The 57,671-nt window shown below is 64.8% G+C and carries 47 protein-coding genes and 1 pseudogene (1 of these 48 only partly in view); 26 read left to right on the top strand and 22 right to left on the bottom strand.

From position 1 onward, the window contains the following. Together AWC12_RS19730 and AWC12_RS19735 are read right to left on the bottom strand one after the other, a co-directional pair. Nucleotides 1-215, bottom strand: the start of a protein-coding gene (locus AWC12_RS19730; protein WP_024447262.1) for a lipoprotein LpqH. The gene continues 244 nt to the left of window position 1, outside the view; 215 of the gene's 459 nt are visible here — the first part of the coding sequence; the start codon lies at nucleotides 213-215; the stop codon falls past the left edge of the window. Nucleotides 216-289: 74 nt separating this feature from the next. After that, entirely contained in the window at nucleotides 290-712 is a 423-nt protein-coding gene (locus tag AWC12_RS19735; protein WP_110808694.1) for a lipoprotein LpqH, read from the bottom strand. Between the two features lie 50 nt (nucleotides 713-762). Between AWC12_RS19735 and tgt the strand changes: the two genes are divergently transcribed. Together tgt and AWC12_RS19745 are read left to right on the top strand one after the other, a co-directional pair. Then, nucleotides 763-1,992 carry a tRNA guanosine(34) transglycosylase Tgt gene (tgt, locus tag AWC12_RS19740; protein WP_085176463.1) on the top strand — a complete coding sequence of 410 codons (1,230 nt, stop codon included), beginning with the start codon at nucleotides 763-765 and terminating at the stop codon, nucleotides 1,990-1,992. A gap of 115 nt (nucleotides 1,993-2,107) precedes the next feature. Next, on the top strand, nucleotides 2,108-3,328 hold the full coding sequence (locus tag AWC12_RS19745; RefSeq protein WP_085176543.1) for a cytochrome P450: 1,221 nt from the start codon (nucleotides 2,108-2,110) through the stop codon (nucleotides 3,326-3,328). Here the strand turns inward: AWC12_RS19745 and AWC12_RS19750 are convergent. Then, nucleotides 3,318-4,238 carry a LysR family transcriptional regulator gene (locus AWC12_RS19750; protein ID WP_165762834.1) on the bottom strand — a complete coding sequence of 307 codons (921 nt, stop codon included), beginning with the start codon at nucleotides 4,236-4,238 and terminating at the stop codon, nucleotides 3,318-3,320. The genes AWC12_RS19745 and AWC12_RS19750 overlap by 11 nt on opposite strands. 93 nt (nucleotides 4,239-4,331) lie before the next feature. On the opposite strand from AWC12_RS19750, the gene AWC12_RS19755 reads away from it, so the two are divergent. Continuing rightward, nucleotides 4,332-5,096: an SDR family oxidoreductase gene (locus tag AWC12_RS19755; protein WP_024447257.1), complete on the top strand. Its 765-nt coding sequence runs from the start codon at nucleotides 4,332-4,334 to the stop codon at nucleotides 5,094-5,096. Continuing rightward, on the top strand, nucleotides 5,086-6,006 hold the full coding sequence (locus AWC12_RS19760) for an SDR family NAD(P)-dependent oxidoreductase (protein ID WP_234814100.1): 921 nt from the start codon (nucleotides 5,086-5,088) through the stop codon (nucleotides 6,004-6,006). The genes AWC12_RS19755 and AWC12_RS19760 overlap by 11 nt, the downstream gene beginning before the upstream one ends. On the opposite strand, the gene AWC12_RS19765 is transcribed toward AWC12_RS19760, so the two are convergent. Genes AWC12_RS19765 through AWC12_RS19785 form a run of 5 tightly spaced genes read right to left on the bottom strand, consistent with a single transcriptional unit; the run spans nucleotide 6,003 to nucleotide 10,494 of the window. Next, complete coding sequence (locus AWC12_RS19765) at nucleotides 6,003-7,364, bottom strand: flavin monoamine oxidase family protein (RefSeq protein WP_085176467.1); 1,362 nt, start codon at nucleotides 7,362-7,364, stop codon at nucleotides 6,003-6,005. The two genes, AWC12_RS19760 and AWC12_RS19765, sit on opposite strands and share 4 nt — an antisense overlap. A 21-nt stretch (nucleotides 7,365-7,385) precedes the next feature. Continuing rightward, complete coding sequence (locus tag AWC12_RS19770; RefSeq protein ID WP_085176544.1) at nucleotides 7,386-8,738, bottom strand: MBL fold metallo-hydrolase; 1,353 nt, start codon at nucleotides 8,736-8,738, stop codon at nucleotides 7,386-7,388. A gap of 24 nt (nucleotides 8,739-8,762) precedes the next feature. Continuing rightward, complete coding sequence (locus AWC12_RS19775; RefSeq protein ID WP_085176469.1) at nucleotides 8,763-9,032, bottom strand: metal-sensitive transcriptional regulator; 270 nt, start codon at nucleotides 9,030-9,032, stop codon at nucleotides 8,763-8,765. Beyond that, nucleotides 9,029-9,904: a sulfite exporter TauE/SafE family protein gene (locus AWC12_RS19780; protein ID WP_085176471.1), complete on the bottom strand. Its 876-nt coding sequence runs from the start codon at nucleotides 9,902-9,904 to the stop codon at nucleotides 9,029-9,031. Before AWC12_RS19780 ends, AWC12_RS19775 begins: the two co-directional genes overlap by 4 nt. Nucleotides 9,905-9,909: 5 nt before the next feature. Next, nucleotides 9,910-10,494, bottom strand: coding sequence for a rhodanese-like domain-containing protein (locus AWC12_RS19785; RefSeq protein WP_024447251.1), 585 nt, complete (start codon nucleotides 10,492-10,494; stop codon nucleotides 9,910-9,912). A 202-nt stretch (nucleotides 10,495-10,696) separates the two neighbouring features. Between AWC12_RS19785 and AWC12_RS19790 the strand changes: the two genes are divergently transcribed. The 3 genes from AWC12_RS19790 to AWC12_RS19800 are packed head-to-tail and all read left to right on the top strand — an operon-like array spanning nucleotide 10,697 to nucleotide 13,690. Further along, nucleotides 10,697-12,076, top strand: a complete 1,380-nt coding sequence (locus AWC12_RS19790) for an MBL fold metallo-hydrolase (protein ID WP_024447250.1) — start codon at nucleotides 10,697-10,699, stop codon at nucleotides 12,074-12,076. A 12-nt stretch (nucleotides 12,077-12,088) separates the two neighbouring features. Then, nucleotides 12,089-13,288, top strand: coding sequence for an NAD(P)/FAD-dependent oxidoreductase (locus AWC12_RS19795; protein WP_024447249.1), 1,200 nt, complete (start codon nucleotides 12,089-12,091; stop codon nucleotides 13,286-13,288). 30 nt (nucleotides 13,289-13,318) lie between these two features. Next, on the top strand, nucleotides 13,319-13,690 hold the full coding sequence (locus tag AWC12_RS19800; RefSeq protein ID WP_024447248.1) for a thioredoxin family protein: 372 nt from the start codon (nucleotides 13,319-13,321) through the stop codon (nucleotides 13,688-13,690). Nucleotides 13,691-13,701: 11 nt separating this feature from the next. Here the strand turns inward: AWC12_RS19800 and AWC12_RS19805 are convergent. The 7 genes and pseudogenes from AWC12_RS19805 to AWC12_RS19835 all read right to left on the bottom strand — a co-directional run bounded on the left by AWC12_RS19805 (nucleotide 13,702) and on the right by AWC12_RS19835 (nucleotide 20,763). Beyond that, nucleotides 13,702-14,471, bottom strand: a pseudogene (locus tag AWC12_RS19805) (amino acid ABC transporter ATP-binding protein). Further along, the gene (locus AWC12_RS19810; protein WP_085176473.1) at nucleotides 14,468-15,934 is read right to left on the bottom strand and encodes an ABC transporter permease subunit; all 1,467 of its coding nucleotides are present in this window, start codon (nucleotides 15,932-15,934) and stop codon (nucleotides 14,468-14,470) included. Before AWC12_RS19810 ends, AWC12_RS19805 begins: the two are co-directional and overlap by 4 nt. A gap of 44 nt (nucleotides 15,935-15,978) precedes the next feature. Beyond that, nucleotides 15,979-16,863: a tRNA glutamyl-Q(34) synthetase GluQRS gene (gene gluQRS, locus AWC12_RS19815; protein ID WP_085176475.1), complete on the bottom strand. Its 885-nt coding sequence runs from the start codon at nucleotides 16,861-16,863 to the stop codon at nucleotides 15,979-15,981. Continuing rightward, complete coding sequence (locus tag AWC12_RS19820) at nucleotides 16,860-17,627, bottom strand: GntR family transcriptional regulator (protein ID WP_085176477.1); 768 nt, start codon at nucleotides 17,625-17,627, stop codon at nucleotides 16,860-16,862. The genes gluQRS and AWC12_RS19820 overlap by 4 nt, the downstream gene beginning before the upstream one ends. 52 nt (nucleotides 17,628-17,679) lie before the next feature. Continuing rightward, on the bottom strand, nucleotides 17,680-18,459 hold the full coding sequence (gene fabG / locus AWC12_RS19825) for a 3-oxoacyl-ACP reductase FabG (RefSeq protein WP_085176479.1): 780 nt from the start codon (nucleotides 18,457-18,459) through the stop codon (nucleotides 17,680-17,682). A 24-nt stretch (nucleotides 18,460-18,483) separates the two neighbouring features. After that, nucleotides 18,484-19,470: a phosphotransferase enzyme family protein gene (locus AWC12_RS19830; protein WP_085176481.1), complete on the bottom strand. Its 987-nt coding sequence runs from the start codon at nucleotides 19,468-19,470 to the stop codon at nucleotides 18,484-18,486. Nucleotides 19,471-19,479: 9 nt separating this feature from the next. Then, entirely contained in the window at nucleotides 19,480-20,763 is a 1,284-nt protein-coding gene (locus AWC12_RS19835; protein WP_085176483.1) for a class-III pyridoxal-phosphate-dependent aminotransferase, read from the bottom strand. A gap of 171 nt (nucleotides 20,764-20,934) precedes the next feature. Here AWC12_RS19835 and AWC12_RS19840 point away from each other — a divergent pair, with 171 nt between their 5' ends. The 4 genes from AWC12_RS19840 to AWC12_RS19855 are packed head-to-tail and all read left to right on the top strand — an operon-like array spanning nucleotide 20,935 to nucleotide 26,781. Continuing rightward, nucleotides 20,935-22,470, top strand: a complete 1,536-nt coding sequence (locus tag AWC12_RS19840) for an APC family permease (protein WP_085176485.1) — start codon at nucleotides 20,935-20,937, stop codon at nucleotides 22,468-22,470. A 23-nt stretch (nucleotides 22,471-22,493) separates the two neighbouring features. Then, nucleotides 22,494-24,743 carry a propanediol/glycerol family dehydratase large subunit gene (locus AWC12_RS19845; RefSeq protein ID WP_085176487.1) on the top strand — a complete coding sequence of 750 codons (2,250 nt, stop codon included), beginning with the start codon at nucleotides 22,494-22,496 and terminating at the stop codon, nucleotides 24,741-24,743. Next, nucleotides 24,743-25,072 (top strand): diol dehydratase small subunit, encoded by a 330-nt coding sequence (locus AWC12_RS19850; RefSeq protein WP_085176489.1) that lies wholly within the window; start codon nucleotides 24,743-24,745, stop codon nucleotides 25,070-25,072. Before AWC12_RS19845 ends, AWC12_RS19850 begins: the two co-directional genes overlap by 1 nt. Then, nucleotides 25,069-26,781, top strand: a complete 1,713-nt coding sequence (locus AWC12_RS19855) for a diol dehydratase reactivase ATPase-like domain-containing protein (protein ID WP_085176491.1) — start codon at nucleotides 25,069-25,071, stop codon at nucleotides 26,779-26,781. The genes AWC12_RS19850 and AWC12_RS19855 overlap by 4 nt, the downstream gene beginning before the upstream one ends. Here the strand turns inward: AWC12_RS19855 and AWC12_RS19860 are convergent. The 6 genes from AWC12_RS19860 to AWC12_RS19885 all read right to left on the bottom strand — a co-directional run bounded on the left by AWC12_RS19860 (nucleotide 26,762) and on the right by AWC12_RS19885 (nucleotide 34,750). After that, nucleotides 26,762-27,409 carry an MBL fold metallo-hydrolase gene (locus AWC12_RS19860; protein WP_085176493.1) on the bottom strand — a complete coding sequence of 216 codons (648 nt, stop codon included), beginning with the start codon at nucleotides 27,407-27,409 and terminating at the stop codon, nucleotides 26,762-26,764. The genes AWC12_RS19855 and AWC12_RS19860 overlap by 20 nt on opposite strands. Before the next feature lie 204 nt (nucleotides 27,410-27,613). Continuing rightward, nucleotides 27,614-28,489, bottom strand: coding sequence for an LLM class F420-dependent oxidoreductase (locus AWC12_RS19865; RefSeq protein WP_085176495.1), 876 nt, complete (start codon nucleotides 28,487-28,489; stop codon nucleotides 27,614-27,616). Between the two features lie 78 nt (nucleotides 28,490-28,567). After that, entirely contained in the window at nucleotides 28,568-30,928 is a 2,361-nt protein-coding gene (locus AWC12_RS19870) for an arylsulfatase (protein WP_085176546.1), read from the bottom strand. Nucleotides 30,929-31,027: 99 nt separating this feature from the next. Then, entirely contained in the window at nucleotides 31,028-32,104 is a 1,077-nt protein-coding gene (locus AWC12_RS19875; RefSeq protein ID WP_085176497.1) for an ATP-dependent DNA ligase, read from the bottom strand. Nucleotides 32,105-32,126: 22 nt separating this feature from the next. Then, nucleotides 32,127-33,548, bottom strand: coding sequence for an aminotransferase class I/II-fold pyridoxal phosphate-dependent enzyme (locus AWC12_RS19880; protein ID WP_085176548.1), 1,422 nt, complete (start codon nucleotides 33,546-33,548; stop codon nucleotides 32,127-32,129). A 53-nt stretch (nucleotides 33,549-33,601) separates the two neighbouring features. Beyond that, entirely contained in the window at nucleotides 33,602-34,750 is a 1,149-nt protein-coding gene (locus AWC12_RS19885) for a serine hydrolase domain-containing protein (RefSeq protein ID WP_085176499.1), read from the bottom strand. Between the two features lie 182 nt (nucleotides 34,751-34,932). Between AWC12_RS19885 and AWC12_RS19890 the strand changes: the two genes are divergently transcribed. Next, on the top strand, nucleotides 34,933-36,201 hold the full coding sequence (locus AWC12_RS19890) for a S1C family serine protease (protein ID WP_085176501.1): 1,269 nt from the start codon (nucleotides 34,933-34,935) through the stop codon (nucleotides 36,199-36,201). A gap of 59 nt (nucleotides 36,202-36,260) precedes the next feature. Here the strand turns inward: AWC12_RS19890 and AWC12_RS19895 are convergent, their stop codons facing one another. Beyond that, entirely contained in the window at nucleotides 36,261-36,938 is a 678-nt protein-coding gene (locus AWC12_RS19895; RefSeq protein WP_085176503.1) for a GntR family transcriptional regulator, read from the bottom strand. Between the two features lie 91 nt (nucleotides 36,939-37,029). Between AWC12_RS19895 and AWC12_RS19900 the strand changes: the two genes are divergently transcribed. From AWC12_RS19900 to AWC12_RS19970, 14 genes are all read left to right on the top strand, one after another. Next, nucleotides 37,030-37,827: an HpcH/HpaI aldolase family protein gene (locus AWC12_RS19900; protein WP_085176505.1), complete on the top strand. Its 798-nt coding sequence runs from the start codon at nucleotides 37,030-37,032 to the stop codon at nucleotides 37,825-37,827. Then, nucleotides 37,824-38,618 carry a carbon-nitrogen hydrolase family protein gene (locus AWC12_RS19905; RefSeq protein ID WP_085176507.1) on the top strand — a complete coding sequence of 265 codons (795 nt, stop codon included), beginning with the start codon at nucleotides 37,824-37,826 and terminating at the stop codon, nucleotides 38,616-38,618. Before AWC12_RS19900 ends, AWC12_RS19905 begins: the two co-directional genes overlap by 4 nt. A 1-nt stretch (nucleotide 38,619) precedes the next feature. Then, complete coding sequence (gene dctP / locus AWC12_RS19910) at nucleotides 38,620-39,699, top strand: TRAP transporter substrate-binding protein DctP (RefSeq protein ID WP_085176509.1); 1,080 nt, start codon at nucleotides 38,620-38,622, stop codon at nucleotides 39,697-39,699. Continuing rightward, a complete protein-coding gene (locus AWC12_RS19915) occupies nucleotides 39,696-40,214 on the top strand; it encodes a TRAP transporter small permease subunit (protein WP_085176511.1) in 519 nt (172 codons plus the stop codon). The genes dctP and AWC12_RS19915 overlap by 4 nt, the downstream gene beginning before the upstream one ends. Then, the gene (locus AWC12_RS19920) at nucleotides 40,211-41,578 is read left to right on the top strand and encodes a TRAP transporter large permease (RefSeq protein WP_085176513.1); all 1,368 of its coding nucleotides are present in this window, start codon (nucleotides 40,211-40,213) and stop codon (nucleotides 41,576-41,578) included. The genes AWC12_RS19915 and AWC12_RS19920 overlap by 4 nt, the downstream gene beginning before the upstream one ends. Nucleotides 41,579-41,637: 59 nt before the next feature. Continuing rightward, nucleotides 41,638-42,690 carry an ATP-dependent DNA ligase gene (locus tag AWC12_RS19925; protein ID WP_085176515.1) on the top strand — a complete coding sequence of 351 codons (1,053 nt, stop codon included), beginning with the start codon at nucleotides 41,638-41,640 and terminating at the stop codon, nucleotides 42,688-42,690. Nucleotides 42,691-42,692: 2 nt separating this feature from the next. After that, on the top strand, nucleotides 42,693-43,838 hold the full coding sequence (gene ligD, locus AWC12_RS19930; protein ID WP_085176517.1) for a non-homologous end-joining DNA ligase: 1,146 nt from the start codon (nucleotides 42,693-42,695) through the stop codon (nucleotides 43,836-43,838). Beyond that, nucleotides 43,807-45,285: a site-specific integrase gene (locus tag AWC12_RS30860; protein WP_133057362.1), complete on the top strand. Its 1,479-nt coding sequence runs from the start codon at nucleotides 43,807-43,809 to the stop codon at nucleotides 45,283-45,285. The genes ligD and AWC12_RS30860 overlap by 32 nt, the downstream gene beginning before the upstream one ends. A gap of 731 nt (nucleotides 45,286-46,016) precedes the next feature. Next, nucleotides 46,017-46,976, top strand: a complete 960-nt coding sequence (locus AWC12_RS30865) for a hypothetical protein (protein WP_133057363.1) — start codon at nucleotides 46,017-46,019, stop codon at nucleotides 46,974-46,976. After that, nucleotides 46,973-49,252, top strand: a complete 2,280-nt coding sequence (locus tag AWC12_RS19950; protein ID WP_133057364.1) for a site-specific integrase — start codon at nucleotides 46,973-46,975, stop codon at nucleotides 49,250-49,252. The genes AWC12_RS30865 and AWC12_RS19950 overlap by 4 nt, the downstream gene beginning before the upstream one ends. Further along, nucleotides 49,249-49,761, top strand: a complete 513-nt coding sequence (locus tag AWC12_RS19955) for a hypothetical protein (RefSeq protein ID WP_133057365.1) — start codon at nucleotides 49,249-49,251, stop codon at nucleotides 49,759-49,761. The genes AWC12_RS19950 and AWC12_RS19955 overlap by 4 nt, the downstream gene beginning before the upstream one ends. A gap of 124 nt (nucleotides 49,762-49,885) precedes the next feature. After that, nucleotides 49,886-51,168 (top strand): IS3 family transposase gene (locus tag AWC12_RS19960; protein WP_420087727.1). Its coding sequence is split into 2 segments (ribosomal slippage): nucleotides 49,886-50,165 and nucleotides 50,165-51,168, totalling 1,284 coding nucleotides; the frame shifts between segments, so codons are not numbered across the junction. A gap of 285 nt (nucleotides 51,169-51,453) precedes the next feature. Then, complete coding sequence (locus tag AWC12_RS19965; RefSeq protein ID WP_085176529.1) at nucleotides 51,454-54,981, top strand: helicase-related protein; 3,528 nt, start codon at nucleotides 51,454-51,456, stop codon at nucleotides 54,979-54,981. Next, a complete protein-coding gene (locus AWC12_RS19970) occupies nucleotides 54,978-57,671 on the top strand; it encodes a DUF1156 domain-containing protein (RefSeq protein ID WP_165762835.1) in 2,694 nt (897 codons plus the stop codon). Before AWC12_RS19965 ends, AWC12_RS19970 begins: the two co-directional genes overlap by 4 nt.

A 57,671-nucleotide genomic window follows, 5' to 3' on the forward strand; every position in this document is an offset into this window, starting at 1 on the left:
CCGATTGCGATGTTGGTGTTGCCGCCCATGTCAGAGCAGACGACGGTGCCCGTGACCTCCTGGTCGGTACCGTCGATGGTGACGGTGCTCTTCCCCTCGGCGGCTGCCGCCTGGGAGGTCTCCCCGGACGTCTCCGACTTATCTGAGCCGCAGCCCGACAGGCCTGCGATGATCATCGCTGCGCCACCCACTGCGACGAGGATGTTGCGGTTCATCGAGGTTCTCCTTTGTGTCGTGTGATTCGCCGAGACCGCGAATCATCACGAGAAGTATGAACACAGAAATGCGTTCAGCAGGCGATCTTGATCTGAAAGTTGCCTGTTGTTCGAAAGCTCGGGTTGTCCGTGTCGAAACCGTCGGCGGTCCCCTGGATGTCGTAGGTGCGCCCGGTCATCGTCACCGTCGCTTCGCCGCCGAGCCCGTCGTTGTAGCTGCCGGTGAAGCCGCCGAGGTCGAGAATGCCGACCTCGCGCACGACGAGCTCGTCCTGGCTTTCGATCAAGGCCGAGACGCCCGGCGACTCAGGGTTGCCCGGGTCGCCGGTCTTCATCATCATCAGCGTTCCCGCCGGGTCGCATTGCACCGAATTGGTGGTGCCCACATCGGCGCCGTTCACGGTGATCTGCGCGGTGCCCGCGATAAGGGTGCCGGGCTGCGGGGTGTACTCGGGTGGCTGCGAGGAGCACCCGCCCAGGGCCAGCGCGGCCGCCATGACCGAAGCGGCCGGAATCCAAGGTGTGCGCACAGTGCAGAATCTACGACGTGACCGGCCCGTTTTTTACTGTTGACGCGTATTTGCCAGGACGGCTCGGCCGCACAGGAACGATTCGAACGCCGCACGGCGACATCCAGACTCCCGCCTTCATCGCGGTGGGCACCCAGGCCACCGTCAAGGCCGTCCTGCCCGAGACCATGAAACAGGTTGGTGCCCAAGCAGTTCTGGCCAACGCCTACCACCTGTATCTGCAGCCGGGCCCCGATATCGTCGACGAGGCGGGAGGTCTCGGCGCGTTCATGAACTGGCCGGGCCCGACCTTTACCGACAGCGGCGGGTTCCAGGTGATGTCACTGGGCGTCGGGTTCAAGAAGGTGCTCGCGATGGACACCGAACGGGTCCAGGCCGACGACATCATCGCCGAGGGTAAGGAGCGGCTCGCCCACGTCGACGACGACGGGGTGACGTTCCGGTCCCATCTGGACGGGTCGACGCATCGGTTCACGCCGGAGGTGTCGATCGGCATCCAGCATCAGCTGGGCGCCGACATCATCTTCGCGTTCGACGAACTGACCACGCTCGTCAACACCCGCGCCTACCAGAAGAGTTCGGTGCAGCGCACCCACGAGTGGGCGGTGCGGTGCCTGGCCGAGCATCGCAGGCTTTCGGAGGTCCGGTCACACAAGCCGCCGCAGGCGCTGTTCGGGGTGGTGCAGGGCGCCCAGTACGAGGACCTGCGCCGGCAGGCCACCCGGGGGTTGCTCGGGATCGTCGACGAGGACGGGAGGGGGTTCGACGGGTACGGCATCGGCGGCGCGTTGGAGAAGCAGAATCTCGCGACCATCGTCAGCTGGGTGACCAGTGAACTCCCCGCCGACAAGCCGCGCCATCTGCTGGGGATCAGCGAGCCCGACGATCTGTTTGCCGCTGTCGAAGCGGGCGCCGACACGTTCGACTGCGTGTCGCCGTCGCGGGTCGCACGCAACGCGGCGGTGTATTCGGTGCACGGCCGCTACAACATCACCGGGTCGCGGTATCGCCGCGATTTCACGCCGATCGACGCGGAATGCGACTGCTACACGTGCGCCAACTACACGCGGGCCTACCTCCATCACCTGTTCAAGGCCAAAGAGCTGCTGGCCGCGACGCTGTGCACGATCCACAACGAGCGGTTCGTCATCCGCTTGCTCGACGACATCCGGGCCGCGATCCCGGCCGGCCGTTTCGACGAGCTGCGCGAGCACGTGCTGGGGCGCTATTACGCCGCCAAGACCTGACCGCGCATGGCGGCGACCGTGGGCCTCATGCACGCGAATGGGCCGAATCGCGTACACAACCCCCACGTTCGGCGCTTCTCACCAGTGTCTTCTTATACGCGTGCACAATAAAGAGATGACGGCCGCAGCCCAACCGCAGTCATTGCTCGTGCAGATGCTCGATCCCGCCGTTCGGGCAGACCCCTATCACGTCTACGGCCAGATCAGGACCCAGGGGCCGATACAGCTGCCGGGCAACAACCTGACGGTCTTCGCGAGTTTCGCCCACTGCGATGAGGTGTTGCGCCATCCCGCCGCGGCCAGTGACCGGCTGAAGTCCACGGCGGCCCAGCGGGCCATCGCCGAGGGCGCGCAGCCGCGCCCGTTCGGGCCGCCGGGTTTCCTGTTCCTCGACCCGCCGGACCACACGCGGCTGCGGAGGCTGGTCAGCAAGGCGTTCGTCCCGAAAGTCGTCAAAGCGCTCGAACCCGACATCGTCGCGATGGTCGACGGGCTCCTTGCCGGTGTCGACGGGGTGTGGGACGTCGTCGCCGGGCTGGCGTATCCGCTGCCGGTCGCGGTGATCTGCCGCCTGCTCGGTGTCCCGCTGGAGGACGAGCCACAGTTCAGCGCCGCGTCGGCATTGCTCGCGCAGGGCCTCGATCCGTTCGTGACGGTGACGGGATCGACCGACGAGAACTTCGATCAGCGCATGGAGGCGGGGTTATGGCTGCGTGGGTACCTGCGTGACCTGATTTCCAAGCGCCGCAAAGACCCCGGCGACGATCTGATGTCGAGGTTGATCCATGTTGAGGAGTCGGGCGATCAACTAACCGAGGACGAGATCGTCGCGACGTGCAACCTGCTACTCATCGCCGGCCACGAGACGACAGTGAACCTGATTGCCAATGCGGTCCTGGCGCTATTGCGGGACCGCGACCAGTGGTCGGCGCTGGCCGCCGATCCGGGCCGAGCCTCCGCGGTGGCGGAGGAGACGTTGCGGTACGACCCGCCGGTGCAGCTGGTGGGCCGAATTGCGGCCGAGGACATCACGATTGGGGGCACCACCGTCCCGCAGGGCGACAACATGCTGCTGCTGACGGCCGCCGCGAACCGCGACCCCGACGCCGTCGAACGCCCCGACGAATTCGATCCGGACCGTGAGACGATCCGTCATCTCGGGTTCGGTAAGGGGCCGCACTTCTGCCTCGGCGCCCCGCTGGCACGTCTCGAGGCCGCCGTCGCACTGACCGCATTGACGTCGCGCTTCCCGAATGCCGAACTCGCCGAGGAGCCGAGCTACAAGCAGAACGTGACGCTGCGCGGGATGGCGGAGTTGTTGATCGTCACCGGCTAGCGCGGCAATCGGCCACGGCGGCCCGCACCGCCGACCGCAACCAGCTGTGTCGACGGTCGTTGTCGTAGGCGGGATGCCAGATCATCCGGTACGGCAGCTGTCGAAACTCTTTCGGCGCATCGATGATTCGAATGTTGTACGCGCGGGTCCAGCCGCTGGCCAAACTTGCGGGGATCGTCGCCACCAGGTCGGTGCCGGCCAGGATCAGCGGCACCGCGGAGTGGTACGGCACCGTGACCGCTGCCGTGCGCGTCCTTCCCTGCGCGCGCAGCGGCAAATCGACGTCGGGCTGGATGCCGTCTGCGACATCCACGACAAGGTGCCGCAGCCGGCAGTACTCCTCGAGGCCGAGATCGCTACCCAGCGTCGGGTGTTCAGCATCGGCGACGCAGACGAACCGCTCGGTCAGCAGCTCAGATGAGGTGAGGTCCGAAGCCATGAACCCGCCGAAGAGTCCGAGATCAACGCTCCCGCTGTGGATTTGCTCGGCGGCGGTCTCGAATCGCCAGCTGTGAAACCGGATTGGCGCATCGGGCGCGTCGGCCGCCAGCCGCGCACAGATGGCGGCCCCGTAGGTGTGGACGGCGAAGTCGGTACATGCGATGTCGACGGGAGTGTTCGCCGAAGCCGGATCGAACGAATCGGGGGACACGAGGGCTTCGAGGGCGGGAAGCACCTCGGCCAGCTGGGCATGCAGCGCGTGGGCGCGGGCGGTGAGTCGGTAACCGTCCCGATCCCGGACGAGCAACTCGTCCCCGAGGAGGTTTCGAAGGCGCTGCAGCGCCCGGCTGGTCGCAGGCTGACTCAACCCCAGCCGAGTCGCAGACCGGGAAATGTGCCGCTCGTCGAGCAGCACGGCCAGCGCGGGAACCAGGTTGAGGTCAGCGCGAAGCGTATGCAGCACATGCATGCTGATCATCATAGAAATGCATGACATTTATGGACGTACTTCTGGCAGCGTCGAGTTGTATCGGCTGACCGCACTTCAGAAAGGACACATCGCATGAAGATTTCCGGAAACACGGTGTTCATCCCAGGTGCCACCAGCGGAATCGGCCTCGCTCTGGCACATGCGCTGGCCGACAGGGGAAACACCGTCGTCGTCGGGGGCCGGCGCACCGAACTCCTCGAGAAGATCGCCGCCGACCGACCCGAGCTCGCCACCGTGCAAATCGATACCACCGATCCGGCGAGCATCCGGGCAGCCGCCGCCGATGTCCTCGCGCGCTATCCCGAACTGGACACCCTCATCGCGATGGCCGGGATCATGAGGGTGGAGGACTGGCATCACCCCGAGGGCTTCTTGAAGTCCGCCGAAGCCGTCGTCTCCACCAACGTCCTCGGTCCCATCCGGTTGCTCGCCGCCTTCATCGAGCACCTGCAGGCCCGCCCGTCGGCCACCGTCATCACCGTCTCGTCGGGGCTCGCCTTCGCGCCGTTGAAGGCGACCCCGAGCTACAACGCGTCGAAGGCGGCAATCCACATGCTGACCGAATCAATTCGACTGCAACTCGCCGACAGCAACATCGAGTTCAAAGAACTCATACCCCCGTCTGTCGCCACCGATCTGCTTCCTGGGCAGCGGGAGAGCAGCTTCGCGATGCCGTTGGACGACTTCGTCTCGGAGGTCATGAGCATTCTCGAGTCGGAACCGGAGGCCACCGAGATTCAGGTCGAGCGGGTGAAATTCCTGCGCTACGGCGAAGCCCGCGGCGACTATGACAAGGTCGTCGAGACGTTGAACAGCGCTGATCCGCATGGCAACTGAGAGTGAGGCCGCGATGGACAACAAGATCATCCTCGTGACCGGGGCATCCAGCGGGTTCGGCCTGATGTGCGCGAAGGCGCTCGCAGGCGCGGGCCACACCGTCTACGCCTCGATGCGCGACATCGCGGGGCGCAACGCACCGCAGGTTCAGGCGATCGCCGCCTACGCAAACGACCACGGCGCAGACTTGCGCACACTTGAAATCGACGTCCAGACAGAGGATTCGATCACAACGGCGGTGGCGAAGATCCTCTCACAGCACGGCCGTCTCGACGTGGTGCTCCACAACGCAGGACATATGGTGTACGGACCGTCGGAGGCATTCAGCGCAGATCAACTGGCTGCGCTCTACGACATCAACGTGCTCGGTGCCCACCGTGTCAACCGCGCGGTGCTGCCGCAGATGCGTGCGCAGCGCCGCGGGCTGGTGCTGTGGATGTCGAGCAGTTCCGCGGCGGGCGGCACGCCTCCGTACCTGGGACCCTACTTCGCTGCGAAGGCCGCGATGGATGCGCTGGCGGTCAGCTATGCGCGGGAGCTGACGCTGTGGGGCATCGAGACATCGATCATCGTCCCCGGCGCGTTCACCTCTGGCACAAATCACTTCGCCCACGCGGGGGAGCCCGCGGACAAGGCTGTGGCGCAGTCGTACGAAGCCGGCCCCTACGCGGGCTTCACGACCCGGGTGCGTGAGGCATTCGATGCGATCGTGCCCGCCGATGCCGACCCTGAGACGGTCGCGCGGGCGGTGGCGGCGGTCGTCGACACCGCCCACGGGCAGCGCCCCTTCCGCGTCCACATCGATCCGTCGCAAGACGGTGCGGACGTGGGCTTCGCCGTCCAGGACCGACTGAAGGCTGAGATGCTGCACCGCACAGGGCTTTCTGAACTCTTGCGCGTCGCGGTCTAGGCGTTCAGCGACTCGATGACCTCGCGGGCTGCGCGCTCACCCGCTTCGACGGCACCCTCCATGTAGGCACTCCATTCGGTGGCGGTGTCGGTGGACGCCCAATGGATGGGACCGATCGGCTCGGCCAGTGCGGGACCGTAGGTCGTCCACACCAGCGGTCCGCAGTTGGCGTTGTAGCAGCCGCGGGTCCACTGCCTGCTGCCCCACTCGCCGTCGAGGTAGTGCAGCGGTGTGGCGGCCCTGTCGCCGAAGTGGCGTACGAGTTCGGCGGTCAGCGCCGCGCGCCGTTCCTCCTCCGACCAATGGGTGTGGGTGCGAGCCTGCTCGCCTTCCAGGAAGAGCAGGATCACCCCGTGCTCGCCGCCGAGGATGCAGGTGTCGTTCGACATTCGCGCGGGCCCGATGTCGGAGATCAGCTGGCCGTTGAGGCCGTCGGCGCGCCAGAACGGTTCGTCGTAGATGAAGAACGCCTTCATGGCCGCCGAGTTCGGCATACGCTGCGTGAGCTGGTCACGGTAGCCCGACAGCGGCGGGTCGTAGCCGATGCGGCCGGCGAGCATGGGGGACAGCGCGACGATGACCCGCCTGCCCGTGGCGGTGCGGCCCCCGCGGCAGTGGACGGTGACCCTGTCGGTGCCGTGCTCGATCAACTGCACAGGGGACTCGAACACGATGTGGTCTGAGATCAGGGTGGCGAGCCGGTTCGGGATCTCCGCGGTACCCCCGACGAACCGCGTCGTCTGCGCGCCGCCCTCGGACTCCGCGAACAGCTCCGACGTGACGCCACAGGTCTGGATCGTGAAGAGCAGATGCAGGAATGACACCTCGACGGTCGGGACGGCAAGGATCCCGACGGTGCAGATCTCCAGCAGTGTGCGCGCCACCGGCGACAAACCCTGGGCGTCGTACCACGCGCCCGCGGTGATGGCGTCCCATTCGGCGGCGTGCGGGGCCGTCCAGGGCGTAGCAGGTGACACCTCGGCGGCCAACTCGTCGAGACGTCGCAGCACTTTCTCCAGCTCAGCCAACTCGTCGGCAAACCGCGAGTGAAAGTCGTTGCCACGCAACACTCCTGTGCCGGCGAGCTCGTAGGACGTTTCGCCGTCGTCGTACTGCGGGTAGGTCTGGACCCCGAGTTCGGCGGCCAGCGCGAACATCCGGTGGTGGGTGTCGCCGATCCACTGCGCGCCGAGTTCCATCGGCAGTCCGCCCAGTTCCTCGGTGAGGATGCGTCCGCCGACCCGATTGTCGGCTTCGAGAATCAGCGGTGTGAGTCCCGCCTGCAGAACCGTGCGGGCGGCGATCAGCCCCGACAGTCCCGCGCCGACAATGAGGACGTCTGCTTCCTGGGTTGCCATGTCGGACAGCCTCTCACGGCGCTAGCGAACCATGCCCAATTTCTTCGCTTGCTCGAACATGTCGTCGACCAGGACCACCGTCCGGCCGGGTCGGTCGAGCATCGACGCGGCGATCGAGGAGCGATACCCCGACGCGCAGTGCACCCAGACCTCGCCGCGGGGAACTTCATCCAGACGCGTGCTGAGTTCGTGCAGTGGGACGTTGAGCGCGCCGCCGATGTGTCCCTCGACGTACTCGCGGTGTTGTCGCACATCGAGTACCGCCGGTGCGCCAGCCTCGCTGCCGAGGACCTTGGCGAGGTCGGCGAACTTCGCGACACGATAGGACCGAATAGGAGCGTCACCGGCCAACTCGTGAACACTGCCGACCGCTGCTCCGGCTATTTCGTCCACACCGATACGCACGAGTTCGCGTCGGGCGTCGGCGATCTGGTCCACATCGTCACTGATCAGCGTGAGAGGAGAACCCCAGGCGTGTAGCCAGCCGAGATAGGTGACGAAGGAGTCCGAAAGTTCGAAACCGAGCGTGCCGCCGAGATGTCCGGCTGCGAACGCGGTTCGGTGGCGCAGGTCGACCACCCATTCTCCGGCGTCCACGCGCCGCCGAAGCTCCTCGGCGTCCACGGGTTTCGGCAGCGAGAGGTCCACCGGGGGTGGACCCTGCGTGTTGATGACCCCCATGTGCGCGTAGTAGGCGGGGTAGGCCCCCAGGCCGGCGATCAACTCGTCGACATAGCTCTGCTCGTCCTGGGTCAGCGCTGGATTGGTGTGGCGTTGGTCGGCGATGGTGGAGGCATTGCCGCTGGCGGGGGTGGCCGAACAGAAGCTGCCGAACCCGTGGGTCGGATACACCTGCGCACTATCGGGCAGCTCCGCCGCGAGCCGGCGCACCGAGTGGAACTGGGAGTGGCTGAGGTCCACGGTGTGCTCAGGACCGAGCAGGTCGGTGCGACCGGTGGTGCCGTGCAGCATCGACCCGCCGGTGAACACCCCCGCCACCGCACCGGCAGCATCACGAAGGACATAGCTGACGTGGTTGTAGGTGTGCCCAGGCGTACGCAGCACCTCCAGGCGGAAGGGCCCCGCGTCGATGACATCGCCGTCATCGACGGCGGACCGTGGGAATCCGACGTCGTCGCCGGCCGGCACCACATAATCGGCGTTTGTGACGCGGGACAGCTCCAATCCGCCGGTCACGTAATCGTTGTGAATATGGGTTTCGAGCACATGGGTGATCTGAATGTCGCGCTCGCGAGCGAGGTCGAGTACTCGGTCGATGTCGCGTTGCGGGTCGATCACGACGGCGATTCCTTCGGCGCTGATCACGTAGCTTCGGTCACCCAGACCCGATGTTTCGATGATTCCGACGTCGATCATTGTTCTCCTTTCGGTGAGCCGTCACGCCAAGGCGAGAAACAAGTTCTCCAATTCGGCCTCGGTCAGCGGCTCGTCGCCACGCGCGGTGTCGCCGGTGAGGCATTCCCGCAATCCGGTGGCGACAATCTTGAAACCGGCTTTGTCGAGGGCCCTCGACACCGCCGCGAGCTGCGTGATGACCTCTCTACAGTCGCGGCCCTGTTCGATCATCGTGATCACTCCGCTCAATTGGCCCTGCGCTCTGCGCAGCCGATTGAGCACTGCGGTCACGGCGTCCTCGTCGGCGCTCATGCGGCGGCTCGGCCGGAGGTCGACGGGCGGATGAGGCGGTGCAGCGGGCAGTGGGCGTAGCGGTGGCACACGTAGGTCACCGCAGCGGCGACGACGGTGATCGCAGCAGCGGCGATACCCACGCCGAGGTGGATCTCTTCGGCCAGGATGACCGATGACATCAGCAAGACGAACCAGCCGAACGCTTTTCGCAGTGAGTCTGGATCGACCCTCGCGGTCAGCCGGGCCCCGATGAGGGCCCCCACCACGGCCGCAGCCGTCACCCCCAGGGCCACCGGCCAGTTGATCTGCACACTGGACAGGTACCCGGCGAGACCGGCGAAGGACTTCATGGCGATGACGATCAGCGAGGTGCCGACCGCTACGGGCATCGGCAAGCCGCCCAGCAGCGCCAAGGCAGGAACCACCAGGAAGCCGCCACCCGCGCCGACCAGACCGGTCACCAGCCCGACCACCAGCCCTTCGGCGATGATCTTCGGAACGGGCAGCCGGTGCTCGCCCGCGGCTGCCGTGACGTTCCTGCGTCCCCGCAGCATGGCCACGGCGGTAGCGATCATCATCACGGCGAACCCGATGAGCAGCACGGTGCCCGGAATGAAGCGGGCCAGCAGCCCGCCCGCATAGGCGCCGGCCATGCCGGCCGCGCCGAAGACCAAACCGGTCCGCCACTGCACGCGACCGGCCCGGGCGTGGGATACGGCACCGATCGCGCTGGTGACGCCGACGACGAGAAGCGATGTCGCGATCGCCGCCTTGGCGTCCATGCCTGCCACGTAGGCCAGGAGCGGGACGGTGAGGATGGAGCCGCCGCCGCCGAGCAATCCGAGTGCGATGCCGACGAAGACCGCGAGCCCGATGGTGAGTGCGATCATCGTGATCAGTTCTCTTTCGGGGTGGAGCCGACGAGCTGGGACACCACGGTTTGGGCATCGCAGCCAGGGCCGCGGTTATAGGGCAGCTTGGACAGCGCCGCGCCCATGGCACAGGTGTTGGACAGTGCGGCGAACGTCAGCCCGCCGCCCACCATCCCGGCCAGCCACTTCAGCTTGGGGACGGCGATACTGCCCGCGATGCTGGCCAGCACGAGCGAGCCCGCGACAAGGCGCACCTGACGCTCGAGATCCCAGCGCTGAGCGCCGCGGTTGACCGCGTATCCCTTGGCCTCCCATGCGGTGATGCCGCCGTCGAGGATGTGCACGTTTGCCAGCCCGGCGTTGCGCAGCGTCTCCTCGGCCTGGGCGGCGCGCTGCCCGGAGCGGCAGACGAGGACTACGTCCTCGTCGAGATGTTTGATGATCTCGTCGCGGTGCTCGCGCAGGAGATCCAGCGGGACGTTGTAGGCGCCGGCGATGTGGGCGGTCTCGAACTCGCCCGGTGTACGGACGTCGAGGACCCGAGGCGGTCTCTGCGAGCCGAGCATCTCGTCGAGGGTCTGCGAGTCGATGGTGGTCGGTGCGGTCATGGCGAGCGTCCTTTCGTACTGCGGCACCGAGGCGAGGCTTGATACCGCGGGGGGTATATTGCCAACCATGGTACATATACCCCTGGGGGTAAAAGCAAGTAGGGATTTAAATACCCCTACGGGTACTTGACATACCCATGGGGGTATAGGCATCGTAGAAGTAGAAGGCCTGACCCGCCACCGAAAGGAAAGGACCGCCGAAATGAAGTTCATCCAGTACTACCTGGACTGCCTGTCCCATGCGTCGTATCTGATTGCCGACGAAACCACCGGGCGTGCAGTCGTTGTCGATCCGCAGCGAGACGTGGCCGAGTACCTGGCCGACGCGAAGGAATACGGCTACACCATCGAACTCGTCATCGAGACCCACTTCCACGCCGACTTCCTGTCCGGTCACCTGGAGCTGGCCAAGGCCACCGGCGCCAAGATCGTGTACTCCTCGGTCGCCGAGACCGAGTTCGAGTCGATGGGTGTTGCCGACGGTGAACGCTATTCATTGGGCGAGGTGACTCTGCAGTTCCTCCACACCCCGGGCCACACCCCCGAGTCGTTGAGCATCGTGGTCTACGAGCACCCCGGAGACGAGATCCCCTATGGCGTGCTGACCGGCGACGCGCTGTTCATCGGTGACGTCGGCAGGCCCGACCTGCTGGCCTCGATCGGATTCACCCGGGAAGAGCTGGCCGACAAGCTCTATGACTCGCTGCACAACAAGCTCATGACCCTGCCCGATGCCACCCGGGTGTATCCCGCGCACGGCGCCGGATCGGCCTGCGGCAAGAACCTGTCCACCGACCTCTGGTCGACGATGGGGGAGCAGAAGGCGACCAACTATGCGCTGCGCGCCCCCGACAAGGCCACCTTCATGACATTGGTGACCGAAGGGCAGCCGCCCGCGCCGGGCTACTTCGTCTACGACGCGATCCTCAACCGCAAGGACCGCGACCTGCTGGACGAGACCAAAATGCCGACCGCGATGAGCTACCCGCAGGTCCGCGAAGCGATGGACTCCGGCGCCGTCCTCGTCGACGGGCGCAACCCCGAGGAGTTCGCCCTCGGGCACCTGCGCGGCGCCGTCAACATCGGTCTCGAGGGCCGATATGCCGAGTTCGCCGGATCGGTGATCCCGACAGATGCCGACATCATCCTGTTCACCGAGCCGGGTCAGGAGTTGGAAGGCAAGACCCGTTTGGCGAGAATCGGATTCGACCGGGTGATCGGCTACGTGGACCACCCGTTCGAGGCCATGCTCGACCACCCGGACGAGGTTGGCGTTGCCTCCCGTCTGACCGCGAAAGCATTCGACCAGCGCGCGCAAGAACTGGCCGACCTGCAGATCGTGGACGTGCGCAACCCGGGTGAGGTCGCCGCGGGCACCATCCCCAACGCCATCGCGATTCCGGTGGGGCAACTGCCGGGCCGGCTCGGCGAGCTGAATCCGGCCACCCCGACGGTCGTGTACTGCGCCGGCGGCTACCGGTCCTCGGTGGCGGCGAGCCTGCTGCGACGCAACGGCTTTGTCGATGTCAGCGACATCCTGGGCGGTTACGGCGCCTGGGAAGAGTCTCGCCAGAACGCCTGAGCGAGGGAAGAAATGACAACCGCAAAGCACCAGATTCTCATCGTCGGCGGCGGGACGGCAGGTATCTCTGTGGCCGCCCGCCTGCTGCGCCGGGGTCACACCGACGTCGCAGTCCTCGAGCCGTCCGATGTGCACTACTACCAACCGCTGTGGACACTGGTCGGCGGCGGACAGGCGAAGGCGTCCACCACCGTGCGGTCCGAAGCCTCGGTGATGCCCAAAGGGGCGACCTGGATCAAGAATGCTGCCGCCGCGGTCCATCCGGACGCCAACATGGTCACCTGCGTCGACGGGACAGACTACGAGTACGACGTACTCGTAGTCTGCCCCGGCATCCAATTGGACTGGGATCGCACGGACGGTCTGGTGGAAACACTGGGCAAGAACGGGGTTTCGTCGAATTACCGCTTCGATCTCGCACCACGCACGTGGGAGTTCATTCGTGACCTGCGGTCGGGCACTGCGGTGTTCACCATGCCTTCCGGCCCGATCAAATGCGCCGGGGCGCCGCAGAAAATCGCCTATCTGGCAAGCGATTACTGGCGAAAGCAGGGCGTACTCGACGATATCGACGTCCACCTGGTCGTTCCGACTCCACGCCTGTTCGGTATCGCCCCGATCGCCGACAGCCTCGACGCCGTCGCCGCCGAGTACGGAATAACGGTGCATACCAACGCTGAGGTCACGTCCATCGACGCTGCCGCGCACAAAGCGACGGTGACACGGGTCGGCGAGCAGGGAACCGACACCATCCTGCCCTTCGACATGATGCACACCGCACCGCGCCAATCCGCCCCGGACTGGATCAAATCCAGCCCGCTGTCCACCGGTGACGCCGGAGGCTATGTCGAGATCGACAAGCACACCATGCAGCACGTCCGTTATCCCAACGTATTCAGCCTCGGTGACGCCGGCTCGTCGCCGAACTCGAAAACCGGTGCTGCGATTCGCAAACAGGCCCCGGTGGTGGTCGACAACATCGAGTGCTTCCTGGCGGGCAGGCCGTCCAAGGCCTTCTACGACGGATACGGCTCATGCCCCATCGTCACCTCCGCCCATGCGATGTTGCTGGCCGAGTTCGACTATGAGCTGAACCTCACGCCGTCGGTGCCGCTGCTCGATCCGACCAAGCCGCATCGCAGCTACTGGTACCTCAAGAAGTACGGGCTTCCCTTCATGTACTGGAACCTCATGCTCAAAGGCCTCGCCTGAAAGCGGACACCTCACAGAAAGGCATCAGCCATGAGTACCGTAAATCTCACGTTCGACGACTTCGAGTCGACCATCGCCGAGAACCCCATCGTTCTCGTCGACTTCTGGGCGTCGTGGTGTGGACCATGCCGCGCGTTCGGTCCGGTCTACGACAGATCCTCGGCCGCCCACCCGGACATCGTTCACGGCAAGGTGAACACCGAGAAGGAACTCGACCTCGCCACAGCGCTGCAGATCAACTCGATTCCGACGGTGATGGCGTTTCGCGACGGCATTCTCGTCTACAGCCAACCCGGCGCCATGCCTGCAGCCGCACTGGAGGACCTGGTCAAGCGGGTGAAGGGGCTCGACATGGGCGCCGTCCGCGCGAAGATCGCGGCCCGAAAGGCAGGCACGGCCTGACGTCGATCGGTCTATAGCGGGTTGAGGATTCGCTGCAAGAACTGGCGCGTCCGCTCCTCCTGGGGTCGCCGATGACGGCGGCGGGCGGGCCCTGCTCCAGGATCACCCCGCCGTCGGTGAACAGCACCTGATCGGAAACCTGTCGGGCGAACTGGATCTCGTGCGTGACGACCACCAGCGTCCAGCCTTCGACGGCGAGATCCCTGATCACTGCGAGGACCTCGCCGACGAGTTCGGGATCGAGCGCCGACGTCGGCTCGTCGAACAGCACCACCTTGGGTCTGAGCGCCAGCGCGCGGGCGATGCCGACGCGCTGCTGCTGGCCGCCGGAAAGCTGGAACGGGTATTGGTCGCGCTTGTCGGCCAAACCGACCTGATCCAGTAGCACGAGGGCTTCAGCGTCCACCTCGTCCTTCGGGCGCCGCTGGGCGATCACCGGTCCCTCGGTGACGTTCTCCAACACCGTCTTGTGCGGAAACAGGTTGTGCGATTGGAACACGAAGCCGCTCTGCGCGCGGTAGTGGCGCAGGTCGTCTTTGCGCAATGGCGTTGCGGTGAAGTCGATCTCGACGTCACCGACGCGGATCACCCCGGAGTCCGCTACGTCGAGCGCGTTCAGAGTCCGCAGCAGCGTCGTCTTGCCCGAGCCGGACGGCCCGATGATCGCGGTCGCGGTCCCGCGCGCAACCGTGAACGAAACCCCCTGCAGGACATGCAGCTCGCCGAACGACTTGTGGACGTCTTGGGCGACGATCCGGTTCTCTGGCTGACCTTCGGTCATTTCGCCACGTACCTTTCCAGTCGTCGTTCGAATCTGGCCTGGCCGAACGACAGCACCAGGCAGATCACCCAGTAGTAGACGGCGGCGGTGCCGTAGAGGGCGAAGAATTCGAAGGTTGGTGCCGCGATGATCTGCGCCTGGCGAAGAAGCTCTGTGACCAGAATGGTCGACGCGAGGGAAGTATCTTTGACCAACGAGATCAACGTGTTCGACAGCGGCGGCACCGCGACCCGGGTGGCCTGCGGCAGGATGATCCTTCGCAGAGTGCCGACATAGTTCAGGCCGATCGTCTCCGCGGCCTCCCACTGCCCCTTCGGGATGCTCTGGATCGCCGAGCGGATGATCTCGGCCGCATAGCCGCCGACATTGAGGCTAAACGCGATGACGGCCGCCGGGAACGGATCGATCTTGACGCCGAACTCGGGCAGCGCGAAGAACACGATGAACAACTGCACCAGCAGCGGGGTTCCGCGGATCAGCGAGATGTAGAAGCGTGCGAGGTTGGAGAGCACGACGTTGGAGGACAGCCGCGCCAGAGCCACTCCCAACGCGATGACCAGACCGATGACAAAGCTGATGATCGTCAGCGGGATCGTCATCGTCAGCGCGGCCTTGGCCAACGGCCACAGATTGTCGAGGACCAGTTGCAGGGCCGACCGCGGCTGCGGTGCCGCGGCGTCCTGGCCGCCGGATGCGTTGGTCTTGAGGTACTTCTGCGATATCTGGGCCAGCGTGCCGTCGGCCTTGAGTTCCTCGATCGCTGTGTTGAGGTCGGGAAGGAGACCGCTGTTCTTGCGTGCTGCGAAGCCCTGCTCGCTCTTCTCGCCGGTGGTGCCCGCGATCTTGACGGACGTGTCGTTGGTGGTGGCCAGATAGTCGTAGATCGACAGGCTGTCGTTGACCACGACGTCGACCCGCCCCTGGCTCAGCAGCGCCATCGCCTGGGTGAGGCCTTCCACCGATTCGACGCGCGCTCCCGCGTCGCGGGCGACTTGCGCCCAGTTGCTGGTGGTGCTCTGTGCGGCGGTCTTGCCGCGCAGATCGTCCAGTGTCCTGATCGTGTCGTCATCGGCACGCGTGACGATGACGCCCTCACCGATGGCGTACGGCTCGGACAGGTCGTACTTCTGCTGCCGCTCCTCGCTGATCGTGACCTGGTTGGCCACGACGTCGAAGCGGTTGGCCTCCAGCGCGGCAAAGATCGAATCCCACGGGGTCTCGACGAACTCGACGTTGAAGCCGAGCTTCTCACCGACCGCGCGCGCAACGTCGACGTCGTAGCCGGTGAGCTGTCCGGTGGCCGGGTCGTGATAGCTGAACGGCGCGTAGGTGCCCTCGGTCCCGACCCGAAGCACACCGCTGGATTCGACGGAGTTCTCGCCGTTCCCCGACGACCCGCAGGACGTGAGCAGAACCGCGAGCACCGCGATCAGCGCCGGCAGAACTCGTCGTCGGTAGCGCATCGGCGGACCGTAGCAATCTTTGAGGCGCCGCCCAAGAGTTCTGCTCACCCGGGGCGGTATACCCACGGTGTGCGCGGTAATAGCCGGGGATCGAACTCGTCGAGCATCTCTTCGACGGTGCGCCCTCGATACCCCAGTGAGTCGGCGATCTGGGTCAGCGCCTCCGTCACACCGATCTCGGCGAGGGTGACCGCGCCGTCCCGTTTGGCCAGGCGCGCGCCGTCGGTGTTCAGCACCAGAGGTACGTGGGCGTAGACGGGTTGCTGGTGGCCGAGCAGCCGGGCCAGGTAAGCCTGCCGGGGCGACGAGGACAACAGGTCGTCACCGCGCACCACCTGGTCGATCCCCGACGCGGCGTCGTCGACGACCACCGCGAGGTTGTAGGCGGGCACACCGTCACCGCGACGCACGACGAAATCATCGACGGCCCCGGTGTAGTCGCCGTGCAGGACGTCGTACACGGTGAACTCGGTGACGGTGGTGCGCAGCCGCAGCGCCGGCGGTCGCCCCGTTTCCGCCCGGCGACGTTCGCGCGCGGATTCGTCGAGGTCCCGGCAGGTACCCGGATAGGCGCCTTCGGGCGCGTGGGGCGCCCGTGGTGCCTGCGCGATATCTCTTCTGGTGCAGTAGCACTCGAAGAGCAGTTCACGGTCGCGCAGGGTGTCGACGACCGCGTCGTAGCGCTCGGCGTGCTCGGTCTGGCGACTCGCAGGCCCGTCCCACGTGATGCCGATGGCGGCCAGGTCGGCGAGCTGGCGCTCGGCGATGTCGGGGAACGTGCGGTCGTCGAGATCCTCGACCCGCATCAGGAAGCGGCGACCGGTCGAGCGGGCGAACAGCCAGGCCAGCACAGCGGTTCGGAGGTTGCCGATGTGCAGATCGGCCGACGGACTCGGCGCGAACCTGCCTGCACCGGGTGGGCTGGTCACCCCGCTTGGCTCTGCAGCGCCACCGAGGCCGCTGCACCCGACGGTTGAGCGCTGACCCCGCGGCCCTGCGCGGTGACGGCGAGCCTGGTGCGGTCGCCGCGGAAGAGGTCACGCGAGAACTCGCACGGGGTGTCGTTCTGGTCGTAGGTGACCCGGGTGATCAGCAGCAGTGCGGATTTCGGTTTGATACCAAGGATTTTCGCCTCCTCGGGGGTAGCGCTGACCGCCTCGATGTGTTCGTCGGCGCGGGAGGCGACGAGCCCGTATTTGGTCTCCAGGATCTCGTAGAGAGAGCCACCCAGTTGCTGCTCGAGCAGACCCGGGAAGGCGTCAGCCGGAAACTGCGCCAGCTCCAGCGAGATCGGGGACCCGTCGGCGAGGCGGACTCGCTGAATCTCGATGACGAAGTCGTCGATGGTGATGCCGAGTGCCTGCCGGGTCGTGGCGTCGGGCGCTGCGATCTTGGTCGACAGCACCCGCGTCCCGGCGACGTAACCCTGGCTGGCGAGGAACGCCGGGACGCCGACCACGTCGGAGAGGTTGCGCTGCACTTGGGCGTGGCTGATGAAGATCCCCCCGGAGCGGCCGATCACGCGGTCGATGAGCCCGGCTTCTTCCAGCGCAGCAAGTACCTGGCGCAGGCTTGACCTGCTGGTCCGGTAGTGCTCGGCCAGTTCGCGTTCGCTGCCGAGCTTGGTTCCAGGAACCCCGGCGTTGATCTCGGCAACGATCCGGCGCCGTAGCTCCTCGGTCTGCGTGGGCACGGCACCTCCTGGCCGATCGATTTGGTATGACCAAATCTAGGATAGGCCCCCGTCAGAGGTCGGCGAGTGCCTCCGGCGATTCGGGGAGAATCTGGCCGCCGTCGACCACCAGCGATTGGCCGGTGATGTAGGCAGCCTCGTCGGTGGCGAAGAACAGCGCCGCGTTGCCGATGTCGGCTACCGCGCCGAGCTTCCCAGCGGGGATGACAGCTGCCGTCTGGTCGATATAGGCCTGGCCCATCTCCAGCATGCCCTCGGTGATGATGTTGCCCGGCAGCACCGCGTTGACGGTGATCTTCTTGGGCGCCAGTTCGATGGCCGCGGTGCGCAGGAAGCCCAGCTGCGCGGCCTTGCTCGCCCCGTAGTGCGACCAGCCCGGATAGCCGGTGATCGGGCCGGTGATCGACGACGTGATGATCACCCGGCCGTGGCCACTCGCGGCGAGCGGTTCCAGGGCCGCCTGCACGATGTACACGGTGCCTTTGAAATTCACGCCCATCACCTGCTCGAGATCGTCGGGCGTGAGGTCCTGCAGGCGGGCGGAAGGGAAGATACCCGCATTGGCGCACACAATGTCGAGGCCGCCGTTGCGCTCGACGGCGGTCGCGACGACGCGGCGGCAGTCCTCGGGGCTTGTCACGTCGGCGGCGATCCCGGTGACGGAACCGGGAGCGTCGGCGAGATCAGCGGTGGTGGCGTCGATGTCGGCCTGGGTGCGTCCGGTGATGACGACGTTGACGCCCGCCCGGGCGAACGTCTCGGCGATGCCTCGTCCGATGCCCTTGCTCCCACCGGTGACGATGGCCGAACGGCCGTGCAGCGAATTGAACATGTGAATAGCGCCTTTCACTTGGGCTCAGGTCAGCCGGTGGCCGTCGGAGGACAGGTAGCGTTCGGCGAGCGCGCAGCTGCCCGCGGCGTAGGTGACGGAGATGGCCTGGGATTCCTTGGAGTGGCTGTGCGTTCCCATCCAGGCCAGCAGCAGCAGCCGACGCAGAAGGACGAACGAGGCCAGCATGTCCTCGTCGCGCGCGGCCATCGGGCGTCGGCTCCGATAGCCGCTGACCCAGGCGTCCTGCCATTCGGGCACTGATGGATGATCTTCGAAGAAGGACACTGCGGTGCCGAAGTCGTAGAAATACCAACCGAATCCGCAGTCGTCGAAGTCGATGACGGTGATGGTGTCTCCGTCGACGAGCAGATTGGCCAATCGGAGGTCGGCATGCACCAGACCGAAGGTGTCGGGTTCGGTGCCGTAGTCGGCGAGCCGGTCATGTAGCAGCTTCTCGGCGCGCTCCAGCACGGCGGCTTCCTGCGCGCCCACTCCGACGGCGTCGCGCCAGCGGCCCCACCGCGGTGACTCGCCGAGGCTGTGCTCCCAGTCCCAGGCGAACCGGCTGAACTCCGCAGGTCGTTGCCAGCTGCGAGCGTGGTCGTGCAGCGCGGCGGTGATGCAGCCGAGGGTGTGGAAATCCGTTGTCTTGACCGAGTTCTCGTCAGGCTCGGCGCCCGGGACCATTGCGAAGTGCACGACGTAGCGCTCGACCCCGTCATGTTCGACGGTGACGACTCGGCGGCCGTCGCGGGCAGGCAGGACGGTGGGCACCACGAGGTCGCTGTCGCGCCGTAACGCGTCCAGCCAGCTCAGCTCCGACTCGATCTGGTCGCGCCGGTGATAATCCTTGCGGTGTACCCGCAGGATCGAGCGGTGCCCGGTGCCGGGCTCCTCGACAGCGTAGGTGGCGTTCTCGGACAGGTTGAGCAGCCGGAGTGCCGAGCCCTGCGGCAGGTCGAATTCCGCCAGCGCCTCCTCGGCGACCGCAACGTCATCACTTACCGCCATCGTCGGAGACTACTTCGCGGCGGAGGCTTCGGCAGCGGCGAGCTGCGCTCGCTCGACCGCGAGCTCGACGCGGTCGAGTACGTCGCGGCACAGTTCGAGGCTCAGCAGCAGGCCCGGCTTGAACTGCAGCACACGGGGATCCAGCGTCGAGAAGATCGCCCACACGCCGTTCTCGTAGAGCTCGCGCATGACGAACTTGGCACCTTCGGGATGGTCGAACTCCAGACCGATGACGACACCGTTCTGCCGGATCCCGACGAACCAGTCGGGGTGTTTGGACCGGATGCGGGCCAGGCCCGTGGCGAAGAAGTCGGCGATCTGGGCGACCGATGACCGGACCTCGGGCCTGCCGGTGATCTCCAGCGTCTTGATGGCGGCGACACACCCGAGTTCGGCGCCTCCGAAGGTGGAGATGTGCCCGAAGCCGTCCTGGTAAAGCCACTGCGCCGCACGGTCGCTGAGCAGCGTTGCCGTGATCGGGTACATCCCGCCCGACAGGCCCTTGCCGGTCACCATGATGTCGGGGTCGATGCCGTGCTTGGTGATGCCCCACATCTCACCGGTGCGCATCAGCCCGGTCTGCACCTCGTCGGCGATGTAGAGCGCGTCGTAGCGTTCGCAGAGATCCTTGACCGCTTCGAGGTAACCGGCCGGCGGCAGAGGGAACCCGTAGGTCGCCGGAATGGTCTCCATGATGACCGCCGCCACGTCCCTGCCGCGCAGCGCTTGATCCATCGCGTCGACGTCGCCGAACGCAACCTGGACGAACTCGTCGGGTCGGTCTGCCAGGAACAATTTGGCGAAACGGTCGTCGCCGGTGGCCACGGCCAGCCCGGTGTGGCCGTGGTAGGCCTTCACGATCGAGACGATTTTGCGGCGCTGTGTCGCGTGTCGGGCGCTCTTGAGCGCGATGTCGATGGCCTCACCGCCGCCGGACCCGAATGCCACCTTGGTCAGCGACGCCGGGGCGGACTCCACGAGACGTTGCGCCAGCGCCGTCCGAGCGACCGAGGGAAAGTGATGGTTGCCGACGTCGAAGTACTGCATCCCGTCGATGATCGCTTGCATCACTTCGGGATTGCGATGGCCGAGGTTGTACGTGCCGCCGTTGAGGTGCATGTCGATGAGCCGTCGGCCGCTCATGTCCCAGAGGAAGTAGTCCTGTCTGCGGTCGATGACGAGGTCGACGCCGGAGTCGGTCCAGAACTGCGTCTTGTCGGGGTTCCAGAACTTCTTCGACAGTTCCAGAACCTGGGCTTTGGACTCGAACGAGAATGCGCCGTAGTCGTGCACGGCCCCAACGTAAAAGGTAGGACCATTTGTGTCAACATATGCGCCCCAGCGCTTGCGCGGCGTAATTGGTAGTGCCAATATGTCTCAGGTCCGCCATTGTGGTCCAGGCCACAGTGTGTCCGAGTCTGGGCTGGACCAGCAGCTTTCCAGCGCCCCGAAGGGATCGAGTAGATGAGCGAAGACGTCGTTCCCCGCGAGACCGCGCCGGCGGATTCAGTCCAGCGCCTCAAGCGAAACGCCGTCGGTACGGTCGGCGTCATCTTCATGGCGGTCGCGACTGCCGCCCCGATCACCGCGATGGTCGGCAACGTCCCGATCGCTGTGGGCTTCGGAAACGGATCGCATGCCCCGGCCGGTTACCTGGTGGCGACCATCGTGCTCGGCCTGTTCGCGATCGGCTACGCGACGATGGCCAAGCACATCACCGCGACCGGCGCCTTTTACGGCTACATCTCCCACGGCCTCGGACGCGTCATGGGCATGGCCAGCGGCCTGATCATCACCATGGCCTACATCGTGTTCGAGGGCTCCCTGATCGGCATCTTCTCCTACTTCTTCGCCGACTTTGCCGCCACGCAGTTCGGGATCACCGTGCCGTGGCTCGTGCCGGCGCTGCTGATGCTTGTGCTGAATTGCGTGCTGACCTATTTCGACGTGAACCTGACCGCCAAGGTGCTCGGCGTCTTCCTGATCACCGAGATCTTCATGCTGTCGCTCGGAGCTCTGGCCGTGTTGTTCAGGGGCGGCGGCCCCGAGGGTTTCGTTGTCGCGGAGACGCTCAATCCGGTGGGTGCGTTCACACCCGCGGCGGGAATCGTAGGTGCCAGCGCCGGGCTCGGTCTGTTCTTCGCGTTCTGGTCGTGGGTGGGCTTCGAATCGACGGCGATGTACGGCGAAGAGTCCAAGAACCCGAAGAAGATCATCCCGCGCGCCACCATGATCGCGGTGCTCGGTGTCGGGTTGTTCTACGTGTTCATCTCGTGGATGGCCATCGCCGGTACAGGCCCGCAGAAGGCCGTTGAGCTGGCGCAGGATTCCGCGACGGCCGGCAACATTTTCTTCGATCCCGTGCAGGCCACCTACGGGGACTGGGCCATCACGCTGTTCAAGTTCCTGCTGGTGACCGGTTCGTTCGCCTGCGGCATGGCCTTCCACAACTGTGCATCGCGCTACCTGTACGCACTCGGTCGCGAAGGGCTGTCGTCGGGGCTTCAGAAGACACTGGGCGCCACCCACCACAAGCACGGCTCGCCCTACATCGCGTCATTCGCGCAGTCGGCCATCACCCTGGTCCTGGTTCTCGCGTTCTTCTTCGCGGGGATGGATCCCTACATCCATCTCTACGGCCTGCTGGCGATCCTGGGCACCATGGCCATCCTGATCGTGCAGTCCCTGTGTGCGTTCGCGGTGATCGCGTTCTTCCACTTTCACAAGAACCACCCGTCGAGCGCCCACTGGTTCAAGACATTCCTGGCGCCGGGCCTCGGCGGCGTCGGGATGCTGTACGTCGTGTACCTGCTGTGGGTACACAAGGACACCGCGGCGGGTGCCGCATCCGGCACGCTGCTGTTCAAGCTGACACCATGGATCGTGGTCGGCCTGTTCGCCCTGGGCGCCGCGATCGCGTTGTACTTCAAGTACAACGACCCGCGACGCTACGAGCTGATCGGGCGGATCGTGTACGAGGACAGCGAGATCCGGGACTAGCAATTCGCGAGTAGGAGGGCGTCTTGGCAGACGAGTTGGGCAGGTTCCGGGTACTCAACTCGAAGCCGGTCAACCTCGACGGGTTCAGCGTTCCCGACGCAGCGCTCGGCCTGGTGGCCATGCGCAGCCCCCATGACCCCTCCCCGTCCCTGATGATTCAGTGGAGTGGGGGTGCCCCGTACGTCACAGAGCTCGACGGCAAAGGCGCCGCCGAGTTCGACGTCATCGACGAGTTCATTGCCCGCTACGGTATCGACCTCTCGGTCGCCGAGGAGGCGATGGCGCTCGACGACGTGACGTTGGCGCGGATGGCGGTGGACATCAATGTGCCGCGCGCGGAGGTGGTTCGGCTGATCGGCGGAACCACTCCGGCGAAGTTGGCCCGTGTCATCGCGTTGATGTCACCGGTCGAGATGCAGATGGCGATGGCCAAGATGCGGGCACGGCGCACCCCGAGCAACCAGGCGCACGTCACCAACCAACTGGACGACCCGCTGCTGATCGCCGCCGATGCGGCCTCCGCCGTCGCCTACGGGTTCCGTGAGGTGGAGACGACGGTGCCGGTGCTCGGCGACGCACCGTCGAATGCCGTTGCCCTGCTGATTGGTTCGCAGGTCGGCACCCCGGGTGCGATGGCGCAGTGCTCCATCGAAGAGGCTCTGGAGCTGCGGCTGGGCCTGCGTGGCCTGACGTCGTACGCCGAGACGATATCGATCTACGGCACCGAGCAGGTGTTCGTCGACGGCGACGACACTCCGTTCAGCAAAGCGATCCTGACGTCGGCCTACGCATCGCGCGGTCTGAAGATGCGCGTCACCAGCGGTGGCGGTGCCGAAGTTCTGATGGGCGCCGCCGAGAAGTGCTCGATTCTCTACCTCGAATCACGCTGTGTCTCACTGGCTCGTGCGCTCGGATCACAGGGCGTGCAGAACGGAGGCATCGACGGGGTCGGGGTGGTGGCGTCGGTTCCGGACGGCATGAAGGAACTGCTCGCCGAGAACCTGATGGTGATGATGCGCGACCTCGAATCGTGTGCGGGCAACGACAACCTGATTTCCGAATCGGACATCCGCCGCAGCGCACACACGCTACCGGTCCTGCTGGCCGGCGCCGACTTCATCTTCTCCGGGTTCGGCTCGATTCCGCGCTATGACAATGCGTTCGCCCTGTCGAACTTCAACTCCGACGACATGGACGATTTCCTGGTGCTGCAACGGGACTGGGGTGCCGACGGCGGATTACGCACGGTGACGCCGCAGCATCTGGAGTCCGTGCGGCGGCGCGCGGCCAAAGCCGTTCAGGCCGTCTACCGTGATCTTGGCCTGGCCGACTACGACGACGCCCGCGTGGAGGAAGTGGTGGCCGCCAACGGTTCCCGGGATTTGCCTGCCGGGCATCCAAAGATGGTGGCTGAAGCCGCGGCGTCGATCGAGGCCAAACAGCTGACCGTGTTCGACGTGATCGCGTCGCTGCACCGCACCGGCTACGTCGACGAAGCCGAGGCCATCACGACCCTGACTCGCGAACGACTTCGCGGTGACCAGCTGCAGACGTCGGCCATCTTCGACGACGAGTTCCGGGTGCTGTCCAAGCTGACCGACCCCAACGACTACACCGGCCCGGCAACGGGTTACGCACCGACCGAACAGCGGCGCGCCGAGATCGACGCCATCCGGCAGGCGCGCAGCGGGGCCGAACTGACGGCGGATCAGGACGAGCATCGCGGCCACGTCACCGTCACCGATATCGAACCTGCGAAACAGGGTAGTGACCCTCGTGAAGTGTGCATCGGATTGTCGCCCGCGTGGGGCCGCAGCGTGTGGCTGAGTCTGTGCGGGCTGACCATCGGGGAGGTGCTGCGGCAGATCTCGGCGGGACTCGAGGAAGAGGGCTGTATCGCCAGGACGGTGCGGGTGCGCTCCACCATCGACGTCGGGCTGATTGGGCTGACCGCGGCTCGGCTGTCGGGTTCGGGTATAGGAATCGGATTGCAGGGCAAGGGTACAGCGTTGATCCACCGACGCGACCTGGCGCCGCTGGCGAACCTCGAACTGTTCAGTGTGGCGCCCCTGCTGACCGCGAAGATGTACCGCGAGCTGGGCAAGAACGCGGCCCGCCACGCCAAGGGCATGGCGCCGGTGCCCATCTTCACCGGCGGGACCGACGAGTCCATCTCGGCGCGTTACCATGCCAGGGCGGTCGCACTCGTCGCACTGGAACGGGAGGCGTCGGAGCCCGGCCAGCCCCCGATGACGGTGAGGGTCGAGAACTGATGAGCGAGATAACGGTTCAGAATGCCGTCGACGGCAAGCTCGGTCTGGGTGATCTACGGATGGACCCGGCTGCGTTGGCGCATCAGGCCGCCGTTGCGGAGGCGGGCGGCAACCCACAACTTGCCGAGAACTTTCGCCGTGCAGCCGAATTGGCGACGATCGACGACGAGCAGGTGATGGCGCTGTACGAGGCGCTTCGGCCGCACCGCTCGACAGCCGCCGAGCTCGACGAGCTGCGGGCGTCGCTGCTCGCCGACGGAGCACCGCGGTGCGCAGCTCTCGTCGAGCAGGCCGCGGCCGTCTACGCTCGCCGGGGTCTTCTGCGTTGACCTCCACGGTCGCCGGCATCGACATCGGCAACCACACCACCGAGATCGTCCTCGCCATTGTCGAGGGTGGTGCGGTCACCACGATCGCGCACGACCAGGCGCCGACCCGGGGACGTAAAGGGAGCGTGGAATCGCTGCAGGGTGCGGCGGCGCTGCTGCACAGAATCGAGGTCAGCGCGGGAGTGGTCGCCGACGAACTCCTGCTGTCGGCGCTGCGACCGGTCGACACCGCGACCGCGCCGATACCCCCCGCGTTTTCGCCGTCCACACCGGTGCGCAGCCTGCGCCGGCCGGACGCGAGCACCCCGGCGGGCACCGGATACGGTGTCGGACAGCATGTTCGGCTCGTCGACCTCGGTATTCATCCAGCGGACGGGCCTGTGGTGGTATCGGTCGACGACACCACTGACTTCGAAGTTGCCGCGCGCGAGATCACGTCGGCGATCGAACGTCGTTGGCAGGTGGTCGGCGTGGTGGCCGCGCAGGACGATGCCGTACTGATCCGCAATCGCATCCCGGTGGAGGTGCCGGTCGTCGACGAGGCGGACGTGGCGGGATTGGCGCCGGGCGCGCTGGTGGCCGTCGAGGTCGTCGAAGAGGGACGCGCCTACCGGGCGATGGCGGATCCGATCGCGCTGTCGACGGCATTGCGGCTGCCGCCCGAGAGGCTGCGTGAGGTGGCCGAATTCTGCAGGGAAATCGCTGATTCGGCGGCGATCGCGGTGACACCGCGTACTGAACCTGCAGTGCCTCCTGCGGCGGACGAGGACTGGGTCGACATTCGGGGCGACGGAGGCTCAGGCGATGTCACAGTGCGGTACTCGCCCGCCGAGGCGCACGCGGTGCTGCGCCGATCGGTGCCGGGTCGGGTCACCGGCGTGCGCCTGCAGGCGATACCCGCTGCGTCCGAGGGGCTCTCCGTCCACGACGCGTTCTTCACCGACCTGGCGTCGATCGACAACGGCGCATGGCTGCGTCGCGGTATCGCCGACGCCGATGGCACGGTGGTGGCATTGCTGGCCGCCGAGGAAGCGTCCGATGCCGCATCCGTGCTGACCGACCTGACGGGTCGACCGGCGCAGACGCTGGCGACGGAACCGGAGGCGGCGGCGTGGGGAGCGCGCACCACCCCCGGGCTGCCCGCCGAATCGTTTGTCTGCGATATCGGCGGCGGCACAGTCGATCTCATCGGGACTCACCAGACGGTGGTGGCGGCCGGGGCGGGGGAGTCGATCACCGTTGCGGTCGCTCGCGTGCTCGGCATCCCGCGTGCGCTGGCCGAGACCGTGAAGCGCACCCCGGCCGTGCGGGTCGAAGGCCCGCACGTCGCACACGAAGAGGACGGACGCCGGGTGTTCCTGGACTCGCCGGCGTCCTCGGACGCCATCGGCCGGCTGTGTACGCGGGGAAGCGCGGGCTTGGTGCCGTTCTCCAACCGCCTTGCCGCAGAGGAGTGGCGCAGCCTGCGTCTGGCCATCAAACAGGAGACAGTCGCGGCCAATATCGCCCGATGCCTCAGCGCGTTTGACGAGTTGCCCACCGCGATGGTGCTGGCGGGTGGCGGAGCGCTCGACGACGAGTTGATGCGCACCGTCGGCGAAGCGCTCCGCAGTGTCTCGGTGGTGGTGGGCCGGGCCAACATCGACGGTGTGCACGGCCCGCGGTTCGCGGTCGCCCGCGGGCTGGTCGCTATGTACGCGCGCCGGTAGGCAGACCTGCGATCGCGTGGGCGACGTGACCGCGCCAGTGCCCCGGGTTGATGCGCGTGACCGCCGAATCACCCTGGAAGGCACTGGAGATCACGTAGTCGGGCGTCAGGTCGGCCAGCACGCGCAGGCTGGCGGCGATCGTTTCGGCATCTCTGGGCTGATGAAAGCCCTCGATGTAGCCAGCCCACCATTGCCCTTGGGCGTTGCGAACCAGTGTGTCCCCGGTGAAGAGGTATTGGCCCTCGGCGCCGGAGACCAGGTAGCAGACGCTGCCCGGCGAATGCCCCGGACTGGGGATGATCTCCACCCCGTTGTAGTCGGTATGCCTGCCGCTGACCGGTACGTCGACGTGGGCGTGCGCCCGGATGTCGGGGATGTCGTCCTTGGGCGCGTGCAGTGTCGAGCCGAAGCGGCCGGCGATGCTCTTGAGCATCGGACCTGCCTCGTCTCGGTGTGACAGATACTGGTCCCGCACGCCGCCGAGTCCGGCGAGCTCGTCGAGTTCTGCGTCGGTGGCGGGGGAGTAGAACAGCACATTGGCCGGGGTCCACAGATACGCGTGGGTGGTGAGGCCGGGGAACGGCGAATCGGTGCAGGTTTCCCAGAGGTCGCTGAGTACGTGTTTCATGCACTCAGGCTGCAACCTCAACTATTGTTTAGGTCAACCCTTTGACCGCGAGCAGATCTCAGGATTCCCAACTGTCACAGACCCCAACGTTTCGCAGCGGCCTTCTCGCACTTTCGCTGCAAAACGTTGATCCGTGTGACTTATGGGGGCGGAGGGGTTTGGTTAAGACGCGAGCTCCCAGCGACGTCGAGGGTTTACGGTAACTCAGCCCAGTTCGGAAAGCTGCTTCACCGTGGGGGCGATGCTGTCGATCCACTGGGCGGGCGACCCGGTCGGCGGGAAGACGATGACCTCGTCGATGCCGAGCTTCGCGTAATCGCCCATGGCTCTGACGAATTCGTCGCGGGTGTCGGGCGCCGGGCTGAGGTCGTTGACCATGATGGTCTTGCGAATGGCGTCGTAGTCGCGCGCGGCGTCGTCACAGTGCCCGCGCAACACGCGCAATTTGTGGGCGACCTCGTCGGGTGAGGTGCCGAACAAATTGCACGCATCGCCATATTGGGCGACCAGGCGCAGCGTTTTGCGCTCACCGCTGCCGCCGATGAGCACCTTCGGCTTGTTGATCGGCTGCGGGTTGCACAGCGTCTCCTGCAGCCGGTAGTGCTTGCCCTCGAACGGCCCGTTGTTGTTCGGGTCCCACATCTGATCACAGATCTGCAGTGCCTCTTCGAGTCGTTCGAAGCGCTCGGCGAGCGGCGGGTAAGGCACGCCGAGGCCGACGTGCTCGCGCTCGAACCATGCCGCGCCGATGCCGAGCACCGCGCGGCCACCGGAGAGCACGTCCACGGTCGTCACCGTCTTGGCGAGCAGGCCGGGATGCCGATAGGTCACGCCGGTGACGAGAAGGCCGAGGCTGATCCGCGAGGTGTGTCCGGCGAGGTAGCCGAGCAGCGTGTAACCCTCAAGCATGTTGGCCTCTGCAGGCAATCCGGTCGGCTCGATCTGGAAGAAGTGGTCCATGAACCACAGCGAGTTCGCACCGGCCTCCTCCGCCGCCGTACCGACCCTGGCGAGTTCGGGTCCGATCGCAGTGGTGCCGCCGTCGATGTCGAGAATGGGAATGCTGAGTCCGAGGTCCATGCCGGGTACAAGTCGCTATGCGGGGCGGACATTCCGGTTTGGCAGCAACTTTGGCCCCGGTCGAGAAACGGCCAGCGGCTACTGGCGGGCCATCGCGACGCGCAGCGCCTCCTCGGGCGACACCCGGTGCCCCTCCGCCCCGGCCGCCTCGGCGATCGCGAGTTGGACGCCCTTCACCCGGCCGGTGAACGCGGTGTCGCCCGCGCGGTAGTCGGGCGACACCGGCGACCCGGAATCCAGCCCGACGTCGCAGCCGTCGTCGGCCGAGAAGATCATCGGCAGGGTGGCGGCCACCTCACCGCTGCCCACCTGTTCGCCATCGACGTAGAGTCGCACCGAGCCGCCCCCGCCCAGCCCGTCGCCCCGATAGTCGAACTCCATCCGCACCTGGTGGTCGCCGGTTGGTAGCGGTGAGTCGGATTCGGCGAAGAAGTGCCGGATTCCGCCCAGGTTGTAGCAGTACTTCAGCTTGCCGTCGTGTGCGTAGAGAGCCCAGCCGCCGATGCTGGCGCCCTGGGCCACGATGACCCCGTGAACGCCACTGTCGGGCACATGGATCTCCGCGGTGACCGAGTGCGACTTGTTCTTCACATTCAGCACGCAGTTCTCCGAGAGGTGCCCCATGCCGCCGAACAGCAGTTGGGTGTTGCCCCGGATGAGAATGGGCCGGCCCGCGACATCGGGATTCATCCGTCGTGCGACATCGTCGTCGAGCGGGAGCACGTTGTACCGCGTCGCCTCGATCAGCCACAGCCGTTGCAGCTCATGGAGTTTGTCGGGCATCTCGGCCGCCAGGTTGCGGGCTTGCGACCAGTCCGTGGTGGTGTCGTAGAGTTCCCAGACGTCGTCGTCGAAGGCAGGCACATCGTCTTCGACCAGCAGCCACGGTGTCTTGTGCTTGGTGACGGCCGTCCAACCCTTGTGGTAGATGCCGCGGTTGCCGAACATCTCGAAATACTGCGTCTCGTGGCGGTCCGGCGCATCGGCGTCGTCAAACGAGTACAGCATGCTCACCCCCTCGATGGGATGCTGCTGCACACCGTTGACGAACAGCGGCTCCGGCAGCCCGGCGGCCTCCAGGATCGTCGGTGCCACGTCGATGACGTGGTGGAACTGCCAACGCATCTCGCCTCTGGCGTCAATCGCGTTGGGCCAGTGCACGATCGTGCCGTTGCGGGTGCCGCCGAAGTGGGAGGCCACCTGCTTGGTCCACTGGTAGGGCGTGTCCATCGCGTGCGCCCAGCCGACTGCGTAATGGTTGTAGGAGTCGGGCCCGCCGAACTGATCGAGGCGCTCGGCCATGAACTCCGGGGTTTCGATCGCGGCCATGCCGTTGAAGTTCAGCATCTCGTTGTAGGTGCCGTTCAGCGTGCCCTCCGCCGACGCCCCGTTGTCGCCGATGATGTAGTAGATCAGCGTGTCGTCGAGCACGCCGAGTCGCTGCAGGCTCTCGATCAGCCGGCCGACGTGATGGTCGGTGTATTCCAGGAAGCCGGCGTAGACCTCCATCTGCCGGCGCAGCACCGGCTTGAGGTCCTCGGGCATGTCATCCCAGGCCGGAATCTCCGCGTGCCGCGCGGTGAGCTCACAGTCCGGCGGAATCACCCCGAGCTGCTTCTGACGTGCAAAAGTCGCTTCGCGCAACGTATCCCAGCCTTCATCGAACTGGCCGCGGTACTTGTCCGCCCACTCTTTCGGAACATGGTGCGGCGCGTGTGTCGCACCGGGGGCGAAGTAGACGAAGAACGGCTTGTCGGCCGCGAGCGCCTTCTGCTGTCCGATCCATGCGATCGCCTTGTCGGTCATGTCCGCCATGAAGTGGTACCCGTCCTCGGGCGTGCTTGTCACCTCGATGGGATTGGTGCCCTCGAACAGGGTCGGATACCACTGGTTGGCCTCGCCGCCGATGAAACCGTAGAAGTACTCGAACCCGCCGCCGCCGGTGGGCCAGGCGTCGAAGGGGCCGACCGGACTGGTCTCCCACACCGGCACCTCGTGGCATTTGCCGAATTGCGCTGTGTTGTAGCCGTTCAGTTTGAGGGTGCGTGCGATCGGCGACATCGTATTCGGCAGAATCGAGCTGTAACCCGCTGCCCCGGTGGCTAATTCGGTGATACCGCCCATCCCGACCGAGTGGTGGTTGCGGCCGGTCAGCAGCGCCTGCCGAGTCGGCGAGCACAACGCAGTGGTATGAAAGCGGTTGTACCGCAATCCGTCTGCGGCCAGCCGTTCAGCGGTCGGAGTGTGGCACGGTCCGCCGAAGGCGCTTGATGCGCCGAAGCCGACGTCATCGAGAAGGACGACGAGCACATTCGGAGCGCCCTCGGGTGGCCGCACCGGCTCGATGGCCGGATAGCGGGTGTCGGGGTCCTTGGCGTCGTAGGTGATCAGGCCGGTCCGCGGCCGGCTGGGGATGGGGAGATGGGTCCGTTGCGTCATGTCGTGTTCTTTCCGCGCTGACCAGCTGATCTTGATCACGCTGACCCTAGAACGAATCCCGCCTTTCATGCAGCTGTTGCGGATGAATTAACTATTACGTCAGTTCGTCGGCCTGCCGAGGCCGGGCACGATGTCGTCGAGACTGAACGTGACGGGCTTGTCGAGTTGCTCGTAGGTACACGAGCGGGGGGCGCGGTCAGGCCGCCAGCGGTTGAATTGCGCTGTGTGTCGAAATCTCCGGCCTTCCATGTGGTCGTAGCGCACCTCGACCACCCGGTCGGGCCGTAGCGGCACGAAGGAGAGGTCCTTGCCCGCGTTCCACCGCGACCCGCCGCCATACTTACGCACCACCTCGGGGTCGGCGTGGGCCGCCCAGTTCCACGGATGGTGGTCGAACGTCGTCACCAGCGGCTGCAGCTCGGTGAAGAGCTCGCGCCGGCGGGCCATCGGGAACGCGCCGATCACCCCGACCGAAGCCAGTGAACCGTCCGCGTCATAGAGGCCGAGCAGCAGCGACCCGACTGCGTCGTCACCCGATTTGTGCACGCGATACCCCGCCACCACGCAGTCGGCGGTGCGCTGATGCTTGATCTTGAACATGGTCCGCTTGTCCGGCAGGTACAGCCCCTCCAGCGGTTTGGCGATGACACCGTCGAGCCCGGCGCCCTCGAACTCGTCGAACCAGCGCTGCGCCGTCGCGACGTCCGTGGTCGCCGGCGTGACGTGGAAGGTGGGTCCGACGCCTGCCAGTGCGTCGACGAGCGCCGCGCGCCGTTGGGTGAACGGGCGCACCGTGTAATCGGTGCCGTCGAGAGCGAGCAGATCGAAAGCGATGAACGCTGCGGGCGTCTGCTCGGCCAGCATCCGGACCCGCGACGCCGCCGGATGCAGGCGTAGCTGCAAGGCCTCGAAATCGAGCCCGTCCCCGGTGGCGATGACGATCTCGCCGTCGACGACACACCGCTGCGGCAATTCGCCGCGTGCCGCAGCGACGAGCTCGGGAAAGTACCGGGTCATCGGCCGCTCGTTGCGAGAGCCCAGTTCGACCTCGTCGCCGTCGCGGAACAGGATCGACCGGAAGCCGTCCCACTTCGGTTCGTAGGACGCACCTTCGGGGATCTCGCTCACCGCCTTGGACAGCATCGGCGACACCGGCGGCATCACGGGCAGCTTCATAGGGCCATTGTCCCGTCGTTCGTCAGCTGACCACGCGAAGCGTGCCCAGCGTGGGGTCGGCGGCGTAGGCGATCCGGATGCCGTCCGCACGCGCTTTCTCCAGCGCGCCAATGACATCGGCGGTGACCTCTTCGCCCGGCGCCAGGATCGGGATGCCCGGCGGGTAGGGAGCGACGAGTTCGACGCTGACGCGTCCGATCGCGTCGCTGAGCGAGACGGTGTCATGAGGGGCGAAGAACGCCGCGCGCGGCGGCATCACCGTCACCGGAGCCACCGCATACGCCGCACCGGTGACGATCGGGCGAGCCGGTCCGCGGTGCCGCGCAATCGACCCGATGAGCACGTCGACCAGACGGGCGAGCGTTTCGGCGGTGTCGGCCAGGGACACCTGCGCGACGATGGTGTCCCGCTCGGCGGCTTCGACGGGCAATCCCGCTGCCAGCAGGTCGTTTTCGACGGCGATGCCATCGGCCCCGGTGCCGGGAAGCACCAGCGTCAGCTTCAGGGGGTCGACGTCAGGCCCGTCGAGAACGACGAGACCGTCGACGGATGCGAGACGTTCGCGGGCGGCTCCCACCGCTGACAGCGCTTCGCCGAGAAGCGATTCGCCGTGCCGCTCCAGCAGTGCCCGTGCCGCGTCGATGCTGACGAGGATGGCGCCCGCCTGGCTGGTCGTATGAGTCGCCTCCACACCTGCGTCGAGCCGGGCCGGGTCGATCCGGCTGCCACGGGTGAGGACGAGCGCGGCCTGGCTCCAGGCGGGCAGCGTCTTGTGCGCACTGGTGACCATCGCGTCGGCTCCGAGTTGCAAAGGGTGCCTCGGCAAGTCGGGGTGGAAGCCGAAATGTGCCGACCAGGCCGCGTCGACCACCAGCGGGACGTCGAAGGCGTGGGCGGCGACGGCCAGTGCTGCGACGTCGCCGACGGTGCCGACGTAGGACGGGTCGCCGACGAGCACCGCCGTGGCCTCGGGATGCGCGTGCAACGCCTTTTCGACTGCTGTGGCGGCGACACCCAGCGGAAGTCCGGTGGCCGCGTCGACGTCGGGGCGCACCCACAGCGGGGTGAGCCCCGCCAGGACGAGTCCGAGCAGCATCGACCGGTGCAGGGTTCGGCTCACGACGACCGAAGCGCCGTCTCGGTCGGTCAGCGCCAGCGCCAACGCCTGGTTGGCGTGGGTCGAGCCGCCCACCGAAAACCGGCACACGTCGGCACCCCACAGTCGTGCGGCACGCGCCTCGGCGTCGGCCAGCACGCCTGCGCTGAGTTTCATGGTGTCCAGGCCCGCATACAGCGGGACATCCCCGGCCACGACGTCGCCGACGAGGTCGTGGCGCTGCTTGTGTCCGGGAATCGTGAACGGAGTCGGCGGCTCCTCCTGGAATCGCAACCAGGCGTCGAGCAGCGGCGCGTCCGTCCTCAGCCCGCGCGGATCAGTCGGCACGGCGTAACCGTAGAGCACCGCCGCGGCGCCGGTCGGGGCTGACCGTGCGCGCTTCAGTCGAGGGCGTCGTAGATCAGTGTCAGATAGCGTGCGGTGCGTTCACTTCCCTCGATGCCCGGCCCCATTTTGTTCATGACGTAGGCGATCGTCGCCCCGGTCTCGGGATTCATCGTTTCCCACGATCCGCCCCAGCCGCCCCAGAAGCAGATCTTGCGATCGGGGACGTACGGAATGGTCGTCAGCTCCGGTAGGCCGAAGCCCAGCCCCCACCGGATCTGATGCCCCGCCAGCACCAGATCAGGGCCGTGTACCTGGGTGTCGAAGATCTGCTCGACGGTCTCGGGCTTCAGCAACCGGACGCCGTCGACCTCCCCACCCAATGAGATGACCGACAGGATCTTCGCGAGCGCGCGAGCATTCGAGTGACCGTTGGCCGCACCGATGTCGGCGGCGCGCCACGCATCGGAGTTGGCGATCATGGGATCCAGCGGCGGGTTGGTGAACGCCGAGATCATCTGCTCAGTCCACTCGGCAAAAGGCGGGATACCTTCGAGAGGATTTGCAGGAGTGACGATTTCGGCGATCCGAGCGCTGTCCTCCGGCCGCGCGCCGATCTGGAAATCGGCGTCGAGCGGACCGGCGATCTCCTCGGCGACGAACTGCTTCAACGGCAGCCCGGTGAGCCTGCGCACCACCTCGCCGATGAGATGGCCGTGTGTGAGGGCGTGATATCCCGAGGCGGTGCCGGGTGTCCAGGATGGGGCCTGCCGGGCGAGCGCGCTGGTCGACACCTCCCAGTCGAGCAGGTCCTGCGCCGTCAGGGGCTGATCCCAGCCGGCCAGCCCCGAGGAGTGCGACAGCAGATGCCGGAATTCCACGAACTGCTTGCCATTGGCGCCGAACTCCGGCCACACCTGCGCGACCGGTGTGTTCGCCGCGATCAACCCGCGGTCGATCATCATCAGGCCGGCGAGCGCGGTCACCGTCTTCGTCGACGACCACACGTTGACGATCGTGTCGGCTGTCCAGGCGACAGTGCGTGCGGCATCGGCGTGTCCGCCCCACAGGTCGACCACGAGCTCGCCGCCGATGTCGACCGCGATCGACGCCCCGAGCTCCTCCCCACTGTCGATGGCGGCGCCGAGCGCGTCTGCCACCTTCTCGAACCGCGGATCGCAATGCCCCTGCAGCTGCTCTGTCACCGGATCATGATGCTCTGATCCGAGCCGGCGCTTCAAGAATTGAACCGTTTCCGGCGGACCGGCCGGCTGGCTACCGAGATCTTCTCGGACGTTGCTGAGTGTGCTCTCAGTGGAGTCTCAGTTGCGATGGACAGGCTGATAGGCACCACGTCCTGCCCATCATCGAAGGGGAACTACTACCGATGGCGATCCCGCCCACACCTGGCCCGCAGAGTCGCGACTGGGCGCGCTCCGATGGGACCATCCCGCCGAATCCCTTGCCGGGCAACCCGACACCGTGGCTCCACCATCCACCGGTCCACAGCGAGCGACACCCTTCACTGCGTGACCGCCGGTCCCGGACCCCGCGCGGGCTGGTGCTGGCGGGGGCCGCCGCGGTGGCCATCGCCGGCGGCGGCATCGGTGCGGGGGCCGCGGTCGCTGTTTCCAACCATCACCAGTCGGTCGGTACGCCGCCGGCGGCGGTCCAGGCGCAGCCGGTGACGCCGACCTCAGACGCCGCGTCGGGTGCGGTGGAGCAGGTCGCCGCCAAGGTGCTGCCCAGCGTCGTAAAAGTGCAGATCGCCGCAAGCCAGGGCGTGGCCGAGGGATCCGGGATCGTGCTCAGCCCGGACGGTTTGATCCTCACCAACAACCACGTCGTCGCACCCGCTGTCGGAGGTGGCATGGGCGCACAGCCCGCGGCGTTCGACGGCGGCGAAGCCTCGGCGACGGTGACGTTCTCCGACGGGCGTTCCGTGCCGTTCACCATCGTGGGCACCGATCCGACCGGTGACCTTGCCGTCGTGCGCGCCCAAGGTGTCAGTGGTCTCACGCCGATCACCTTCGGCTCGTCGGACGACGTGAAGATCGGGCAGGAAGTCGTCGCGATCGGATCGCCCCTCGGCTTGCAGGGCACGGTGACCAAAGGCATTGTCAGCGCACTGAATCGCCCCGTCACCGCCGCCGCCGAAGGCGGCACCCCCGTCGTCCTCGATGCGTTGCAGACCGACGCCGCCATCAACCCTGGCAACTCGGGCGGACCTCTGGTCGACATGAACGGCAACCTGATCGGCGTCAACTCGGCCGGTGCCAGCATGGGTTCGGGATCTGGCGGTTCGATCGGGCTCGGTTTCGCGATCCCGTCCGAGCAGGCGAGGCGCATCGCCGACGAACTGATCTCCACCGGTACCGCCCGCCACGGCTCGCTCGGCGTGCAACTCGGCACCGACACCGGCGACACCGACGCCGACGGCGCCGCGGTCGCACAGGTGGTCCCCGGCGGCCCCGCCGCGCAGGCCGGAATGTCCGATTGTGCCGTCATCACCAAGATCAACGACCAGGTCATCGACGGGCCGGAGGCGCTGGCCGCAGCCGTGCGCTCAAAGGCGCCGGGCGACCAGGTGTCAATTACCTACCGCGACGACAGCGGCGCGACGCAGACCGCAGAGGTCACGCTCGGCGCCGCCTGACATCACTCGCTCAAGGTGCGGTCGGGTCAGCCCGTAGTACGACCACCGCCGCGGCGCCGCTACCCGTTGCCGCCGAACGCATCTACCAGTTCCGGCACTTCGCGCAGATGCGTCGAGAGCACGCTGACGCACGTGTCGGCATCGTGGGCCGCCATCGCGGCGACGAGTTGGCGATGCTCGCCGGCGATCGTCGGCAGCCGTCCCGGCGCTTCCATCATGGTGCGCGTCCCCAACCTGACCTGGCGCGGTTGCAACGCGTCGTACAGATCGGCGATGACGGCATTGCCGTGATGGCGCACGATCGCCGCGTGAAAGCGGTAGTCGAGCTGGGCATAGGCATTCCAGTCCCGGGCCTCGCCGGCCTGTTCCATCTCGGCAAGCAGTGCCTCGGCCTCCTCCGGCGCCCCGGCGTGGCGGCGGCAGATCCCGCGCAGTGCATCGGATTCCAGCAGGATTCTTGCTTGGTAGATCTCCCGCATCTCGACGGCGGTGACCACCCGCACCTGCGCACCGCGCCGGGGGAGCAGGTCGATGTAGCGCTCGACCTGAAGCCGTTGCAGTGCTTCCCGGACCGGGGTGCGTGAGGTGTTCACCCGTTCCGACAGCGCGACCTCGTCGATGAACTCGCCTTCGGCGAAGTCGCCGCGCAGGATCGCGTCACGGATCCACTCGTAGGCCCGCTGGCCTGCCGACGTTCTGGCGGGCCGCGCATCGGTGCGGGTCGTTGGGACTGACATGACGACATTCAACCATTACACTCAGTGCATTCTTCGTGTATACAACATGTCTACCGAAGGAAAGCCCGTCTTCCGCACGGAAAGGTGCGCAATGTCCTCACCCCACGAGAACGGCTTCAACGCTGGAGGCGAGTCGGCCTCGACCCCGGATATCGCGATCTGGCTGACCGAGCCGTCGGCGCCCGCCGTCGAGATGGGGTACCTCGCCGGGTACGACACCGTGGTCCTCGACATCGAACACGGCTTCTTCGATCTGCGCGAACTCGACGCCATCATCCCGTTCATCCGCGCCAGGGGAATGCGTGTCATCGCCAAGGTGCTGGGCCCCGAGCGCGGTCCGATTCAGCAGGCTCTGGATTTCGGCGCCGATGCCGTCGCCATCCCGCACATCACCTCAGCCGCCCACGCGGCCGAGATCTGCGGCTTCGCCAAGTTCCCGCCGCTCGGTGACCGGTCGTTCGCCGGCGGCCGGACCTCGAACTACCGCGGCTTCACCGACGAGTGGGTCAGCGCCCAGGACAACACCACCCATTGCTACCCGATGATCGAGGACGGCTCGGCGTTCGACGAGATCGACGCCATCCTGGCGCTGCCGGTCGTCGACGGAATCTTCATCGGGCCGTCCGATCTGTCGCTGCGCCGCGACCGCGGCGCCTACGCGGCAACCGACGCCGACCTGGCCGACATCTGCCATCTCGCGCGCGCGGCGAACACCGCGGGCAAGCCGTGGGTGCTTCCGGCCTGGACCGAACCCGAGCAGAAGCTGGCCCTGGCCGAGGGTGCGCACACGATCGTCGCGGTGATGCAGTTCGGCGCGATGCTCAACGGCTTCACCGCGACGCGGGAAAACCTTCGCCAGATCCAGACCGAGATGGCGAGCGCCCGATGAGCCTGACCGCAGCAATCGGCCAGTTCGCGCCGGGAGAAGACAAGAACGCCAACGTCGACACGATGGTGGGCCTGCTGAAGCGCGCCGCGGATCTGGGCGCGCACCTTGTGGTGTTGCCCGAATTCGCCGTCTTCACAGCACCTGCCATGGACGACCGGTTCGTCCACAGCGCCGAACCGCTGGACGGACCGTCGATCACCCGCCTCGCCCAGGCCTCCGCCGAACTCGGTCTGTGTGTCATCGTCGGGACCAACGAATCCGCCTCCGGGCGCATCCACAACACGCTGGTGGCCCTGCAAGACGGCGCCGTGGCCGCGGTCTATCGCAAGGTCCATCTCTATGACGCCTTCGGTTACAAGGAATCCGACCGGGTGCTCGCCGCAGATCCATCCGCCCCGCAGCTCCTCAAGCTGAATGACTTCACCATCGGCATGCAGACCTGTTACGACCTGAGGTTCCCCGAGTCAACGCGGTCCCTGGTCGATGCCGGGGCCGACGTCGTTGCTCTACCTGCCGAGTGGGTTCCCGGGCCGCTCAAGGAGTATCACTGGAACACGCTGATCCGGGCGCGGGCGATCGAGAACACGGTCTACGTGCTGGCCGCCGACCAAATCGCCCCTGGGGGTTCGGGCAACAGCGCCATCCTCGACCCGATGGGCATTCCGCTCGCCTCGCTGGGCGAGGCCGAGGGTGTCGGTGTCGCCGTCCTGGAACGGGAACGCCTCGCCCACGTCCGCACCGTCAACCCGGCTCTGGCGTTGCGACGCTACCGGGTCGAACCGAAAACCTGACATGGGCCGGGTACATCGGGTGATGGCCGCGGCGGCGACGGCGATCGTCGCGCTTGCGCCGGTGTCGTGTGCGCAGCGCGACGGTGCATACGTCCTGCACTACACCACCTATTCGTCGCCGACGTCGGACCAGTCGCGCACCGTGCAGCGGTGGGCCGACGAGGTTGACCAGCTCACCAATGGTCGCGTGCAGGTTCGATTCCACTACTCGCAGAGCCTGGTCGGGGCCGATGAATCGCTGCAGGCCACGCTGGACGGCCGGGCGGACCTCGCTCAGGTCGGCTCGATCTACTCGGCGTCGGACCTGTCGATGTACACCGTGATCGAGCTGCCCTTCGAGACCAAAAATCCCGAGGTTCAGATGCGGGCAACAGAGCGGCTCTACACCGAGAACGCGACCTACCGCGACGACTTCGACCGGCAGGGCGTCAGCCTGTTGTTTCCGCTCCCGGTCGGCATTGCCGTGCTGGGTCTCGACGAAAATGCGCGCGTGCCAACTGATCTCGGCGGCCGCAGCATCCGTTCGGGCGGACTGACGTCCGAGGCGCTGCTCGCCGTGGGCGCGAACCCCGTCGCCATGACAGCCACCGACGTGTACGAATCGATGGAGCGCGGCATCGTCGACGGCTACACCTCCCTGGCCATTGCGAACCTGCCGACATTCGGGCTGGCGAAGAGCACGCCGAACCTCATCGACCCGGGCATCGGCACCTACGGATCATCGATCGTGGTGATCAACGCCGAAGTGCTGGCACGGATGCCCTCGGAGATCCAGGACGCGCTGGCCCAGGCTTCCGAGAACGCGGTCGTCAACGGGCTCGAGGAGATGGATGCGCTGGGGGACCGTGCCTGCGCCGATCTCCGCGAGGCCGGAACACCGCTGTCGGCCATGCCCGCCGACGCGGTGCAGGACTGGAAGCAGCGGGCGGGAATCGACCGGCAATGGGTGGATCGCTACACCGAGCGCGGCTACGACGCCGAGGGCGTGCTGGCCGACTTCCGCCGGATCATCGCCGAGGAGTCCCAGCGATCCAGCTACGCCGACCCGTTCGTCGAGTGCTTGGAAGGGCAGGACCGATGAGTTCCGAGGTTGACCTGCCTCGCCCGCTGGCCCGGCTCATCCGCGTGATGGGTCTGATCGCCGGGCTGCTGCTGCTGATCATCATCCTGCTCACCGTCGCCGACGTCCTGAGCAGAAACCTGCGGGACCGTTCCATTCTCGGCACCGTCGACCTGTCGACGATGCTGCTGGTGGCCACCGCCTACCTGGGCCTGGCGTCCGCGGAGGCCGACAACCGCCACGTCTCCGTGGAACTCGTGGAACGCCGGTTCGGTGCGCGGGCGCGGTTGCTGTTCTCCGCGCTGAGGGCCGCCGTGCTGGTCGGACTCGGCGCGCTGATGACCTGGGGACTGACCGAGGTCCTGATCAGCGCGGTGGAGCGCGGCGAGACGACGAACGACATCCTGCGGCTGCCCACCTGGCCGGCGAAGGTGGTCGTGCTGGTGTCGTTCGCATCGTTCTTCGTGGTCGCCATTTGGCGTGAGCTGCATGCCTTTTCGATGCAGCGCGCCGAGCAGAACGGAGGCCGCCGATGACCGCCGCGACCATCGCCGCACTCGTCGTCGTCCTCGTCCTGTTCTTCGCGCTGCTGTCGATCCGCCTGCACGTCGGCCTCGCACTGATGGTGTCCGCGCTGGCCGGTGTGCTGATCCTGCGCAGCACCGGAGCGGGAGTCAGCACCGTCGCCAATCAACCGTTCTCGACGGCTGCCGACTATTCCTTGACGATCATTCCGCTGTTCATCGTGATGGGTGTGTTCGCTGTCCGGGCCGGACTTGCCCAGGCGGCGTTCGATCTGGCGACGTCGGCGTTCCGGCGACTTCCGGGCGGTCCCGCGCTCGCCTCGCTGGCGGGTTCCGGGATGTTCGCCGCGGTCACCGGTTCCAGCGTCGCCACCGTCGCGACGATGGCCCGGGTTTCGACCGATGCGATCGTGCGCGCCGGTTACTCCATTCGGCTTGCCGCCGGTGTGGTCTGCGCCGGCGGCACACTCGGCGTGCTCATTCCGCCGTCGATCGTGCTGGTGCTGTACGGCGTCGTCACCGAGGAGAGCATCGGACAGTTGCTCATCGCGGGGATCGGCCCCGGGCTACTCACCATCGCGGTCTACGCGGTGACGATCGTCGCGCTGGTGGCCTCGCAGCGCCGCCGCGTCGCCGATCGGGACCTGGTGCAGGCCGGCGCCGGAACCGGTTCGGCGACAGGCGAATTCGCTGAAGAAGCCAGCGAACCGATCGGTCGTGACATCACCGGATTCCTCTATCTGGTCGTCATCTTCGCAGTATCCGTCGGCACCATCTACCTGGGTGTGGCCACCCCCACCGAGGCGGCGTCGTTCGGAGCCTTCGCGGCCCTCGTAATCCTGCTGCTGCGCAGCCGCCCGTCGGCGTGGCTGCGCAACATCGAAGAGTCGCTGCGCGAAGCGGTCGGGCTGACGGCGATGACCTTCCTGCTGATGGTCGGTGCCGGCGTGTTCACCTACGTGCTGGCCCTCAGCGGGGCAAGCACCAGCCTGGTGAATGCCGTGACAGCCGCGGACCTTCCGCCGTATGTGGTCCTCATCGCCTGCCTGGCCGTGCTGCTGCCGCTCGGCATGTTCCTCGACGGCATCTCGATGATCCTCATCGCGGCCCCGCTGCTGCATCCGATCCTCACCGGCTACGGCTTCGACGGGATATGGATCGGTGTTCTCATCGTGAAGGTCGCGGAGATGGCGCTGATCACCCCTCCGGTGGGAATGAACGCGTTCGTCTACTCCGGAGCGGTGCGGGAGGCCGACCTGAGCAAGGTGTTTCGCGGCATCGTGCCGTTCGTGGTGGCCGACCTCGTCGTCGTCGCACTGCTGATCGCATTCCCGGCGGTCGTTACGTTCCTGCCCTCGATGTCGGGCGCCCAGTAGCCCGCTCACGCCCCGGGTAGTTCCGATGAGATTGTCGGGGTACCCGGGTCTGCGTGAGTATGACTGGTATGGCGTTACCTGTAGGACCGCCGCTGGAGCCGATGCTGGCCAAGGCGCAGACCAAGGTCCCCGACGAGCCCGGTGTGTGGTCCTACGAACCGAAGTGGGACGGCTTCCGGGCATTGGTGTTCCGCGACGGCGATGACGTGGTGCTTCTGTCCCGCAGCGGGAAGGACCTGGCACGGTACTTCCCAGAGGTGCGCGACGCCGTGCGCGACGAGCTGGCGCCCCGCTGCGTACTCGACGGCGAGATCGTCGTCCCCCGCGAGATCGGCGGACGGACGCGCCTGGACTGGGAATCGCTGAGCCAGCGCATTCATCCCGCCGAATCCCGGGTGCGCAAGCTGTCCGAGGAGAAGCCGGCGCATTTCATCGGGTTCGACGCACTGGCGGTCGGGGACACCTCGCTGATGAAAGAGCCGTTCCGCACGCGTCGCGAGGCGCTGACAGACGGGGTCCACGAGAAGCAGTGGTGCCACGTCACGCGGACCACCGAGGACCCAAAGCTCGGCGCGCAGTGGCTGGAGGAGTTCGAGGGCGCGGGTCTCGACGGAGTGATCGCCAAGCGTCTCGACGGGCCCTACCTTCCCGGCAAGCGGGAGATGGTCAAGGTCAAACACCACCGCGACGCCGATTGCGTCGCCATCGGGTACCGGGTCCACAAGAGCGGCGAGGGAATCGGGTCCATCCTGCTCGGCTTGTACGGCGACGACGGCGAGCTACACATGGTCGGCGGCGCAGCATCGTTCACCGCCAAGGCGCGGCTGTCGCTGCTCGCCGATCTGGAGCCGCTGCGCATCGGCGACGACGTGCGCGACGGTGAACCCAGCCGGTGGAACTCCGCCGCCGACAAACGCTGGATCCCGGTCCGGCCCGAGAGGGTGTGTGAGGTGGCCTACGACCAGATGGAAGGAAACACCATCAACGGCAGGCGGTTCCGGCACGCCGTGAAGTTCCTGCGCTGGCGGCCCGATCGCGATCCGGAGAGCTGCCGCTTCGATCAACTCGACGTGCCGCTGCGCTACGACCTCTACGACGTCCTGGAGAAGTGATAATGCCTGGTGCCGCAACAGAAATCGATGTCGACGGGGTCAAGGTCCGGCTGACCAACCCCGACAAGGCCTACTTTCCGAAGCTCGGGAAGGACGGCACCAAAGGCAAGCTCGTCGACTACTACGTGTCGGTCGCCGACAGGATGGTCACCCTGCTGCGGGACCGGCCGGTGCACCTGCAACGGTTTCCCGACGGTATCGAAGGCGAGGAGATCTATCAGAAGCGGATCCCGCAGAAGCATCCCGACTATCTCGAAACCTGCACTGTCACATTCCCTTCCGGGCGCACCGCAGACGCGCTGAAGATCACCCACCCGTCGGCGATCGTCTGGGCGGCGCAGATGGGCACCGTCACGCTGCACCCGTGGCAGGTGCGTTGCCCGGACACCGAGCATCCCGACGAGCTGCGCATCGATCTGGACCCGCAACCGGGCACCGGCTTCGCCGAGGCTCGCGAGGTGGCCACCGGTGTCCTCAAACCGTTGCTCGACGAGCTGGGCCTGGTCGGTTATCCGAAGACCTCGGGTGGCCGCGGCGTGCACGTCTTCCTCCGGATCGCGACCGACTGGGATTTCATCGCGGTGCGCCGCGCCGGGATTGCCCTGGCCCGTGAAGTGGAGCGGCGCGCGCCCGATGCGGTGACGACGTCGTGGTGGAAAGAGGAACGGGGCGAGCGGCTCTTCATCGACTACAACCAGAACGCCAGGGACCGGACGTTCGCGTCGGCGTACTCCGCGCGCAAGACGCCCATCGCAACGGTGTCGACACCACTGACGTGGGATGAGTTGCGCGACGCCGAACCCGACGACTACACGATCCAGACGGTGCCGGACTTCGTCGCGTCGCGACCCGATCCGTGGGCGGGTATCGACGACACAGCACAATCGATCGAGGTGCTCCTGGACATGGTCAAGGCCGACGAGGAGGAACGCGGCGAAGGAGATCTGCCGTATCCGCCGAGCTTCTCTAGGAAGTGGCTATGTGCGGGCGTGTCGGGGGGGATTCGGCCGGGATCCCGCCTACGTTGTAGAGGTGCTCTCGGCTGCCGCACCAGCAAAGACGTGGACAGTTCTGACAACAACACGGCGGGAGACCTGGCCGAAGGGGTACTCCTCCGTGCTGGACGCCTGCGATTCGGCAAGGTCTGACGACTACCCGCCGGGGGTGGTTAAAGGCACGCCGATTCTGCTCTCAGGAAACGGTGAGCTCGATGAATGGTTGGTGCTCTACTTCAATTCCTGCCCGGACTTCACTTCGCTGGACATGTCGTCCCGAAAGACCTATGCGCGGGAAATCGCCATGTGGTGTGCCTTTCTGGGGCAGCAGGTCGACCCGCTGACCTGGGCGGAAGCTACTGAAGAAGACTTCATTGACTATAAGATTCGTAGAACCGACCATCTTCAATCTGCGTACGCTGTGGCGGGATCGACATGGAACAAGGCCGTTTTCGCCCTTAGAGGCCTGTACGACTGGGCGTTGAATCGCAAGGTTCCGATTCGGCCGAACGGCCCCCCGATTGAGTCAAATCCGGTCCCTGGCGGGCGGGGCGCTACCAGGGTGCCAGGTGCAAGGGCGAACGAGGTGTTCGTGCGCCAGGAGCGGGATCGGTGGATCGTCCCGGCGACATACCGGCTGTGGCGCGACGTGGGGCTGCGTGGCCGTGGGATCGAGCGTGTTGGACCGAGTCAGTGGCGAGCAGAAGGCGAGGATGAATCCTGTCGTGCTCGTAATTCGTTGCGCAACACGACATTCACCGACTTTGTCTATTCTACTGGCCTGCGTGTGCAAGAGGCGGGGTCGCTACTGCTAACAGAATTGCCATCAGCCGGAGTAGTCGAGGCGAAGCTACCAGCGGCGATCGCAAAATACAGCAAGCCAAGGATGTGGTATGCGGCGCCGACAGTGATTCAGACAGTCGCCAGTTATGTGAAGGTCGCGCGTGCCGCCGCTGTCCGCCGAGCGGTACGCGAAGGACGCTATGACGCAATTGAAGACATCATCTGGGTGACGGAAGTTCGACGCGCCAGAAAGGGCACACTTGAGGTTGTCCGAGATGACGGGGTGTCAATGTCCTTGAATACGATGAGGCCAGCTGCACGCCGACGCTTGTTCTGGATTCGCGACGGACGACCGGAACCGATGGCTTTGTGGCTCAACGAGGGCGGAACACCCTTTCACCATGAATCGTGGATCGGAGTGTTCGAAGCCGCGAATGACAGGCTTTGGTCAGCGATTGAATCGACTGGTGGTTCGGCGACTGATGAACTGACCGTGACGCCACATTCTCTTCGGTTCAGTTTCGCGCTAGCTCTAGCTGTCAGATTGCACCAGCGTCTTGATCACATGCATGGATGGGGCGAAGAGGTGCCTTACGGGGACGGTTCGAGGTATGACGAGGTATTTCGAACGATCAAAGACGTATTGGGGCATAAGTCCGTGGAGACAACGCGGAGCACTTACCTGCCCCGTGTGCAGCGATTGCGCTTTGACCGTCTCTTCGGCGCTTCGGATACCGACTCGAGCGTTGGCGACATGGTGTCGGCCCTGGCCCAGGAACTGGCGGAAGTTCGCGATCTAACCGGGACTAGCCTATGACAAAAGCAGATCAGCACATTCTCACTGAGGATGGCTTTGTCGTGCGACGCAACCACCCTCAAGTTGTGGTCGTATCGCTCCCCGGTTCCTACACGCCCACAGTGATTGACCTAAGAGTCTGGCCGTGCGCCTCACGACTTAAGGTGCAATTCGCCGATGCCATCGAAGCCCTTACTGGAGTAGTTGGAAGTTGGAAGACCGCGCAATCGGCACGAGCAAGGTGCTACTCACTCAGGTCTTTCGCGAATTGGTGTAGCGAACACCATGTGCGGGAGCTGAGCGAGCTGACACCAGATCGATGGAACAGCTATGTGCTATATGTCGCGGGCACGGGAGCGGGTAACAGGACGCAACGTGGTCAATTGGGCTTGACCCGACAGGTTCTCCTTCGCTTTCCGAGTCGCCTACACCCAGAGTTGTCGAAACATCTCAATCGTCGGCTACCGAAGAGCGATACGGACGAATCACAGCCATTCTCCAAGGACGTCTTCGACGCAATCCTCAAGGCAGCAACGGCTGCTGTAAATGCCGAATACAACCGTATCCGCCCGAATTTGGCGCTCCTAGCACGCCGCCAGACCGGCGAGCTCTCAGCTCGGCAGCAGGTTCTCGCAGACGCCCTGCACGAAATCGCGACAACTGGTGCGCCACAGTCAGATTCAAGTAGAACAGCACTCGGTATCCCGAATAGGCCCCGCCGCTCGTACTCTGGGGTTCATTTAGCACGGCCGATGGTGTTCGTCACCTTCGATGGTGCCGTTGCCATCGCTGTGCTTATCGCCTGCCTCGAAGGCGTCAACTTCACGCCAATCAACGAACGAAAAGTGCCCTCGGCAGCGCCTGGACTCGGCGTTACCGAGGACATCTGGACTGTCGAAGATGAGAAGCGGCGTCGGCAAAGCCATCTTTACGACGCTCACGCGATACCCAAAAACTCCCGCCGCACAATGGCAAAAATAATTGAAATGACACAACCAGGCCGAGACTATCTCTCGGCCAACAACCTTCCCGGGTCAGACCGACTCATAGTTTACTGGTCCGCGATGGGACGTAATAATCCGAGCGTGGGTTTGCCTCCAAGCGAAGTACGCCGCCGGCGCAGGATTAGCTGGTGGCCGGATGGTGAGGTCCCAATCTCGTTTAACCGGATTCGCAGGACTGTTCGCGTTCTCATCGACCGCTCTCCCCAAGGTCACTCGCGCGCTACGTGGTCGACGATATATCTGGCCGCGTCTGAGGTCGAACGAGAACGGCTAATGACCGAGGCAGTAGAAACTGGGCTTTGGAAGGTGCTTGAGAACGCCGAGACTCATCTAAAGATGCGATTCGAGCCTGTCGCCAAGACTGTGGGCGCGGACACGCCAGTTGGGGCGTGCATCGATTGGGAACACCACCCCGTGACCGGGAAGCCGTGCGGCGACGACTTCCTGCTGTGCCTGCAATGTTCAAATGCATTTGCCACCTCGCGTCACCTCCCGCGACTTATAGAACTGCGCCACCAGCTGGAGTCCGTCGCATCCACCGACGGACCTGACTGGACCGACTTCAGGGCCATGGCCTACGCCTGCCTGCTCGCTCTTATCGACGATCGAACACTCATTTCAGCCGCTGACTACCTGAGTGCTGAACGTGCCATTACTGACGATGATCGATCCGAAATCCACCTGCTGCTCAATGGCAAGTACGCATGAGCAACATGACGTCAGCGGCAAATGATGCGACCGCGCCGACTGGGCCTGCTGCTGCGGTCGACTGGGCTGCTGTGGAGTCTGGACCCACCATCGTTCATCCGCTGCGTCTGAAACGTCCGAATCTTGTAGTGAGCATGTTCGAAGATGACAGTTGGTCGCTTCGTCCGATGAGCCCTAACAGTGGGAGAGCTCAGAACCTCCACTGGATATCTGAACACGCGAGGAAACGATATGAATTTCCGCCTCAGCTAGTCAAACCGTTCAAGCGCATTATCTGGCTTGCCATTAATAGGCCAGCCCCAGCGTCGTATCTCGCCGGAACCAGCGGGGCGACATGGGCTGCGGCGTCTACGATCGAAACCAGGTTCAAAGCCCTTCGCCGCTTCGCGAAGTTCCTTGGTCAGCATGACATCACCGAACTCTGCGAGATCGATTACGACCTGCTTGATACTTACGTGACGGATCTTCGCGGCGAAGAGCTATCCAGCGATCCAGCTGGGGACAATCTTCTAGGTGTGATCGCCGGAATTGCGCATCTAGCTCCTGATCTACCCGAAACTGATCGCATGGTCGAACCATCGTGGGTTGGCGGGAGCGTCGAGAAGGGCGACCGCACGCGAGGGGCAGACAACAGCAAAGCGATCATTCACCCGGATACCTTCGCCCCGTTACTTTGGTGGTGTCAACGGATCGTCCAATGCGCGCCTGACATTATCGCCGCCGTCGAGTGGCTCAAAGCTGTTCAAACCCGTCAGCAACCGCCCGAGGCCTCGCGTACCGGGCTTGATGCGGTGGGAAAGTTGGTGGAACTGCGCAAAGGAGTGCTGCCGCAGGGAAAGGACGGGTACGTCGCCGCTCAATACCTTGTCGCGTTGCACGGGGGAGATATTCACGAGGCAGACTTCGGCCATTGGCGTCAGATTCGCGGCGGTACGTACGCGTTGGCGGAATCATCTCTGCCGCAGCCAATTCCGGTTCCTGTCAACTGCACGATCGAGGGCAAACCTTGGGTTCCGGCGATCGACTTTCGGGACGTAAGGCTGGGCAAGCTGCTGCGCGTTCTCCAAGCCGCTGCCGCGGTCCTTATCTGCACGTGCACAGGAATGCGCGGCGAGGAATGCAGGAGGTTGCAGCGCGGGGCTCTGCGAATTGTTCCGCGCCCGGACGGTGCTTACTCGTACAGGATCGACGGTCGCATCTTCAAGGCTGTCCGTGACGAGAATGACCAGCAACGCGTTGAAGGCAAACCTTGGGTGTGGGCGACCATCAAACCCGGTGCTGACGCGATCGCTTCACTCGAACGACTGGCCGAGGTCACAAATTCTCGAAGGCTTCTGGCGCACCCGCGTATGCGTGCACTCGGAGTTGGACCCCCACGTGCAGGCAATGAAGAATCGAACGCGCCCCCCATGTCGGCTCAAGAGATGACCCGCTGGATCAGTGAATTGGTCGATTTTGCAAACAATTTGGCGGGGGTGCTCGGTTTGGACGACGCGCATCACATAGCCGCAGACCCAGCGGGGAGGGTGACGCTTGACCGCTTCCGTCGGAGCGTCGCATGGCACATCGTCAATCAACCGGAGGGCCTTGTAGCCGCCGGCGTCCAGTTTGGTCACATGAAATCGACGACCACTGACGGGTACGGCTCCACAATGACTTCCGGCATCGCCGCGACTATGGACAAAGAACGAACGCACGCGCTGTACAACACGCTGCAAGATCACGCGAACGCCGCCAAGACCGGACTAAAAGTATCCGGCCCAGCGGCCAAACGACTCGGAAACGCTCTCAATAGGTTCACTGTCAACCAGTTTCCCGGTACCTACGCTGATCTATCGAAGAAGGAAGAGCGCAGACTGCGTAGCGACCCGGACATGGCCGTACGGGACAACCCGGGCCACGCTTGCCTGTGCCTTGCTGACCCGATGAAGCCAGAAACGATGGCGTGTACGCGGGAAAACGATGGTGAGCCCAATCGGAATGACTGCAAGACTTATTGCGGCAGCAGGGTCTACACCGACGCCACGATTGCGCAAGACAAGAAAGAGGCTGCCCAACTCCGAGATCGGTTGCAGAACGTGAACCCGATCTTGGCGGCGCGGATCGCCAGGCGGATCACGCACCTCGAAGAGCACATCGCTAAACACGAGAACACAGCATTGCCGTTGCTGACGATCGTGTCTGCGGAGGAAGCCAAAGCGGCCTGTGTTGTGGAGAAGGACCAACCTCTGAGCTCAAAACCGCCGAATGTTCCTACAGATGGAGACGTGGCATGACATCCAGCGCTGTGATACCTGTGGCGCAACGTGATTGGCCTCCGACGGACGACGAGATTAACGAGGAACGTAATCCCACGCGTAAGGCCGTCTTAGTTGCGATGCGGAGTCTGCTCACAGGGGATCCTGCGCCAAAACCGATCAATCAAGGTAAGCGAAGCGTCGTGGCACTGGCGAACGAGTCCGGAGTCGGACGCACCCGGCTCGTGCGCGGTGCACTGAGCGATCTCGCCGACTGGATGGACAGAGCCGTAGCCAAGCAGGACGAGGTGGTCACTCCACAACAGATTGAATGGAACAAAAAGGTCCAGAAAATGCTGGAGCGGGCTCTCGACGCTGAGCGCAAGTACGCAGAAGCACGCGACAAGCGGAATGACCTGGAAGCGGTGGTCCAGGCCCTTTCAGAACAACTCCAGGTGAGCATCCGAGATCGGGCTAGGCTGCAGGCAAAGTTGGACAGACTGTCTCGGCGGACGTCTGATGCGACACCAATCCACGGAGCTCATTGATCGCCACGTTGGGCACTGAGCGGCAAGGTGAGACCCGTCGGTTTGCTGCTCGTGTCTCAGAGATGTGCACGGATGACCCGTCCCGGCGTTTCCGGAGGCTCCCGATCTTGGGAGGATCTGAGTTATGGGACGTCCGAGCAAGTACCCCGACGAGTTGCGTGAGCGTGCGGTGCGCATGGTCGCCGAGGTCCGTCCGCAGTACCCGTCGCAGTGGGCGGCGATCACCGCGGTCGCGGGCATGTTGGGGATCGGCACCCCGGAGACCTTGCGGACCTGGATTCGCCGCTCGGAGGTCGATACCGGCCAGCGTCCGGGGGTGACCACGCAGATGGCCGAGGAGAACAAGGCGCTGCGTAAGGAGATCGCCGAGTTGCGTCCGGCCAATGAGATCTTGAAAGCAGCGGCGATTTTCTTCGGGGCCGAGCTCGACCGGCCCGGGAGACGGTGATCCGGTTCATCGCCGAACACAAGGACCATCAGGTGGCCGGCCCCGACGGCGGGGCCGGGCTGCGCTGGGGTGTCGAGCCCATGTGTGCCGTGCTGTCTGAGCACGGCACCGCGATCAGCCCGTCGACCTACTACGAGTGGATCGCCAAGTCCCCGACCCGGCGCGAGATCCGCGATGCCGAGTTGGTCGAGATCATCACCGCGGCAAGGGAAGACAAGAAGAAGGGCAGGTTCGTCCAGACGCTGGGGTCACGCAAGTTGTGGATCTGGCTACGCGGCCAGGGCCACGACGTCGCCCGCTGCACGGTGGAGCGGATCATGCGCGACAACGGGTGGGAGGGTGCCCGGTACGGGTCCAAACACAAGACCACCATCGCCGACGAGACCCACCGGCGGTATCCAGATCTGGTGGACCGCCGGTTCTACGCGTCGGCGCCAAATCGGTTGTGGGTAGCCGACTTTACCTATGTGGCGACGTGGATGGGGTTCGTCTACGTCGCGTTCGTCATCGACGCGTACAGCCGCCGGATCGTGGGCTGGAGGGCCGCCCGGTCGATGACCACCGATCTGGTCCTCGACGCCGTCGAGCACGCATTCTTCACCCGCACCCAGGACGGCACCAGCTTGCGCGGGCTCATTGCACACAGCGATGCGGGCAGCCAGTACACCTCGGTGGCGTTCACCCAGCGCCTCATCGACGAAGGCGTGGATCCCTCGGTCGGCTCCGTCGGCGACGCCCTGGACAACGCGTTGGCCGAGACGACCGTCGGGTCGTTCAAGAACGAGGTGATCCGCCGGCAAGGGCCGTGGCGCGACGTCAACCAGGTCGAGTTGGCCACCGCCGAATGGGTGGTGTGGTTCAACGCCGAGCGTCCGCATGAGTACCTCGACGACTTCACCCCCGAGGCCGTCGAGAAGCTCCACTACGATCACAAACGCACCCCACCAAAGGCAGGGTGATTCAACGAACACAGCCTCCGGACTCGCCGGGAGGGGTCAGGACGACCCAAGGCTGGACACTTTGCGCGTCCAGATTTGGCGAGTTGGCGTCGTTTGCCACCGGGCGAAAATACCCAGATCAGTGATGAAGGGCCCGGGTCGGGTCATGTTCGCAAGGCCAAGAAACGAGGTATGGACCCGGAACGGGAGACACCTCAGCCAAATCAAGAGGTCACGCGACGCGGTCTCTGACGACTCGCGGGCATTGAGGCGAATCTGTCGCACGCGCTGGTTAGGGTGTGTTCCGTGGTCGACGCGAGCGAACGAGCAACTGAACAGGTCGGTTCTTCGGCGCCGTCGATCTTCGACGTTCTGCAGGTAGGCGCGTCGATTGCCGGTCTGGCCGGACCCCAACCAGTGAAGATTCTGGCGGTAGAGCGTTTGACCGACGACTCCGCAAACGTGCTGTATCGAACAGAGGTGGGACCAGCTGAGCGCATTGTCTTCGCCAACCAGGTAGAGCACCTCCGTGCTGTTCAACCCGGCCTGGCCTTTAGCTTCGACGCAAGCCCGACCGCATTCTTACTCGCCGCAGAGGCACGAAGGATGCGCCTCGCATATCTCTTCGACTCCCAGGCCGCGCTGGGCACGAGCGCCGTCGACCCACTACCTCACCAGCTCCGTGCCGTTTACGAGATCATGCTGCAGAAGCAGCCACTCCGATACGTCCTGGCGGACGACCCCGGGGCCGGCAAAACGGTGATGGCTGGCCTCTTGATCAAGGAACTGCTCCTGCGCGGCGACGCCGCGAATGTCATGGTGGTGTCGCCCGGTTCCCTCGTCGACCAATGGGACGAGGAGATGCGCGAGAAGTTTGAGCTCGAATTCGAGATGCTCACACGCGACAGGATGCTCAACGAAGGAAATCCGTTCGCCAGAGGTGGCCTGTGGCTTGCACGGCTCGACGTCCTCGCTCGCAACAGCGAGGGCATTCTCGACAAAGCCTGCGAGGTCGACTGGGACCTGATCATTTTCGACGAGGCGCACAAAATGTCCGCCACCGTCTGGGGCAGCGAGGTCAAGAAGACCAAGCGCTACCAGATGGCTGAAGAGATCGGGAAGCACACCCGCAACCTGCTGATGATGACCGCCACACCGCACTCAGGAAAGGAGGAGCAGTTCCAGCTCTTCATGGCGCTGCTGGACTCCGATCGATTCGAGGGAGTCGCCCGGGAGGGCAGCCGCAAGGTCGACGTCGACGACCTTATGCGTCGGTTGGTCAAGGAACAGCTGAGGACATTCGAGGGAACGCGGCTGTTCCCGGAGCGGTTCGCGTTTACCGTCAAGTATGAGCTGTCGCAGCCGGAGAAAGATCTCTACGTGGCGGTCACCGATTACGTGCGTGAGGAGATGAATCGCGCCGATGCGATGGAGGGCGACCGGCGCCGACGTACCGCGGTGGGGTTTGCGCTGACCACACTTCAACGCCGTCTCGCTTCGTCCCCGGCGGCAATCAATAGGTCGTTAGAGCGCCGAAAGAACCGCCTGGAATCCGAGCTTCGGGAGGCTCGGCTGTACGCATCGGTCAAGAGCGATGAGGTCGATGTTCCGGAAGACTGGGACGATCTGGAGGATCTCACTGACGAGGAGCGCGAGGCCTTGGAGGACCGAGCGATCGCTGGCGCGACGAGCGCTCGAACGCCAGAGGAGCTTGAGACCGAGATCGCCGTTCTCGATCGGCTACTCATCAAGTCCGCCGCGGTGAAATCCTCGCCGACCTACGCGAAGTGGGACGCGCTGCGCGACACCCTCGACGACAACGATGAGATGCGGGACGACACAGGCGCCCGTCGCAAGGTCATTATCTTCACTGAGCACAAGGACACCCTGGATGATCTCGTCACACGGCTGACCCAGCACCTGGGCCGTGACGATGCCGTCATCACCATCCACGGCGGTACCAAACGGGAAGACCGCAAGAAGGCCAAGGAGACCTTCGAACAGAACGAACGCTGCATCTTCCTCATCGCCACCGACGCTGCAGGTGAAGGTGTGAACCTGCATAAGAACGCCCATCTGTTGATCAATTACGACTTGCCGTGGAATCCCAACCGAATTGAGCAACGCTTCGGCCGAGTTCACCGCATCGGTCAACCCAACACGTGCTTCATGTGGTCACTAGTGGCTGACGACACTCGAGAAGGCGACGTCTACACGCGGCTGCTGGAGAAACTCGAAGAGCAGCGGGCCACACTCGGGGGACGGGTGTACGACGTGCTGGGGCAGCTCTTCCAGGGCAACGCGCTTCGCGATCTGATGATCGCGGCGATCAAAGAGGCCAACAAGCCAGAGCGTCAGCGCTACCTGACCGAGGTGGTAGAGCCCACAATCGCCGAGGGTATTCCTGAACTACTTAACGCAAACCAGCTCGTACCATCAGCGATGGACGACTCCGAAATTGATGAGATGCGACGCGAAATGGAGCGGGCCGAAGCTGCCCGTCTCCAACCACACCACGTCGAAGCGTTCTTCCACCGCGCCTTTGCGGATGTCGGCGGGTCGCTGCGGATGCGCGAGAGTCATCGGTTCGAAATCAAACGTGTCCCAGGTGAGATCAAAGAACGTGACCGAGTGACGGGTTATGGACAGCCTGTCGTTGATACCTACCACCGGGTGACTTTCGATCCCAAATGCGTTCGTGTCGAAGGTAACAACCATCTCGCGACGCTCCTGCACCCTGGCCATCCACTGGTCGCGGCAACTATCGGGGTCGTTTCTGAGCGCCACCACGACGCGTTGCGCCGCGGTGCAATTCTGGTCGATCGTTCAGATCTGTCCACCCAGCCCTACGTGGTGAGCCTATTGGAACATGATGTCATCGATGGCCGCGTCGGTCGCGATGGACAGCCGTTGGTCATCTCCCGTCGCGCGCAGTACGTACGCACCGACCCCGACGGTGCGATGACACCACTCACTGGCTCCCCGATGCCGAACTACGAGGTGCTTAGCGATAGCGAACTCGTACTCGCCGGCAATGTTCTGACAGAACCTTGGGCGCAGGCCTCGGACCTTGACCAGCGCGTCATCCGCGAGGCCTCGGTCACTATCGCGCGGCAGCACGCCGATGAAGTGACCAACAGAACGATCGAACGCGTCGACAAGACTGAACGCCTTGTGCGTCAACGACTGACCCGCGAGATCAATTACTGGGACCAGCGAGCATTTGAACTTAGCGAACAAGAGCGTGCCGGCAAGAAGACCCGACTCCCCGCCTCGCAGATGCGTGAACGAGCAGAAGCCCTGGTGCGTCGCCTCGACAGACGCCTCAAGGATCTGGAGCAAGAACGCGACATCTCAGTGCGCCCACCGCGGGTAACCGGCGCCTGCCTAGTCGTCACACAAGGCTGGTTGGACGCCCAACACGATCCCGATGGCGCAGACGCTCGCGCCAAGGAGACGACCAGGGTTGAACGGCTCGCTGTCGACGCGGTACTGCGGGTCGAGCGCGCACTTGGTCACAGGCCTACAGAAATGCATCACAACAACCCCGGCTACGACATCGAGTCCGACACGGGCAAAAAGGTTGACTTTATTGAAGTTAAAGGACGTGTAGCTGGTGGCAAGAGTTTTGTACTTACTCGCCAAGAGGCGGTGACGGCGCTGAATAAGGCCGATCACTCGGTGCTCGCACTCGTCCGAGTCGGCGACGATGACTCCACCAGCGTGCGTTACCTCCGCCATCCGATTACACAACCGATCGATCCTCGCGCAGCTCGCGTTGAGTACGACTGGGAACCATTTTGGAACGACGCAACAGAGATGAGCCAACAGTGAGTGAGACGACCTACAAGAAGAAGCTGATCGAGGTCGCGCTCCCGCTCGATGAAATCAACGCGGCATGCAAGGCCGATAAGGACCGGAAGACGGGCACAATCCGCAATCTTCATAAGTGGTTTGCGCCCATGCCGTTGCCCGCTTGGCGAGCTCTGCTCTTTGCGGCCCTGGTCGATGATCCCGACGATGACATCGGCCGCGCCTACCTGCTGGATCTAATTAAGAAGCTTGTCTCAAACGGCGCAAACCTTCCAGAGTCAGAGGATCTAACTGAGGCGTCGGCGGTGCTGAGACGCCACTTCCCTGACGGGTTGCCGATTGTCATGGACCCGTTCTGCGGCGGCGGTTCAACGCTAGTGGAGGCAGAGCGACTTGGGCTTCAAGCGGTCGGTTCAGATCTCAACCCCGTGCCTACTCTGATCACGCGAACATTAGTTGAGCTTCTTCCACCGCTTAGGCACGCGGAGCCCGTGCTTGCGCCCGATGATGTCGGGCTGTTTGAACCGCGACAGGCGCGGCCCGGTAATAGCTTTGATGGCTTGCGTCAGGATGTTCTGGTAGCCGCGCAACGAGTCGCCGCCGGGGTCGCCAAGCGTGTGGGCCATCTATACCCGGCACCCCCATCGGAGAAGCCAATTGCTTGGCTTTGGGTTCGCACGGCGCCATGTCCGAGTCCCGCATGCGGTCTAAATACGGTGTTGGCCTCAACCTGGTGGCTCTCCAAAAAGAAGGGCGACATGGCGTGGATCGAGCCTGAAATTCGTGACAACGATATCCGTTTACGAGTGGTCGATCACAAGACCTCAGGTCATCCGCCTGCACCTTCGAAGATCGGCGACGGGGTGTTCGCTTGCCTTCACTGCGGAGCGACGATTAACCCGGCTCACCTGAAGGTTGTCGGGCGTGAAGGTGGTCTCGGCTTGAGGATGTCGGCTGTCGTAACCGAGGCTGGCGCAGGGAGAAATAAGGCGAGGCACTACCGTGAACCATCAGCCGAGGATCGGATGGCGGCGCAGGTTGACGCACCCGAGGGTGTGGCTGATATTCCAATTCCTGAAAAGGGACAGGGCGTTCGGGTCGTGCCCTACGGCATGACCCGATGGGCAGACGTTTATACCGCGCGCCAGTTGACATTGTTGGACGCCTTCTCGCAGGAAGTAGCAACTCTTCCTGAGTCCCTCGCCCGGGAAGGCGCAACGAAGCAATGGGCGGAGGCAATTACGACACTACTTGGCCTCGCAGTCGGGAAGCTAGCTCAATATGGATCAACCCAGGCAAGCTGGCGTCAGCGCGAAACCGCGCATGCAAAAGCGGAGGCGATCTTCGGTCGGAACGACCTTCCGATGTTGTGGGATTTCGCGGAGGTCTACTACCAGTCAGGGTCTGTAGGCGACTGGATAGGTTCAGTCCAGAGTGTTCTTTCGGCCGTCGACTACGTGCCTGACGGGGAGGGCTCCGCCAGGCTCGGAGATGCCCGCACTGTCGCGTTAAACACCCCGGGGCTCGTAGCTACTGATCCTCCTTATTTCGAGGCCATCGGCTACGCAGATCTGTCCGACTTTTTCTACGTTTGGCATCGCAGGGCTCTCGGACGCGTCCATCCAGACCTTTATGTGACGGCTGCGACGCCAAAACAAGCCGAGTTGACTGCCTTGCCAGGTCGGCACGATGGTGACCGTGTTGCGGCACGGGACTATTTCGTCGAGGGGTTTACCACCACGTTCAGGAATCTTCAGCAGAACCTCGGTGACGGTCTGCCCATGATTGTCGTGTACGCATCCAAGGAACAGAAACGTACGGCCGACGAGCAGTCGCGTTGGGCGTCGATCTTGACCGCGATGATCAATGCCAATCTCCAGATCACTGGAACGTGGCCAATACACGGGACGGGAACGACCCGTATGCGAGGCCAGGGCTCGAATGCTGTGGCAACCTACATTGCGATGGTGGCTAGACCGCGGGCCGCCGACGCGACCACAATCTCCGTTGCCGAATTCAATCGGGCACTTCGGCGGGAGCTTGCCGCCGCGGTTCGTGATCTCCAAGCCGCATCCATACTTCCAGTCGATCTTGACCAGGCGGCGCTTGGGCCGGGAATGCAGGTTTTCTCACGCTATCGCGCGGTAATCGATCAAAGCGGTAAGCCGTTATCGGTGGGCCGTGCGCTCGACTTAATCAACGCCGCGTTGGGAGAGGTGTTTGACGAGCAGGAAGGACACCTAGATTCATTGTCGCGCTTTGCCGTTCGATGGTGGGAGTCCTTCGGCTGGGCCGCCGCAGATTTCGGCGTGGCCGACAAGGCAGCCAGGCCACTCGGCATCAGTGTTGATGACGTCAAACGTGCACAGGTGGTGATCAGTCAGGGGAGCAAGGTGCAACTGCGGGGTGAGGGTGACATGGACAGAGCGTGGTTGCCGTCGACTGACAGAACTCCCACGGCTTGGGAGGCAGTGCATCATCTGGCAGATCGCCTAATTTCCGGCGGTGGAGAGTTGGAGGCCGCTCGCCTCATGGCAACGCTCGGGGATCTTCAGGATCCGGCGATGAGTCTTGCGTACCGACTCCACGACATTGCGGCGAAGAAAGGGCGGGCGGCTGATCAGGAGCGGTACAACGCCTTAATCAGTTCGTGGTCAGAAGTGGTGAGACTAAGTGGCAACAGCGATGTTATCGCCGAGAGGTTGTTCTGA

The organism is Mycolicibacterium iranicum (assembly GCF_002101705.1).
In the GTDB taxonomy this organism is placed as follows: Bacteria; Actinomycetota; Actinomycetes; order Mycobacteriales; family Mycobacteriaceae; genus Mycobacterium; species Mycobacterium iranicum.

Bases quoted from the DNA above. Each gene is read 5' to 3' on its own strand.
- AWC12_RS19735 (WP_110808694.1), bottom strand. From the start codon at position 712: ATGGCGGCCGCGCTGGCCCTGGGCGGGTGCTCCTCGCAGCCACCCGAG.
- AWC12_RS19745 (WP_085176543.1), top strand. From the start codon at position 2,108: ATGACGGCCGCAGCCCAACCGCAGTCATTGCTCGTGCAGATGCTCGAT.
- AWC12_RS19750 (WP_165762834.1), bottom strand. From the start codon at position 4,238: ATGCATGTGCTGCATACGCTTCGCGCTGACCTCAACCTGGTTCCCGCG.
- AWC12_RS19755 (WP_024447257.1), top strand. From the start codon at position 4,332: ATGAAGATTTCCGGAAACACGGTGTTCATCCCAGGTGCCACCAGCGGA.
- AWC12_RS19760 (WP_234814100.1), top strand. From the start codon at position 5,086: ATGGCAACTGAGAGTGAGGCCGCGATGGACAACAAGATCATCCTCGTG.
- AWC12_RS19765 (WP_085176467.1), bottom strand. From the start codon at position 7,364: ATGGCAACCCAGGAAGCAGACGTCCTCATTGTCGGCGCGGGACTGTCG.
- AWC12_RS19775 (WP_085176469.1), bottom strand. From the start codon at position 9,032: ATGAGCGCCGACGAGGACGCCGTGACCGCAGTGCTCAATCGGCTGCGC.
- AWC12_RS19780 (WP_085176471.1), bottom strand. From the start codon at position 9,904: ATGATCGCACTCACCATCGGGCTCGCGGTCTTCGTCGGCATCGCACTC.
- AWC12_RS19785 (WP_024447251.1), bottom strand. From the start codon at position 10,494: ATGACCGCACCGACCACCATCGACTCGCAGACCCTCGACGAGATGCTC.
- AWC12_RS19790 (WP_024447250.1), top strand. From the start codon at position 10,697: ATGAAGTTCATCCAGTACTACCTGGACTGCCTGTCCCATGCGTCGTAT.
- AWC12_RS19795 (WP_024447249.1), top strand. From the start codon at position 12,089: ATGACAACCGCAAAGCACCAGATTCTCATCGTCGGCGGCGGGACGGCA.
- AWC12_RS19800 (WP_024447248.1), top strand. From the start codon at position 13,319: ATGAGTACCGTAAATCTCACGTTCGACGACTTCGAGTCGACCATCGCC.
- AWC12_RS19810 (WP_085176473.1), bottom strand. From the start codon at position 15,934: ATGCGCTACCGACGACGAGTTCTGCCGGCGCTGATCGCGGTGCTCGCG.
- fabG (WP_085176479.1), bottom strand. From the start codon at position 18,459: ATGTTCAATTCGCTGCACGGCCGTTCGGCCATCGTCACCGGTGGGAGC.
- AWC12_RS19830 (WP_085176481.1), bottom strand. From the start codon at position 19,470: ATGGCGGTAAGTGATGACGTTGCGGTCGCCGAGGAGGCGCTGGCGGAA.
- AWC12_RS19840 (WP_085176485.1), top strand. From the start codon at position 20,935: ATGAGCGAAGACGTCGTTCCCCGCGAGACCGCGCCGGCGGATTCAGTC.
- AWC12_RS19850 (WP_085176489.1), top strand. From the start codon at position 24,743: ATGAGCGAGATAACGGTTCAGAATGCCGTCGACGGCAAGCTCGGTCTG.
- AWC12_RS19860 (WP_085176493.1), bottom strand. From the start codon at position 27,409: ATGAAACACGTACTCAGCGACCTCTGGGAAACCTGCACCGATTCGCCG.
- AWC12_RS19865 (WP_085176495.1), bottom strand. From the start codon at position 28,489: ATGGACCTCGGACTCAGCATTCCCATTCTCGACATCGACGGCGGCACC.
- AWC12_RS19870 (WP_085176546.1), bottom strand. From the start codon at position 30,928: ATGACGCAACGGACCCATCTCCCCATCCCCAGCCGGCCGCGGACCGGC.
- AWC12_RS19875 (WP_085176497.1), bottom strand. From the start codon at position 32,104: ATGAAGCTGCCCGTGATGCCGCCGGTGTCGCCGATGCTGTCCAAGGCG.
- AWC12_RS19890 (WP_085176501.1), top strand. From the start codon at position 34,933: ATGGCGATCCCGCCCACACCTGGCCCGCAGAGTCGCGACTGGGCGCGC.
- AWC12_RS19895 (WP_085176503.1), bottom strand. From the start codon at position 36,938: ATGTCAGTCCCAACGACCCGCACCGATGCGCGGCCCGCCAGAACGTCG.
- AWC12_RS19900 (WP_085176505.1), top strand. From the start codon at position 37,030: ATGTCCTCACCCCACGAGAACGGCTTCAACGCTGGAGGCGAGTCGGCC.
- AWC12_RS19905 (WP_085176507.1), top strand. From the start codon at position 37,824: ATGAGCCTGACCGCAGCAATCGGCCAGTTCGCGCCGGGAGAAGACAAG.
- dctP (WP_085176509.1), top strand. From the start codon at position 38,620: ATGGGCCGGGTACATCGGGTGATGGCCGCGGCGGCGACGGCGATCGTC.
- AWC12_RS19915 (WP_085176511.1), top strand. From the start codon at position 39,696: ATGAGTTCCGAGGTTGACCTGCCTCGCCCGCTGGCCCGGCTCATCCGC.
- AWC12_RS19920 (WP_085176513.1), top strand. From the start codon at position 40,211: ATGACCGCCGCGACCATCGCCGCACTCGTCGTCGTCCTCGTCCTGTTC.
- AWC12_RS19925 (WP_085176515.1), top strand. From the start codon at position 41,638: ATGACTGGTATGGCGTTACCTGTAGGACCGCCGCTGGAGCCGATGCTG.
- ligD (WP_085176517.1), top strand. From the start codon at position 42,693: ATGCCTGGTGCCGCAACAGAAATCGATGTCGACGGGGTCAAGGTCCGG.
- AWC12_RS30865 (WP_133057363.1), top strand. From the start codon at position 46,017: ATGGTGTTCGTCACCTTCGATGGTGCCGTTGCCATCGCTGTGCTTATC.
- AWC12_RS19950 (WP_133057364.1), top strand. From the start codon at position 46,973: ATGAGCAACATGACGTCAGCGGCAAATGATGCGACCGCGCCGACTGGG.
- AWC12_RS19955 (WP_133057365.1), top strand. From the start codon at position 49,249: ATGACATCCAGCGCTGTGATACCTGTGGCGCAACGTGATTGGCCTCCG.